53 protein-coding genes and 3 pseudogenes (1 of these 56 running past the window's edge) are annotated in these 56,450 nt (G+C 66.7%); 11 read left to right on the forward strand and 45 right to left on the reverse strand.

All coding sequences use genetic code 11. The features are described 5' to 3' along the window. Window positions 1-84: 84 nt before the first annotated feature. The 3 genes and pseudogenes from NHN26_RS09415 to NHN26_RS09425 all read right to left on the reverse strand — a co-directional run. Window positions 85-723: pseudogene (locus NHN26_RS09415) on the reverse strand (SLC13 family permease); the annotation flags it as partial. Window positions 724-781: 58 nt separating this feature from the next. Then, a complete protein-coding gene (locus NHN26_RS09420; RefSeq protein WP_253089233.1) occupies window positions 782-1,561 on the reverse strand; it encodes an SDR family oxidoreductase in 780 nt (259 codons plus the stop codon). Window positions 1,562-1,613: 52 nt separating this feature from the next. Beyond that, entirely contained in the window at window positions 1,614-2,240 is a 627-nt protein-coding gene (locus NHN26_RS09425; protein WP_253089234.1) for a division plane positioning ATPase MipZ, read from the reverse strand. Between the two features lie 135 nt (window positions 2,241-2,375). Here NHN26_RS09425 and NHN26_RS09430 point away from each other — a divergent pair, with 135 nt between their 5' ends. Together NHN26_RS09430 and NHN26_RS09435 are read left to right on the forward strand one after the other, a co-directional pair. Further along, entirely contained in the window at window positions 2,376-3,206 is an 831-nt protein-coding gene (locus NHN26_RS09430; protein ID WP_253089235.1) for a universal stress protein, read from the forward strand. A gap of 42 nt (window positions 3,207-3,248) precedes the next feature. Then, on the forward strand, window positions 3,249-4,856 hold the full coding sequence (locus tag NHN26_RS09435; protein ID WP_253089236.1) for a peptide chain release factor 3: 1,608 nt from the start codon (window positions 3,249-3,251) through the stop codon (window positions 4,854-4,856). Window positions 4,857-4,898: 42 nt separating this feature from the next. Here NHN26_RS09435 and NHN26_RS09440 read toward each other — a convergent pair whose 3' ends face one another. Continuing rightward, window positions 4,899-6,317, reverse strand: a complete 1,419-nt coding sequence (locus tag NHN26_RS09440) for a tetratricopeptide repeat protein (RefSeq protein ID WP_253089237.1) — start codon at window positions 6,315-6,317, stop codon at window positions 4,899-4,901. Window positions 6,318-6,509: 192 nt separating this feature from the next. Between NHN26_RS09440 and NHN26_RS09445 the strand changes: the two genes are divergently transcribed. From NHN26_RS09445 to rpsI, 4 genes are all read left to right on the forward strand, one after another. Further along, complete coding sequence (locus tag NHN26_RS09445) at window positions 6,510-7,100, forward strand: exopolysaccharide biosynthesis protein (protein WP_253089238.1); 591 nt, start codon at window positions 6,510-6,512, stop codon at window positions 7,098-7,100. 156 nt (window positions 7,101-7,256) lie between these two features. Beyond that, window positions 7,257-8,702, forward strand: coding sequence for a DEAD/DEAH box helicase (locus NHN26_RS09450; protein WP_253089239.1), 1,446 nt, complete (start codon window positions 7,257-7,259; stop codon window positions 8,700-8,702). Between the two features lie 317 nt (window positions 8,703-9,019). Continuing rightward, window positions 9,020-9,484, forward strand: coding sequence for a 50S ribosomal protein L13 (gene rplM / locus NHN26_RS09455; RefSeq protein ID WP_253089240.1), 465 nt, complete (start codon window positions 9,020-9,022; stop codon window positions 9,482-9,484). Next, complete coding sequence (gene rpsI, locus NHN26_RS09460; RefSeq protein WP_253089241.1) at window positions 9,484-9,972, forward strand: 30S ribosomal protein S9; 489 nt, start codon at window positions 9,484-9,486, stop codon at window positions 9,970-9,972. The genes rplM and rpsI overlap by 1 nt, the downstream gene beginning before the upstream one ends. Window positions 9,973-10,084: 112 nt before the next feature. Here the strand turns inward: rpsI and NHN26_RS09465 are convergent, their stop codons facing one another. The 31 genes and pseudogenes from NHN26_RS09465 to NHN26_RS09615 all read right to left on the reverse strand — a co-directional run bounded on the left by NHN26_RS09465 (window position 10,085) and on the right by NHN26_RS09615 (window position 41,240). Then, window positions 10,085-11,632: a hypothetical protein gene (locus NHN26_RS09465; RefSeq protein WP_253089242.1), complete on the reverse strand. Its 1,548-nt coding sequence runs from the start codon at window positions 11,630-11,632 to the stop codon at window positions 10,085-10,087. Window positions 11,633-11,665: 33 nt separating this feature from the next. Then, a complete protein-coding gene (locus NHN26_RS09470; protein WP_253089243.1) occupies window positions 11,666-13,333 on the reverse strand; it encodes a ribonuclease J in 1,668 nt (555 codons plus the stop codon). Next, complete coding sequence (locus NHN26_RS09475; RefSeq protein WP_253089244.1) at window positions 13,330-14,109, reverse strand: type III pantothenate kinase; 780 nt, start codon at window positions 14,107-14,109, stop codon at window positions 13,330-13,332. The genes NHN26_RS09470 and NHN26_RS09475 overlap by 4 nt, the downstream gene beginning before the upstream one ends. A 10-nt stretch (window positions 14,110-14,119) precedes the next feature. Continuing rightward, complete coding sequence (locus NHN26_RS09480; RefSeq protein ID WP_290442910.1) at window positions 14,120-14,896, reverse strand: biotin--[acetyl-CoA-carboxylase] ligase; 777 nt, start codon at window positions 14,894-14,896, stop codon at window positions 14,120-14,122. Continuing rightward, window positions 14,886-16,328, reverse strand: a complete 1,443-nt coding sequence (nuoN, locus tag NHN26_RS09485) for an NADH-quinone oxidoreductase subunit NuoN (RefSeq protein WP_253089245.1) — start codon at window positions 16,326-16,328, stop codon at window positions 14,886-14,888. The genes NHN26_RS09480 and nuoN overlap by 11 nt, the downstream gene beginning before the upstream one ends. Window positions 16,329-16,338: 10 nt before the next feature. Further along, on the reverse strand, window positions 16,339-17,880 hold the full coding sequence (locus NHN26_RS09490; RefSeq protein WP_253089246.1) for an NADH-quinone oxidoreductase subunit M: 1,542 nt from the start codon (window positions 17,878-17,880) through the stop codon (window positions 16,339-16,341). Further along, complete coding sequence (nuoL, locus tag NHN26_RS09495) at window positions 17,880-19,904, reverse strand: NADH-quinone oxidoreductase subunit L (protein ID WP_253089247.1); 2,025 nt, start codon at window positions 19,902-19,904, stop codon at window positions 17,880-17,882. The genes NHN26_RS09490 and nuoL overlap by 1 nt, the downstream gene beginning before the upstream one ends. Window positions 19,905-19,910: 6 nt before the next feature. Next, entirely contained in the window at window positions 19,911-20,216 is a 306-nt protein-coding gene (gene nuoK, locus NHN26_RS09500; protein WP_132696273.1) for an NADH-quinone oxidoreductase subunit NuoK, read from the reverse strand. 46 nt (window positions 20,217-20,262) lie between these two features. Further along, window positions 20,263-20,877: an NADH-quinone oxidoreductase subunit J gene (locus NHN26_RS09505; RefSeq protein WP_253089248.1), complete on the reverse strand. Its 615-nt coding sequence runs from the start codon at window positions 20,875-20,877 to the stop codon at window positions 20,263-20,265. Continuing rightward, window positions 20,874-21,290 carry a carboxymuconolactone decarboxylase family protein gene (locus NHN26_RS09510; protein WP_132696271.1) on the reverse strand — a complete coding sequence of 139 codons (417 nt, stop codon included), beginning with the start codon at window positions 21,288-21,290 and terminating at the stop codon, window positions 20,874-20,876. The genes NHN26_RS09505 and NHN26_RS09510 overlap by 4 nt, the downstream gene beginning before the upstream one ends. Next, a complete protein-coding gene (nuoI, locus tag NHN26_RS09515; protein WP_253089249.1) occupies window positions 21,287-21,781 on the reverse strand; it encodes an NADH-quinone oxidoreductase subunit NuoI in 495 nt (164 codons plus the stop codon). Before nuoI ends, NHN26_RS09510 begins: the two co-directional genes overlap by 4 nt. 108 nt (window positions 21,782-21,889) lie before the next feature. After that, window positions 21,890-22,396 (reverse strand): hypothetical protein, encoded by a 507-nt coding sequence (locus NHN26_RS09520; protein ID WP_132543154.1) that lies wholly within the window; start codon window positions 22,394-22,396, stop codon window positions 21,890-21,892. A 3-nt stretch (window positions 22,397-22,399) separates the two neighbouring features. Continuing rightward, window positions 22,400-23,437: an NADH-quinone oxidoreductase subunit NuoH gene (gene nuoH / locus NHN26_RS09525; RefSeq protein ID WP_253089250.1), complete on the reverse strand. Its 1,038-nt coding sequence runs from the start codon at window positions 23,435-23,437 to the stop codon at window positions 22,400-22,402. 16 nt (window positions 23,438-23,453) lie between these two features. Continuing rightward, window positions 23,454-23,855 (reverse strand): YNQ4 family lipoprotein, encoded by a 402-nt coding sequence (locus NHN26_RS09530; RefSeq protein ID WP_253089251.1) that lies wholly within the window; start codon window positions 23,853-23,855, stop codon window positions 23,454-23,456. 51 nt (window positions 23,856-23,906) lie between these two features. Then, window positions 23,907-25,919, reverse strand: a complete 2,013-nt coding sequence (gene nuoG, locus NHN26_RS09535) for an NADH-quinone oxidoreductase subunit NuoG (RefSeq protein ID WP_253089252.1) — start codon at window positions 25,917-25,919, stop codon at window positions 23,907-23,909. A gap of 101 nt (window positions 25,920-26,020) precedes the next feature. Further along, window positions 26,021-26,431 carry a DUF5333 domain-containing protein gene (locus NHN26_RS09540; protein WP_253089253.1) on the reverse strand — a complete coding sequence of 137 codons (411 nt, stop codon included), beginning with the start codon at window positions 26,429-26,431 and terminating at the stop codon, window positions 26,021-26,023. Window positions 26,432-26,559: 128 nt separating this feature from the next. Then, window positions 26,560-27,855 carry an NADH-quinone oxidoreductase subunit NuoF gene (nuoF, locus tag NHN26_RS09545; protein ID WP_253089254.1) on the reverse strand — a complete coding sequence of 432 codons (1,296 nt, stop codon included), beginning with the start codon at window positions 27,853-27,855 and terminating at the stop codon, window positions 26,560-26,562. Between the two features lie 255 nt (window positions 27,856-28,110). After that, window positions 28,111-28,866, reverse strand: a complete 756-nt coding sequence (locus NHN26_RS09550) for a helix-hairpin-helix domain-containing protein (RefSeq protein ID WP_253089255.1) — start codon at window positions 28,864-28,866, stop codon at window positions 28,111-28,113. 19 nt (window positions 28,867-28,885) lie between these two features. Further along, window positions 28,886-29,602 (reverse strand): annotated as a pseudogene (gene nuoE / locus NHN26_RS09555) (NADH-quinone oxidoreductase subunit NuoE); the annotation flags it as partial. Then, window positions 29,602-29,886 carry a hypothetical protein gene (locus NHN26_RS09560; protein WP_253089256.1) on the reverse strand — a complete coding sequence of 95 codons (285 nt, stop codon included), beginning with the start codon at window positions 29,884-29,886 and terminating at the stop codon, window positions 29,602-29,604. The pseudogene nuoE and the gene NHN26_RS09560, both read right to left, overlap by 1 nt. Window positions 29,887-30,140: 254 nt before the next feature. Further along, the gene (locus tag NHN26_RS09565; protein ID WP_253089257.1) at window positions 30,141-31,349 is read right to left on the reverse strand and encodes an NADH-quinone oxidoreductase subunit D; all 1,209 of its coding nucleotides are present in this window, start codon (window positions 31,347-31,349) and stop codon (window positions 30,141-30,143) included. A gap of 1 nt (window position 31,350) precedes the next feature. Continuing rightward, window positions 31,351-32,226, reverse strand: a complete 876-nt coding sequence (locus tag NHN26_RS09570) for a sulfotransferase family protein (protein WP_253089258.1) — start codon at window positions 32,224-32,226, stop codon at window positions 31,351-31,353. Next, a complete protein-coding gene (locus tag NHN26_RS09575) occupies window positions 32,223-32,840 on the reverse strand; it encodes an NADH-quinone oxidoreductase subunit C (RefSeq protein WP_253089259.1) in 618 nt (205 codons plus the stop codon). Before NHN26_RS09575 ends, NHN26_RS09570 begins: the two co-directional genes overlap by 4 nt. A 138-nt stretch (window positions 32,841-32,978) precedes the next feature. Then, entirely contained in the window at window positions 32,979-33,512 is a 534-nt protein-coding gene (locus NHN26_RS09580) for a NuoB/complex I 20 kDa subunit family protein (RefSeq protein WP_253089260.1), read from the reverse strand. Continuing rightward, on the reverse strand, window positions 33,503-33,868 hold the full coding sequence (locus NHN26_RS09585) for an NADH-quinone oxidoreductase subunit A (RefSeq protein ID WP_253089261.1): 366 nt from the start codon (window positions 33,866-33,868) through the stop codon (window positions 33,503-33,505). The genes NHN26_RS09580 and NHN26_RS09585 overlap by 10 nt, the downstream gene beginning before the upstream one ends. A gap of 255 nt (window positions 33,869-34,123) precedes the next feature. Next, a complete protein-coding gene (locus tag NHN26_RS09590) occupies window positions 34,124-34,918 on the reverse strand; it encodes a crotonase/enoyl-CoA hydratase family protein (RefSeq protein ID WP_253089262.1) in 795 nt (264 codons plus the stop codon). Then, window positions 34,911-35,786 carry a hydroxymethylglutaryl-CoA lyase gene (locus tag NHN26_RS09595; protein ID WP_253089263.1) on the reverse strand — a complete coding sequence of 292 codons (876 nt, stop codon included), beginning with the start codon at window positions 35,784-35,786 and terminating at the stop codon, window positions 34,911-34,913. The genes NHN26_RS09590 and NHN26_RS09595 overlap by 8 nt, the downstream gene beginning before the upstream one ends. Next, a complete protein-coding gene (locus tag NHN26_RS09600) occupies window positions 35,779-37,719 on the reverse strand; it encodes an ATP-binding protein (protein WP_253089264.1) in 1,941 nt (646 codons plus the stop codon). Before NHN26_RS09600 ends, NHN26_RS09595 begins: the two co-directional genes overlap by 8 nt. Window positions 37,720-37,805: 86 nt before the next feature. Beyond that, window positions 37,806-39,410, reverse strand: a complete 1,605-nt coding sequence (locus NHN26_RS09605; protein ID WP_253089265.1) for a carboxyl transferase domain-containing protein — start codon at window positions 39,408-39,410, stop codon at window positions 37,806-37,808. 111 nt (window positions 39,411-39,521) lie between these two features. Further along, a complete protein-coding gene (locus NHN26_RS09610) occupies window positions 39,522-39,989 on the reverse strand; it encodes a lysozyme inhibitor LprI family protein (RefSeq protein WP_253089266.1) in 468 nt (155 codons plus the stop codon). Window positions 39,990-40,076: 87 nt separating this feature from the next. Further along, complete coding sequence (locus NHN26_RS09615) at window positions 40,077-41,240, reverse strand: isovaleryl-CoA dehydrogenase (RefSeq protein ID WP_290442912.1); 1,164 nt, start codon at window positions 41,238-41,240, stop codon at window positions 40,077-40,079. Window positions 41,241-41,376: 136 nt separating this feature from the next. On the opposite strand from NHN26_RS09615, the pseudogene NHN26_RS09620 reads away from it, so the two are divergent. Continuing rightward, window positions 41,377-41,834 (forward strand): annotated as a pseudogene (locus NHN26_RS09620) (CreA family protein). A 27-nt stretch (window positions 41,835-41,861) separates the two neighbouring features. Here NHN26_RS09620 and clpX read toward each other — a convergent pair. From clpX to NHN26_RS09635, 3 genes are all read right to left on the reverse strand, one after another. Then, complete coding sequence (gene clpX, locus NHN26_RS09625) at window positions 41,862-43,124, reverse strand: ATP-dependent Clp protease ATP-binding subunit ClpX (RefSeq protein WP_253089267.1); 1,263 nt, start codon at window positions 43,122-43,124, stop codon at window positions 41,862-41,864. 146 nt (window positions 43,125-43,270) lie between these two features. After that, window positions 43,271-43,903: an ATP-dependent Clp protease proteolytic subunit gene (locus tag NHN26_RS09630; protein ID WP_253089268.1), complete on the reverse strand. Its 633-nt coding sequence runs from the start codon at window positions 43,901-43,903 to the stop codon at window positions 43,271-43,273. 161 nt (window positions 43,904-44,064) lie between these two features. After that, a complete protein-coding gene (locus NHN26_RS09635; RefSeq protein WP_132696246.1) occupies window positions 44,065-44,550 on the reverse strand; it encodes a MarR family winged helix-turn-helix transcriptional regulator in 486 nt (161 codons plus the stop codon). A 250-nt stretch (window positions 44,551-44,800) separates the two neighbouring features. On the opposite strand from NHN26_RS09635, the gene ectA reads away from it, so the two are divergent. Genes ectA through NHN26_RS09655 form a run of 4 tightly spaced genes read left to right on the forward strand, consistent with a single transcriptional unit; the run spans window position 44,801 to window position 48,555 of the window. Further along, entirely contained in the window at window positions 44,801-45,340 is a 540-nt protein-coding gene (gene ectA, locus NHN26_RS09640; protein ID WP_253089269.1) for a diaminobutyrate acetyltransferase, read from the forward strand. 44 nt (window positions 45,341-45,384) lie between these two features. After that, window positions 45,385-46,671, forward strand: a complete 1,287-nt coding sequence (gene ectB / locus NHN26_RS09645; RefSeq protein ID WP_253089270.1) for a diaminobutyrate--2-oxoglutarate transaminase — start codon at window positions 45,385-45,387, stop codon at window positions 46,669-46,671. Window positions 46,672-46,675: 4 nt separating this feature from the next. Beyond that, window positions 46,676-47,071: an ectoine synthase gene (locus NHN26_RS09650; RefSeq protein ID WP_253089271.1), complete on the forward strand. Its 396-nt coding sequence runs from the start codon at window positions 46,676-46,678 to the stop codon at window positions 47,069-47,071. 50 nt (window positions 47,072-47,121) lie between these two features. Continuing rightward, window positions 47,122-48,555 carry an aspartate kinase gene (locus NHN26_RS09655; RefSeq protein WP_253089272.1) on the forward strand — a complete coding sequence of 478 codons (1,434 nt, stop codon included), beginning with the start codon at window positions 47,122-47,124 and terminating at the stop codon, window positions 48,553-48,555. Window positions 48,556-48,809: 254 nt separating this feature from the next. Here the strand turns inward: NHN26_RS09655 and NHN26_RS09660 are convergent, their stop codons facing one another. From NHN26_RS09660 to acsA, 7 genes are all read right to left on the reverse strand, one after another. Continuing rightward, window positions 48,810-49,442, reverse strand: a complete 633-nt coding sequence (locus NHN26_RS09660; protein ID WP_253089273.1) for an ATP-binding cassette domain-containing protein — start codon at window positions 49,440-49,442, stop codon at window positions 48,810-48,812. Then, window positions 49,442-51,127, reverse strand: coding sequence for an ABC transporter permease (locus NHN26_RS09665; protein WP_253089274.1), 1,686 nt, complete (start codon window positions 51,125-51,127; stop codon window positions 49,442-49,444). The genes NHN26_RS09660 and NHN26_RS09665 overlap by 1 nt, the downstream gene beginning before the upstream one ends. A gap of 6 nt (window positions 51,128-51,133) precedes the next feature. After that, window positions 51,134-52,342 carry an ABC transporter substrate-binding protein gene (locus NHN26_RS09670; RefSeq protein ID WP_253089275.1) on the reverse strand — a complete coding sequence of 403 codons (1,209 nt, stop codon included), beginning with the start codon at window positions 52,340-52,342 and terminating at the stop codon, window positions 51,134-51,136. A 225-nt stretch (window positions 52,343-52,567) separates the two neighbouring features. After that, window positions 52,568-52,816: an acyl carrier protein gene (locus tag NHN26_RS09675; protein ID WP_253089276.1), complete on the reverse strand. Its 249-nt coding sequence runs from the start codon at window positions 52,814-52,816 to the stop codon at window positions 52,568-52,570. Then, complete coding sequence (locus NHN26_RS09680; protein ID WP_253089277.1) at window positions 52,813-53,961, reverse strand: dihydrolipoamide acetyltransferase family protein; 1,149 nt, start codon at window positions 53,959-53,961, stop codon at window positions 52,813-52,815. Before NHN26_RS09680 ends, NHN26_RS09675 begins: the two co-directional genes overlap by 4 nt. A gap of 2 nt (window positions 53,962-53,963) precedes the next feature. Then, a complete protein-coding gene (gene pdhA / locus NHN26_RS09685; protein WP_253089278.1) occupies window positions 53,964-55,958 on the reverse strand; it encodes a pyruvate dehydrogenase (acetyl-transferring) E1 component subunit alpha in 1,995 nt (664 codons plus the stop codon). Next, window positions 55,955-56,450, reverse strand: partial view of an acetate--CoA ligase gene (acsA, locus tag NHN26_RS09690; protein ID WP_253089279.1) — the final stretch only. It continues 1,244 nt past the right edge of the window; 496 of the gene's 1,740 nt are visible here — the last part of the coding sequence; its start codon lies off the right edge, out of view — the gene reads right to left on this strand; it ends in the stop codon at window positions 55,955-55,957. The genes pdhA and acsA overlap by 4 nt, the downstream gene beginning before the upstream one ends.

Here is a 56,450-nt window from a genome sequence, read left to right on the forward strand (position 1 = left end):
CCCATTCGGCGCTTGGCGGAAGGACACCGGTTGAGGCCCATCAGGGCCAAGACCTGAAGGCGGCGGCATGATCAACAGGCAAGCTTAGCAACGCCGCAAATCTGTCCAGAAAACGGGGACCACCTCAGTCTCCACCGGCCGCAGAACCCAGGCCTGCGCCGCCAGCGCGACAGTTAATGGAACCGCCACCGGATCTGACACCAAACCCATCGCCGCCGCCCCGACTATCGGCGCAGCCATCGTCGTGGTGCTGGCCAGTTCCCCGACAAAGAGGATGGACGCGGCCAGACCCGCCATCAGCAGCACCAACGCAAGCGCATCCAGACGCACAAGCTGGCCGCCGATCCAGCGCGCAAACCCCGAACGAGCGACCAGCGTGGCAATCGCCAGACAACCGCAGAACAGCGCCAGAATGTCCCAGCGCAGCCCGCACATGGCATCCGGACCCTGAAGCCGCAACTCATCCTTGCCAATGTCCGATGGCAGCAGGAACAGGTTCGTGCCGCCGATCACCCCAATCGAGGCATCCGGCGGTTTGAGGCTCAGGTCACCCCAGAGTAACAGCCGCTCGATAGCGCGCCGCGCGATCCAGGCCGCTGCGGTCAGCCCCACCATCGCCCAGTCGAGTGACCCGACCTCGGTCCCGGTTCTGCGCCCGACATGCGCCGCGAACAGCGCGTTCGGCGGCGTGCCGATCAGCGAACCCATGCCGCTGATCGTGGCTGCATGGGCGACGCCAGAATCAACGCTTCAGAAAACCGGTCGCCCGGAGGCCGCGCCGCTAGAGCGTGACGTTCACCGCACCACCATCGAGCAGGATGTTCTGCCCGACGATGAACCCCGCATGCTGCGAGCAGAGAAAGGCGCAGGCCGCGCCGAACTCGGCCGGGGTGCCGTAACGCCGGGCGGGGATCGTGGCGGCACGCCGGGCGCGGGCCTCATCAAGCGTGATCGCCTCGGCCGCGGCTACGTCGCGATCCAGCGCATCGGCCCGGTCGGTGGCATGGATTCCGGGCAGCAGGTTGTTGATCGTCACGCCATGCGGCGCAACCTGACGCGCGGTGCCCGCGACATAGCCCGTCAGCCCCGCCCGCGCCGCGTTCGACAGCCCCAGCACCGGGATCGGCGCCTTGACCGACTGGCTGGTGATGTTCACCACCCGGCCCCATCCCCGCGACATCATGCCGGGCAACAGCGCCTTCATCAGCGCGATGGGGGTCAGCATGTTGGCATCCAGCGCGGCGATGAAATCCGCCCGCTCCCAGTCGGTCCACATCCCCGGCGGCGGCCCCCCGGCATTGGTCACAAGGATGTCGACCTCGCCCGCCGTGGCCAGCACTTGCGCGCGGCCCTCCGCGGCGGTGATGTCGGCTGCAACCGCGGTCACCGTCACGCCATGGGCGGCGCGGATCGCCGCCGCGGCCTGCTCCAGCGCCTGCTCGCCGCGGGCGTTCAGCACCAGGTTGACCCCGGCTGCGGCCAGTGCCTCGGCGCAACCCCGGCCAAGCCCCTTCGACGCGCCGCAGACCAGCGCCCGCTTGCCCGTAATCCCGAGATCCATGAACGCCCCCTTCGCGTCTCCTTCGGCCAAACAGACCCACCCGCACGACGTCTCAGGACGTCAGCGCCCCAAGCAAAGGGGTCCATTGCGCACGCATCGGCGCATAGACCTTCCGATTGCTGTCGAACACCGTCAGCCCCGCTTCGGCCAGGTCACAATAGGCGACCCGCTCGTGGATCGTTGCCACGGGCGCCTGCCCGATCTTCTCGGCAAAGGCGGCAAGGCGCTCGGCATCCCGCCCGCGCGGACGGACCCGGTTGGCCACCAGTTCCACTCCTGCCTTGCCCTTGCGGATGCGCTTGATCCCCGCGATCTCGCGCAGAAAGCGCCGCGTCGCATCGGCATCGAAGAACGAGGGCAGCACGGGGACCACCACCGCCCGCGCCTCGGCGACAAGGGCTGCGGCATCCTCTTCGTAGATCGATCCGGGCGCGTCGACGATCACCCAATCCGCCCCTTTGGTGCTGCTGCCCAGCGCCCCCGCCCCGGTCCAGTCGAGTGCCCTGATCGGCGCGGCCCCGGCAGGGCGGCGCCTGAGCCAGCGCCAGGCGGATTTCTGCGGATCTGCATCGGCCAGCGCCACCCGCCAGCCGCCATCGGCCAGCGCCGCGGCCAGCGTCACCGCGATCGTGGTCTTGCCGCAGCCGCCCTTGCGGTTGGCGATCAGAACCGTCTTCATGGCATGCCCTCCACCCCACGCGCGTTCTCCAGCATAACGCCTGCGCTCCGCACCGCAATCGCTGCGCCGCCGGTGCGCTTGACAGGCCCGCCCGCGCCGCCCGATCCTTTGACGGCAAACCCACGGAGAACTCCGATGCCAAAGACCTTTCTCGTCGCCACCGACCTCAGCCCGCGCGCCGACCGCGCGGTGCAGCGGGCGTTCCGGCTGGCGGGCTGGGTCGGGACCGATCTGGTGCTGGTCTCGGTGATCGACGCCGACCTGCCCGCCGAGATCGCGGGCCAGATGAGCGCCGCGGCCGAGTTGCGGCTGGCCCAGTTCGCCGCCTCGATCCCCCATTCGGGCGAGGTCAGCCACGACACCAGGATCGTCCTGGGCGATCCGTCCGAAGCGATCCCGGCGCTGGCGGCGGAACTTGATGCGGCTCTGGTGATCCTCGGGCTGCACCGGCCGCGCGCCTTTCTGGATATCCTGCGCGAAACCACGAGGGAGCGGATCGTGCGCCATTCGCCGCGCCCTGTGCTGCTGGTCCGCGATCCGGTCGATCATGCCTATGCCACAGTGCTGGCCGCGCTCGACTTCGCGCCCGCCTCGACCGCGGCGCTGGAACTCGCCGCCCGGCTTGCGCCCGAGGCCGATATCCATGGGCTGCATGCTCTGCATGTTCCCTATCGCGGCTTTCTTGCGCCCGAGCCTGTGCCTGGCACGCCCTCGCCCCTGCGTGCCGATGCCCTGACGCGGCTGGCCGCCTGGCACGACAGCCACGTCCTGCCCGCCCATCTGCGCGAGGTCGAGATCGTCGAGGGACCGGCGCATCGGGTGCTGGCCGAGCGGATCGAGGCATTGCAGCCCGATCTGATCGCGCTGGGCGCCCATGGCAGGGCGGGTGCCGCGCCCTCGATCCTGGGCAGCATTGCGAATGACATGATGCGCGATCCGCCCTGCGACCTGCTGATCGCGCGCTAGGGACGATTGCGCGCCCGCGCCCCTGCCGCTATATCCGCGCCCATGCTGGACGCCCCCCAAAACCGCCCCGCCCTGCCCCCGGAAATTGCCCGGCGGCGTACCTTTGCCATCATCAGCCACCCCGATGCGGGCAAGACGACGCTGACCGAAAAGTTCCTGCTTTACGGCGGCGCGATCCAGATGGCCGGACAGGTGCGCGCCAAGGGCGAGGCCCGGCGCACGCGGTCGGACTTCATGCAGTTGGAAAAGGACCGGGGCATCTCGGTCTCGGCTTCGGCGATGTCCTTCGACTACGGGCGCTACCGCTTCAACCTGGTCGACACGCCGGGCCACAGCGATTTCTCGGAAGACACCTACCGCACGCTGACTGCCGTCGATGCGGCGGTGATGGTGATCGACGGCGCGAAGGGCGTGGAAAGCCAGACCCGGAAGCTGTTCGAGGTCTGCCGGCTGCGCGATCTGCCGATCCTGACCTTCTGCAACAAGATGGACCGCGAGGCGCGCGACACGTTCGAGATCATCGACGAGATCCAGGAAATGCTGGCAATCCATGTCACGCCGGCAAGCTGGCCGATCGGAATGGGGCGCGATTTCCTGGGCTGCTACGACATGATCAACGAGCGGCTGGAACTTATGGACCGGGCCGACCGCAACCGCGTGGCGGAATCGATCCGGATCGACGGGCTGGACGACCCGAAACTGGCCGAGCATGTCCCGGACGACCTGCGCGAGAAGCTGATCGAGGAGGTGGCGATGGCGCGCGAGCTTCTGCCCCCCCTCGATCCGCAACAGGTTCTCGAAGGGCACATGACGCCGATCTGGTTCGGCTCGGCGATCAATTCCTTCGGGGTCAAGGAGTTGATGGAGGGCATCGGCGCCTATGCGCCCGAACCCCAGGTCCAGCCCGCCGAACCCCGCCAGATCGCCCCCGAGGAATCCCGCGTCGCGGGTTTCGTGTTCAAGGTGCAGGCCAACATGGACCCCAAGCACCGCGACCGGGTGGCCTTCGTGCGGCTGGCCTCTGGGCACTTCCAGCGCGGGATGAAGCTGACCCATGTGCGTTCGGGAAAGCCGATCACGGTCTCAAGCCCGGTGCTGTTCCTGGCCGCTGACCGGGAACTGGCGGAAGAGGCATGGGCGGGCGACATCATCGGCATCCCGAACCACGGGCAATTGCGCATCGGCGACACGCTGACCGAAGGCGAGGCGCTGCGCGTGACGGGCATTCCCAGCTTCGCGCCGGAATTGCTCAAGGTCTGCCGGGCGGGCGACCCGATGAAGGCCAAACATCTGGACAAGGCGCTGATGCAGTTTGCCGAAGAGGGCGCCGCCAAGGTGTTCAAGCCGATGATGGGCTCCGGCTTCATCGTGGGCGTCGTGGGCGCGCTGCAATTCGAGGTTCTGGCCAGCCGGATCGAGCTGGAATACGGTCTGCCCGTGCGGTTCGAGCCCAGCCAGTTCACCTCGGCCCGCTGGGTCCATGGCGACAAGGCCGCGGTCGAGGCGTTCACCCAGAAGAACAAGCAGCATATGGCCACGGACAATGATGGTGACGTGGTCTACATGACGCGGCTGCAATGGGATATCGACCGGGTGGCCCGCGACCACCCGGAATTGAGCCTGAGCGCGACCAAGGAAATGCAGGTCTGAACCCGGCTGACAGGGGACCGCTTGCGCGGCGCCCCGCTCGCCTCAGCGGGTCAGCAGCGCGGCAATGACGCGCGGGTTCATAACGCTGTCGGCGCAGCCCGACGTATCGGCCAGCATGTGACAGGCCCTTAGCATTGCACGCAATGTCGAGCGCGTGGCAACGCCGTCGAGCGGACCGGCATAGAGCCCCTCGTCGCGCATGCGCTTCTGCAGCAGGTAAATCGCGAAATTCGGGTTGGCGGCGTTGAGCTGCCCCGCAAACCATGCGGAACGCAACGGCCCGGCCATGTCCAGCGCCTCGGCCAGCGGCGCGAAATCCTGCGGCGTGCGCGCCTCGGCCACCCGCAGGCTCAGGCCCAGTTGGGCCGCCTCGGTGGGGGTCAACAACTCGCCGTAACGGTCCAGCGCCTCGCGGGCCCCGGCCCGGTCGCGGCGCACGTTCATCCCGTTGCCGTCGCGCTTCAGCGCGACCAGCGCCTTCAGCGCCTCGGCATTGCCCCGCTCGACTGCCTCGTCGAGAATCGCGAGCGCCGCGGGACCGTTCGCCCGCATGCTGATGCCCCACATCTGCCGTTCGGCCTCGAGCACGTCGACACGGTCCTGACCGAGAGCCCGAGCGCGCTCGGCGAAGGCCGGGAACTTGGCACGCGAGTCTGCGCCCAGGTAACCATACATCGCCCCCTCCGCCAGCTTGGTCCAGGCCCCCGCCTGCCCCATCTCGGCCGCCCGCCGGAGATAGGCCTCGGCCCGGGACGGACCCCGCCGGTTCCACATCACCCATTCGCCATAGCTTTCCAACCCTGCGCCATTGCCGGCCTCGGCCGCCGCCTCGAACTGCACAAGGGCCGCTTCGGGGTCGGTGTCCAGGCCGATCCCGTAAAGCAGAAAACCACCCAGCGCGATCCGCGCCTCGACATCGCCCGCCGCAATGGCGCGGTCCAGCCAGGCCCGGCCCTCCACGGCATCGCGCTCAAGTGCCCAGCCGCCGACGAGATTATCGCCCAGCACCCGCATCGCCTCGACATCGCCCGCCTCGGCGGCCGCAGTCAGCAGCGTCCTGGCCCGCGCCGGATCGGCAGCAACCGGCCCGCCCCAGAGCAGCGCATTCGCCAGCACCCGGCTGGCCCTTGCATCGCCCGCAGCGGCGGCCGCGTCCAGCAGCGCAACGGCCCGCGCCGGATCGGCAGGAACCACGATCCCGTCAAGCAACATCTTGCCCAGGCTCGCGCGGGCAGCCACATCGCCGCCCGCCGCCGCCTCCTCGAGCAGGCGCAAGCCCTCCGCGACGTCCTGCCTCAATCCGTCGGTTCCGGTGACAAGCGCCTCGCCGATCACCCGCGCCCCGGCCGCGTCTCCCGGAACCGCGGCAACGTCGCCTTGCGCCAGCGCCCCCGGTCCCAAGGCGAAGCCCGCGAGCATGCTGCCAGCCAGCGCCATCCCCCTGACCGACCGATACGCCATGATACTCCTCCCGGATTGGTGCCTCTTCGACTTCCAATGCCGGTGCGATCAAACGCTTGTCAACACGCGAAGGTTACAGCGATACCGCACGATCCTTGATTTTGCGCGAAACCGGCGCGACATCGGAGATGGGGTGCCAGCGGCCGCCCCGGCAACTGATACCGCAGTTTCCCGGCAGGGCGGCCGAACGCAATGCGTGCTGACGACGACTGGATCATCTCGTCCCTGCTGGAAGACCTCGGCGCGCTTGCGCTTGCCCGCGACCGGGTCAGCGTCCACGATCTGGTCGAGACCATCGGGCCACGCGGCTTCGGCCCGCTGCTTGTCCTTCTGGCGGGGATGCTGATCCTGCCAACGGGCATGATCCCCGGCGTGCCGAACGTGGTGGCGCTGTTCCTGATCCTGATCGGCGGGCGCATGATGACCGGCGCACAGGAGATCTGGGTGCCGGACCGGTTGGGACGAGTCAGCTTTTCGGGGCACATGCTGGCCGTCTCGGTCGCGAAAGCCCAGCGCTGGGCGCTGTGGCTGCGCCCGCATCTGATGCCGCGCCTCGTCTTCCTGGTCGAAGGCGCGGTGGCGCGCCGCGCGATCGCGCTAATCCTGCTGCTGACCGGGGCGGTGATGACACTGGTCGGCCTGATCCCGGGCTTTCCCTTCGTGCTGTCGCTGCATGTGGTCGTGCTGGGGCTCGCACTGTCGTCGCGCGACGGGTTGGCCGCGCTGGTCGGCTATGCGCTGATCCTGGCCGAAATTCTGTTCATCACGGCCTTTTTCCTCTGACGCCGTCAAGCGCCGTTCGGTCGCCGGGGGCGTACCTTGACGAAGCCGCCCCCATGCCCTAATGACCCTGACAGAAGAACGAGACCGGCAATCCGGCCGGTCGGGCCGCGCGGAACGGAGCGGCCATCGAAAGCCGCAACCACGCCAAGGACCCACATGACCACTTTCGCCGATCTGGGGCTTGACCCCAAGGTGCTTTCCGCCATCGCCGACGCTGGCTACACCGAGCCGACGCCGATCCAGGCAGGCGCAATACCTCCCGCTCTCCAGGGCCGCGACGTCCTCGGCATCGCCCAGACCGGCACCGGCAAGACCGCCAGTTTCGTGCTGCCGATGATCACGCTGCTGGGCCGCGGCCGGGCACGGGCGCGCATGCCGCGCAGCCTTGTGCTGGCGCCGACCCGGGAACTGGCCGCCCAAGTGGCCGAGAATTTCGACACCTACGCCAAGAAGACGAAGCTGACCAAGGCTTTGCTGATCGGCGGCGTCAGCTTCAAGGAGCAGGACGCGCTGATCGACAAGGGCGTGGACGTGCTGATCGCGACGCCCGGCCGCCTGCTCGACCATTTCGAGCGCGGCAAGCTTCTGCTCACCGGCGTCCAGATCATGGTGGTGGACGAGGCCGACCGGATGCTCGACATGGGCTTCATCCCCGATATCGAGCGCATCTTCCAGCTGACGCCCTTTACCCGCCAGACGCTGTTCTTCTCGGCCACGATGGCGCCCGAGATCGAGCGGGTGACCAACACCTTCCTGTCGGCGCCGGAAAAGGTCGAGGTCGCCCGCCGCGCCACCACCGCCGAAAGCATCGAGCAGGGCGTCGTCCGCTACACCGCCACCCGCAAGGACATGCAGGCCAAGGAAAAACGCGCCCTTCTGCGCGCGCTGATCGACCGCGAGGGCGAAGCCTGCACCAACGCGATCATCTTCTGCAACCGCAAGACAGAGGTCGACATCGTCGCCAAGTCGCTGACCAAATACGGCTATGACGCGGCGCCGATCCATGGGGATCTGGACCAGTCCCAGCGCACCCGCACGCTGGATGCGTTCCGCGCCGGTACGCTGCGCCTGCTGGTCGCATCGGACGTGGCCGCGCGCGGCCTCGACGTTCCCGCCGTGTCCCACGTCTTCAACTACGACGTTCCCTCGCACGCCGAGGATTACGTCCACCGCATCGGCCGCACCGGCCGCGCCGGTCGGCAGGGAAAGGCGCTGACGATCTGCGTGCCGCATGACGAGAAGTACCTCGCCGCGATCGAGGCGCTGGTCCAGAAGGAGATCCCCCGCGTCGAAAGTCCGCTCAAGGGCGGTGCCGCAGCTGGTGACCGGCGCGAAAGGGAGGCCTCTCCCCCGGCCGCGACCCAGCGGGAAAAGCAGCGCGATGTCCCTCGGCGCAAGGCCGAACCCGGTCCTGCCGAGCCGAGGCCAGACCCTTCAGACAGAACAGACCGCGCCGGACGCAGCGAGCGGGACGACCGAGACCGCCGCGGCACCAAGCCCGGCCGGGACGGCCCGGTGATCGGCATGGGCGATCACATGCCCGCCTTCCTCACCCGCTCCTTCAAGCCGAGTTCAGAGACCGCCGACGAGGCGGCCGACTAGCACGCCCCGCTGGCCGGTCCCTGCGGCGAGCCGCACATTCCCGCCTCGGCGTTCTGCCTTCTTCTGGCCGGAAATATCCTGGGGGTCCGGGGGCAACGCCCCCGGCCTCCGTCGACCTTGGATCCGCAACACCCAGTCGAAATGTCGGCGCACTTTTTGGGGTAACATGATACCTATTTTTCAATCATTTGATAACATTATGATTTTCGGAACGCACCCCTCTTGACTGTGCAACCAAAATGCTTAGAACTCCGCCATCCCGACCGGGGCCGGGCCCTGCCCCGCCCCCTGGACCTCCCAGCGATAGGGCAAGAGAGATGAAGACCTACACCGCTACCCCGGCGGAGATCGAGAAGAAGTGGATCGTGATCGACGCCGAGGGCGTCGTGCTCGGCCGTCTCGCCTCGATCGTCGCCATGCGCTTGCGCGGCAAGCACAAGCCCACCTTCACGCCGCATATGGACATGGGCGACAATGTGATCGTCATCAATGCCGACAAGGTACAGATGACCGGCAACAAGCGCGCCGACAAGAAGTACTACTGGCATACCGGCCATCCGGGCGGGATCAAGCACCGCACCGCGGCGCAGATCCTCGAAGGCGCCCATCCCGAACGGGTGGTGACCGCCGCGGTAAAGCGCATGCTGCCGGGCAACCGTCTGTCCCGCCAGCAGATGACCAACCTGCGCGTCTATGCCGGGGCCGAGCATCCGCATGTCGCGCAGAACCCCGAAGTGCTGGACGTCAAGTCCATGAACAAGAAAAACACCCGGAGCGCGTGATGGCCGAAGATCTCAAATCCCTCGACCAGTTGAAATCCGTTTCGGGCGACGCGGCCGTGATGACCGATGCCGAGGCACCTGCCGCGCCGGTCCGCGACGAGCTGGGCCGCTCCTATGCCACGGGCAAGCGCAAGGATGCGGTCGCCCGCGTCTGGATCCGCCCGGGTTCCGGCAAGGTGTCGGTGAACGGCAAGGACATGAGCGCCTATTTCGCCCGTCCGGTGCTGCAGATGATCCTGCGCCAGCCCTTTCAGGTGGCCGGCGTGTCGGACCAGTTCGACGTGATGGCCACCGTCAAGGGTGGCGGGCTGTCGGGTCAGGCTGGTGCCGTCAAGCACGGGATCTCCAAGGCGCTTCAGCTTTACGATCCGTCCTTGCGCGCGCCGCTCAAGGCTGCGGGTTTCCTGACCCGCGACAGCCGCGTGGTGGAACGCAAGAAGTTCGGCAAGCGCAAGGCTCGTCGCAGCTTCCAGTTCTCCAAGCGTTAAGAAGAACGCCCGGACCGCATCTGCAGGTTCTCTGGAAAAGCGGGGTTTCCACCGCGCTTTTCCTTTTTCCCCGCTCCGGCCCACCCTCCGGCCCATCCGCGGCGCAGGCCGCTCAGAACGCGCCGATGGGGATATGGGCAATCCACAGCAGCACGCGGAAATACCCCTCAAGGAAGGCGAGAACGAACCCGCCGCCGAAGGCCCAAAGTCCCCAGAGCACCGCCACCACAAGGCTCAGCGGGATCGCCCAGACAAGGCCCAGCGCGAGCGCGGCGCGCACCGCGAGCGCGGGGCCTTGAGGCGCGCTCTCGATCCATCCCGCGACCGGCTGGCGCCACGCGCGCGGCCAGATGCCCTGCAGCCCGAACAGGCTGACCAGAAGGTGCAGCCCCGTGGGCAGGATCGTCGAGAACAGCATCAGATAAAGCCAGACATAAGCGGACGGCGTCTCGCGCATGCCCGCAAATAGCGCGCCCAGATCGAGCAGCGGCACACCCGCCAACAGGTTCAGCCCGTGGATCGCGGCGACCATCGTGGCGCAAAGGGCAAGGAACAGGACGCAGGCAATCGCCAGATCAAGCAGCGCCCAGAACACCGGCCACCCCGACCGCAACCCCCGGCGCAGCAGCGACAGGGTGACGGCGTAAGACAGGACGTCGAACAGGGCGTTGATGAGGGGGAAGACGGCGAGGAAGAGGAAAAGGGTCCGGCGATTTTCGTCTATTCCTGACCAAGCGTGAAGTGAAACGACCAAAATCGCAACAGACAATATCCCTAATGAAACCAGCACTCTTCCCAGTTGCGCTTTGCCCGTATGGTCAAAGCGCACAGCCGCAACCGCCACAAAGACCGCAACAGACCATCCAAAAAATAATACGCCAGAACCTGTCAGTCTCAAAGAAATCGTGCAAGCAACAGAGAGCGCAATAACAGATGCGAGAGCTCCTGCTGCTACGCCCGTCAACATGGCAGGAATTGTCAGGGCAAATGCAAGGCCTACGAATGCCCCAGCCGAAGCCGTAAACAGACCTTGACCAGCCACGATCACAATCGGTATCAAAAAAAGCGTAAAAACAAAAGCGAGTAGGGGCCAGTTAATTCTTTGCCTAGATCGAGATCTTGTTTCCCCTCGGCGAAGAATCCATGCGATGTAGTTTAGGCTGCATAACACGAACATAGTAAGTAAAACTGCCCGCTCTGGCAAAAACGCGGCATCGGGTAGCACCGTGATTCCACCCACACGCCCCTCGCCGCCCGTCACCACCCACTGTCCGACCAGCAGAAGCAGCGGATAGGCCACTGCCAGCAGCAGGGCGGTGTCGTAAAGCCGCCAGGTCAGCGCGGCGCGAAAGAGGGTGGGCCAGGTGTCGCGGTCGCTGGACTCGTCGCTATACCGGCGCCAGACCCACATTACGTTTCGCCGGGTCAGCGTGGTGTATATCTGCGTATAGCTGGACTGTCGCAGCGTTCCGGCAAGGAACCTGCGGCTCTCGCTTTCCGAAATCCCCAGTATGGCACTGGGCCAGCAGAGGACCAGCCACAGCAGCACCGCCCCCCAGACCACCCAATGCGGCGTGATCGCCACGAGCAGCGCCACCGCGCTGCCGGTGACCACGCCCCAGATCGCAAGGTTTGTCCCGATATGGCCCTGCTCGCTCACCACCCCTGCCCGTCTTTGCCTGTCCGGACGGCTTCAGGACAGGCGGCTTATCACCACTGTCACCTCGGGCCGCTTGCCGATCTCGTTCTCGGTGGTGCGTCGCGCGAGGATCCGCAGATCCTTTTCCAGCAGATCCTCGTCAGTCAAGAGCCGGTCGTCGGCACGGTCCAGGAAACGCTCCAGCGCCTGTTCCAGAACTTCGGACAGCGGCGCGCCGCCGGGCACGGTCTCGGGCAGGCCGGACAGTTCCACCCATGGCTCGCCCAGCGGCGTGTCGTCCTCGTCAAGGATCAGCGTCACCGTGACATGCCCGTTCAGCGCCATCCGGATGCGATCGCGCACGATCCCGTCCATGGCCCCGATCTGCACCTTGCCGTCCAGATAGGTGCGGCTCGTCTCGACATGGCCAGCCACGACCGGCACTTCGCCGGTCAGGTCCAGAAGCGTGCCGTTCGGCGCCAGCGCGGCAGCCAGCCCGTTCTCGGCGGCAAGCTTCACATGCTCGCGCAGGTGGCGGTGCTCGCCATGCAGCGGCACCACCATCTGCGGCGCCACAAGCTTGTGGATCAGAGCCAGGTCCGGACGGTTGGCATGGCCCGACACATGGTAGAGATCTGCGCCGTCATCGACCACATCCACCCCCATCTCGGAGAAGGAATTGACGATGCGCAGCACGTCGCGTTCATTGCCGGGAATGGTCTTGGACGAGAACAGGAACAGATCCCCTTCCTTCAGTTCCAGTCCCAGATACTTGCCGCGCGACAATTGCGCAGAGGCTGCGCGCCGCTCGCCCTGGCTGCCGGTTACGATCAGCATCAGGTTCTCGCGCGGGATACCGGCGGCCATTTCGGGCGGTACAGTCGGCGGGAAATCGGTCAGCACGCCCGACTCGACGCCAGCCTCGATCATCCGCCGCATTGCCCGGCCCATCAGGCAGACCGACCGGCCGGCCGCGCGCCCGGCCTCGGCCAGGGTACGAACGCGGGCGATATTCGACGCGAAGGTGGTGGCCACGACCATGTGCGGCGCGCGCTCCACCAGTTGCCGGATCGCGGGACCCAGCGTCGCCTCGGACCGGCCTGGGTGCGGCGAGAAGACATTGGTCGAATCGCAGGCCAGAACCTTGACGCCGGGTTTCGCCACCTCCTCCCACAATGCGCGGTCGAAAGGCTCGCCCACCAGCGGGGTCGGGTCGAGCTTGAAATCGCCCGTATGCACGATGCGGCCAGCCGGCGTGTCGATGACCATGGACGAGCTTTCCGGGATCGAATGCGACACGGGCAGGAAGGACACGGTGAACGGCCCCGCCTCGATGCGATGCGGCCATGGCTCGACCACGGTGACCTTGGCCGGGTCCTGTCCCCGCTCTTCCATCTTGCGCGCGGCATGCAGCGCGGTGAAGGGGCGTGCATGGACCGGCGCGCGCAGGCGCGGCCAGGCAAGGCCCAGTGCGCCGACGTGATCCTCGTGGGCATGGGTGATGAAGATCGCCTCCAGCCGGTCGCGGCGCTCCTCGAGCCAGGCGATGTCGGCATAGATCAGGTCGACCCCGGGCGAGTTGTCCATGTTGGGGAATGTCACGCCGATATCGACGAGGATCAGCCGTTCCTTGCCCGGTGCGCCATAGCCGTAGACATAGGCGTTCATCCCGATTTCGCCGGCACCGCCGAGCGGAAGGTAGATAAGTCGTTCGCTGCTCATTCTGCCCCGTTTTCCTTGTTATAGGCATGGATCACGGTCAGGCCGTGCATGGTCAGGTCGTCTTCGACAGTGTCAAATAGAACGTCGCCCTGGGCGAACAACGGGGCAAGCCCGCCGGTGCCGACGACGCGCATCGGCGCCTCGTGTTCGGCGCGAATCCGCGTACATATCTCGCGCACCAGCCCGACATAACCCCAGAAGATGCCCGATTGCATGCAGGCCACCGTGTTGGTGCCGATCACCTGTTGCGGGCGCGTCACGTCGACATGCGGCAGCGCCGCGGCCGCCATGTGCAGCGCCTCGAGCGACAGGTTCACACCAGGCGCGATCACGCCGCCGATATAGGCCCCGTCATGGGCCACCACGTCAAAGGTGGTGGCGGTGCCGAAATCGACCACGATCAGGTCGCCGCCATGCCGGTCGAAGGCCCCCGCAGTGTTCACCAGCCGGTCGGGGCCGACATTCGTGCCCTGGTCCACGCGCGGCGCGTGCGGCAGCAGGCAGTCGGGCTTGCCCACCACCAGCGGGCGCGCGTTGAAATAGCGGTCGGCAAAGACACGCAGGTTGAACACGACGCGCGGCACGGTGGACGAGATGATGACATCGGTGATCCGCATCTCGATCCGGTGGTGTTCCAGAAGCGTCGAGAACCAGACGAAATACTGGTCAGCCGTGCGCGTATGCTCGGTCGCGGTCCGGAGCGTACAAAGAAACCTTTCGCCGTCCCAGATCGAGAAGACGGTATTGGTATTGCCGCAGTCGATGCACAGAAGCATGCGTCGCCCTTCAGAAGAACACGTCGGCCGCGGCGATGGTGCGCCGCCCGCCCGCCGTCTCTAGGACAAGCTGGCCGTCCTCGTCCACCGTGACGAAGGTCCCGGTCAGCTCCTCGGTGCCGGTGCGCGCGGTAATGCTCTGGCCCACCCGCGCGGCGCGGTCAAGCCAGGCAGCGCGCAGGGGGCCGAACCCGTGGCTGCGGAAGAACGCATCCTGATGGGTCAGATGCTCGGCCAGGAAAGCCAGGAATTCCAGCGGATCGACGGGGTCCCCCGTCACCTCGGCCAGCGTGACGGGGGTCGGCCCGCGCGGATCGACCGCGACGGCGGCGGGCGCGGTGTTCAGGTTCACCCCGATCCCGATCGACAACCGCCCGACACGCCCCCCCGCCCCGTCCGATTCCAGCAGGATGCCCGCCAGCTTGCCGCCCCGCAACAGCACGTCATTGGGCCATTTCAGCGCGATGGCCGCGCGGTCGTCCACATAGGCCGTGAGCGTCGCGTAAAGCGCGTAGGAGGCGACGAAGGAGTAAAGCGCCGCCTGCGCCGGGGCGCAGCCCGGATCCATCACCAGCGTCGCCGACAGGTTGCCCTCGGGCGCGGCCCAGGCGCGGCCGCGGCGGCCGATTGCGGCGCTCTGGCGGCGCGCGACGATCCAGGTCGGGCGCGGCAGGGGCGCTCGGCGGCGTGCCTCGGCCATGGTGCTGTCGACCTCGTCGAGCAGGATCAGGTCGTGGCCGGACGGCCAGTGCCAACCGCCCCGCCCCGGGCCGGGCTCAGTTGACAAGGGTCTGCGCCGCGCTCAGTGCCAGCCCCTCGACCCCGAACAGGTTGATAACCCCCGCCACCATCGCGAAGGCCGACACCATCAGGAAGCCCCACAGCACCGGGGGCATCGCCCCGTCCAGCCGCGCCTCGCCCTCCTCGCCGAAATACATGAAGAAGACGATGCGCAGGTAGTAGAACGCCCCCACCACCGAAGCGATCACCCCCGCCACGGCCAGCCAGACCAGCCCCGCATCGACCGCCGCACGCACCACATAGAACTTGCCGAAGAAGCCCACCAGCGGCGGCACGCCCGCCAGGCTGAACAGCAGCACCAGCATCGCCAGCGCCTTGGCCGGTTCGCGCGAGGCGAACATGTTCAGGCTGCGGATATCGGTCACCGGCTGGCCGTCCTTGTGCATCGACAGGATGAAGGCGAAGGTGCCCACGCTCATGGTGATGTAGATCGCCATGTAGACCAGCATCGCCTGCACGCCCAGTTGCGTGCCCGCCGCCAGCCCCATCAGCGCGTAGCCCATATGCGCGATCGAGGAATAAGCCATAAGTCGCTTGATGTTGCGCTGCCCGATCGCCGCGACAGCGCCCAACGCCATCGACAGGAGCGACAGCACCGCGATCACCTGCCCCCAGTCGCCCGGAACGGTGCCGAACGCCTCGTGCAGGACGCGGGCGAACAGCGCAATCGCGGCCATCTTGGGCGCGGTGGCGAAGAAGGCGGTGACCGGCGTCGGCGCCCCTTCATAGACATCCGGCGTCCACATGTGGAAGGGCACCGCCGAGACCTTGAAGGCGAGCCCGGTAATCAGGAAGACCAGCCCGATCAACAAGCCCAGCGGCATCTCGCCCCCCTCGATGGTCGAGAGGATGCCCGCAAAAAGCGTCGTGCCCGAATAGCCATAGATCAGCGAGGCGCCGTAAAGCAGCAGGCCCGAGGACAGCGCGCCGAGGACGAAATATTTCAGCCCCGCCTCGGTCGATTTCAGGCTGTCGCGCCGCATCGCCGCCACGACATAAAGCGCCAGCGATTGCAGTTCGAGCCCCATGTAAAGCGTCATCAGGTCGGCGGCCGAGACCATCAGCATCATGCCGACCACGGCCAGCGTGATGAGGATGGGGAACTCGAACATCAACGCGCGCGAGCGGCGCAGGTGTTCCGTGCTCATCAGCAGGACGGCACCGGCCGAGACCAGGATCACCACCTTGGCAAAACGCGCGAACGTGTCGTCGACGATGGCACCGCCGAAGCCGCTGCGCGTCTCGCCCGCGCTCATCCCCAGCCAGACGGCCAGCGCGAAAAACACCGCCGACGTGGTCCAGATCAGGATCGGTGCGGCCTTGTCCTTGGCGGTGTAGACCGCGGCCAGCAGCGCGACCATCGCATAGACGGCCAGCGCAATCTCCGGCAGCACAACGGAAAGATCGGCAGAGATCATCGCGGTCCCCTCAGTTCTGCGCCAGCCGCGTCGCGGCCTCGGCCGCGTTCAGCGCGGTCTGGTAGTTCGACAACAGCGCCTCGACCGAGGGGCCGACGATATCGGTCACCAGCGCCGGGTAGACCCCCAGCAGCAGCGTCATCGCCACCAGCGGCGCAAAGATCGCCCGCTCGCGCAGGTTCATGTCGCGGATCGCCTTGAGGCTTTCCTTGATGAGCCCGCCGAACACCACCCGCCGATAAAGCCACAGCGCATAGCCCGCCGACAGGATCACCCCGGTACAGGCCACCGCAGCGACCCAGGAATTCACCTGGAACACACCCGCCAGCGTCAGGAACTCGCCCACGAAACCCGAGGTGCCGGGCAGGCCCACATTGGCCATGGTGAACAGCATGAAGACGAAGGCATAGGCCGGCATCCGGTTCACCAGCCCGCCATAGGCGTCGATCTCGCGGGTGTGCATCCGGTCATAGATCACGCCGACACAGAGGAACAGCGCGCCCGAGATGAAGCCGTGCGAAATCATCTGGAAGATCGCCCCGTCCAGCCCCTGCTGGTTCGCCGCAAAGATGCCCATGGTCACGAACCCCATATGCGCGACCGAGGAATAGGCGATCAGCTTCTTCATGTCGGACTGCGCCAGCGCCACCAGCGAGGTGTAGACGATGGCGATGGCCGAGAGCCAGAACACCAGCGGCGCCCAGATGTCGGAGGCCACCGGGAACATCGGCAGGCTGAAGCGCAGGAAGCCATAGCCCCCCATCTTCAGCAGGATCGCGGCCAGCACCACGGACCCGGCCGTGGGCGCCTGAACGTGGGCATCCGGCAGCCAGGTATGGACCGGCCACATCGGCATCTTGACCGCGAAGCTCGCAAAGAAGGCCAGCCACAGCAGCGTCTGCATGCCGCCCACGATCTCGCGCCCGGCAAAGGACAGGCTGCCCGCGCTGAATTCATGCCGCAGAAGCGTCGGAATGTCGGTCGTGCCCGCATCCACGAACATCGCCACCATCGCGACCAGCATCAGCACCGAGCCGAGGAAGGTGTAGAGGAAGAACTTGAAGGTGGCGTAGATGCGTTCCTTGCCGCCCCAGATGCCGATGATCAGGAACATCGGGATCAGCCCGCCCTCGAAGAACAGGTAGAACAGCACCAGATCCAGCGCGGTGAAGACGCCGATCATCAGCGTTTCCAGCACGAGAAACGCGATCATGTATTCCTTGACGCGGTGGGTGACGTTCCAGCAGGCCGCGATGGTCAGCGGCATGAGGAAGGTAGTCAGCATCACGAACAGCACCGAAATGCCGTCCACGCCCATCTTGTAGCGCAGCCCCATCAGCCATGCGCGGTCCTCGACGAACTGGAAATCGGGGTTCGACGGGTCGAAGCCGAACAGCACGAACAGCGAGATCAGGAAGGTCGCAGTGGTCGCGATCAGCGCCAGCCACTTGGCGTTTTTCTGCGCCGCCGCATCCTCGCCGCGCAGGAACACGGCCAGGATCAGCGCGGCGATCAGCGGCGTGAAGATGATGATCGACAGAAGGTTTTCCATCACTCAGGCCCCCCGGTCAGCATCATCCAGGTGATGAGAAGGGCAATGCCAATCACCATCGCAAAGGCGTAGTGATAGAGATAGCCCGATTGCAGCCGCCCCGCGACGCGGGTGAAGAACGGCACGATCCCCATCGAGACCCCGTTCACCGCCCCGTCGATCACGCTGCCATCGCCCCCCTTCCACAACGCGCGGCCGATGCTCTTGGCCGGGTTCACGAAGATCGCGTCGAAGAACTCGTCAAAATACCACTTGTTGAGCAGGAACAGGTAGACCGGCCGGAAGGTCCGGGCCATGCGACCGGGCAATTCGGGCACGCTGATATAGAACATGTAGGCGATCCCGAGCCCCAGCAGCATCGCAAGGAAGGGGGCCGATTTTACCCATTTCGGCGCGTGATGCGCGGCATCCATCACGTTGTTGTCGGGCCCCATGTACAGCGCGCCCTGCCCCGGCAGCGGATGCGCGGGCGTGCCATCGACGGCGGCAATCTCTGGGCTGGGGATGCCGTAGAAGCGATTCACCTGTTCCTGGCTGCCGAAGAAGCCCGAGAACCAGACCATGCCCGCCAGAACCGCACCCAGGCTGAGAACGCCCAGCGGGACCAGCATGGTCCGCGGACTCTCATGGGCATGTTCATGTGTGTGCTTGTCGCCCCGGGGTGTGCCCCAGAACGTCAGGAACATCAGCCGCCAGGAATAGAAGCTGGTCATGGCCGCCGCGATCACCAGCGTCCAGAACGCCCAGGTCGCCCCGCCGCCCCAGGCGCTTTCGATGATCGCATCCTTCGACAGGAACCCGGCAAAGCCGATATGCGTCAGCGGGATGCCCACCCCGGTGATCGCCAGCGTGCCGATCAGCATGGCGTAGAAGGTATAGGGGATCTTGTCCTTCAACCCACCATAGCGGCGCATGTCCTGTTCGTGGTGCATCGCATGGATGACAGAGCCCGCGCCAAGGAACAGAAGCGCCTTGAAGAAGGCATGGGTGAAAAGGTGGAACATCGCAGCCGAATAGACGCCAACGCCGACCGCAACGAACATGTAGCCCAGTTGCGAACAGGTCGAATAGGCGATCACCCGCTTGATGTCGTTCTGCACCAGCCCAACGGTCGCGGCAAAGAACGCGGTCGCGGCGCCGACCACGACGATCATGGTCTGCGCGTCGGGCGCGAATTCCAGGATGGGCGACATGCGCGACATCAGGAAAACGCCCGCCGTCACCATGGTCGCGGCATGGATCAGCGCGGAAACGGGCGTCGGCCCCTCCATCGCGTCGGGCAGCCAGGTGTGCAGCAGCAACTGCGCCGACTTGCCCATCGCCCCGATGAACAGCAGCACCCCGATCACATTGGCCGCGTTCCAGGTGCCGTTCAGGAAGGTCAGATCGGTCTGCCCGATGGTCGGGGCGGCGGCGAAGATGTCGTCGAAATTCACCGAGTCGACCAGGAAGAACAGCGCGAAGATGCCCAACAGGAAGCCGAAATCGCCCACCCGGTTGACCACGAACGCCTTGATCGCGGCGGCATTGGCCGACGGCTTGCGGTAGTAGAACCCGATCAGCAGGTAGGAGGCGACGCCCACCCCTTCCCAGCCGAAGAAAAGCTGCACGATGTTGTCCGCCGTCACCAGCGCCAGCATCGTGAAGGTGAAGAACGACAGATAGGCGAAGAAACGAGGCTTGTAGACCTCGCCCTCGCGCCATTCGGGGTCGTGATCCATGTAGCCGAAGCTGTAGAGATGGACGAAGGCCGAGACGGTCGTGACGACGATCAGCATGATCGCGGTCAGCCGGTCCACCCGGATCGCCCAGTCGGCGACCATGCTGCCGCTTTCGATCCAGCGAAAGATCTCGACCTGCCGCGTCACGCCGTCGAAGCCCAGGAACACCACCCAGGAGAACAGCATCGACAGGAAGACAAGGCCCGTCGTGGTCCAGAGCGCAGCCTTTTCGCCAAGGATGCGCCAGCCGAAGCCGCACAGGATCGCTCCGATCAGGGGGGCAAAGAGGATGATCTTTTCCATTGGCCCTTACCCCTTCATCACGTTGACATCGTCCACCGCGATGGACCCACGGTTGCGGTAGAAGCAGACGAGGATCGCAAGGCCGATGGCGGCCTCGGCGGCGGCGACGGTCAGGACGAACATGGTGAACACCTGCCCCACCAGATCGCCCAGATAGGCCGAAAAGGCGACAAGGTTGATGTTGACCGACAAGAGCATCAGTTCGATCGACATCAGGATGACGATGACATTCTTTCGGTTCACGAAGATGCCGAATATGGCGATGACGAAAAGCGCCGCGGCCACCGTCAGGTAATGTTCCAGTCCGATCATTCCGTCCCTCCGGGCGTCCTGCCCGCCTGTTCTGGTTGCTCCGGGGTCAGAGGCCCTGCCCCGGTTTTACGTCCTTCAGTTCCATCGCCTTGGCCGGGTCGCGATACATCTGCGCCAGCACGTCCTGACGCTTGACATCGGTGCGGTGGCGCAGCGTCAGCACGATTGCCCCGATCATCGCCACCAGCAGGATCAGCCCTGCCGCCTGGAACAGGTGGATATACTGGTCGTAAAGCAGGTTCCCCAGCGCCCTGGTGTTATGCATCTCGGCCGGGTCGGGCGTGGGCGCGCCGCGCAGCAGCGCCGCCCCGTCCGAACTCTGCCAGACACCGAAAACCATCACGAGCTGCGCCAGGAACACCGCCCCGATCAGCGCCGCGATGGGGAAATAGGCCGCCATCCGGGCCTTGAGTTCGGTGAAATCGACATCGAGCATCATCACCACGAACAGGAACAGCACCGCCACGGCGCCGACATAGACGATGACCAGCAGCATCGCCACGAACTCGGCCCCCAGGAGAACGAACAGCCCCGCGGATGACAGGAAGGCCAGGATCAGCCACAGCACCGAATGGACTGGGTTGCGCGCCAGCACCACGAACAGCCCCGACGCGACTGTGACCGCGGCAAAGCAGTAGAATGCGAAATCCGCGACGCTCATCCGCCGTCCTCCTCGTTCCTGTGCCGCTCGTCGAACACGGTCTGCGCCAGTTCCAGCGCGCGCGTCATCGCCGGGATGCCGCCCAGCATCGCCATCTGATAGATCACCTCGGCGATCTCGCGTTCGGTGGCCCCCGCCTCGAGCGCGTGACGCACGGTCAGCTTGAACTGCGTGTCGGCCTGCGCGCCCAGCACCGTCAGCCCCGCCAGCACCACCAGAAGCCGCGTCTTGGCATCCAGCCCCTCGCGGTTGAAGGTGTTGCCCCACATCATCTCGATGAAGTCCTTGGGCATGGTCGGTATCAGCTTGTCGAATCCGTGCACCTGGAAGCTTTCCAGCGCCGGGTTGAAGGCGCGGGCCATCTTGTGGCTCTGCTCAAGCATCTGTTCGAAGAGTTTGGCGTATCCGCTCATCGGTAGGGTGCATCCAGTTCGAGGTTGCGGGCGATCTCGGCTTCCCAGCGGTCGCCGTTCTCAAGCAGTTTCTGCTTGTCGTAGAACAGTTCCTCGCGGGTTTCGGTGGCGAATTCGAAGTTGGGGCCTTCGACGATGGCATCCACGGGACACGCCTCCTGGCAGAAGCCGCAATAGATGCATTTCGTCATGTCGATGTCATAGCGCGTGGTCCGGCGCGAGCCGTCCTCGCGCGGTTCGGCGTCGATGGTGATGGCCTGCGCCGGACAGATCGCCTCGCACAGCTTGCAGGCGATGCAGCGTTCCTCGCCATTGGGATAGCGGCGCAGCGCATGTTCGCCGCGGAAGCGGGGGGAAAGCGGCCCCTTTTCATGCGGGTAGTTCAGCGTGGTCTTGGGCGCGAGAAAGTATTTCATCCCCAGCCGGAAGCCTTCGAGGAAATCCAGCAGCAGGAAGTATTTCCCGGCGCGTTTCCAGTCCATTGTAGTCATTGGACGGTCTCCTGTTCGCGGGACTGTGCGCAGCGCAGGGCCGCGCGGCAGAGGAGGCCCGGGGCCGCGACGGGCCAGCAGGTGCGCCTGTGTTCGCTCGGTCTCATGTCACTCCTCGCACTGGGACATCAGGGCCTGAACCCGTGCGGTCATCTCGGCCCCCTGGGCGGGCATCGCGAAGGGGGCGGCCCAGATCTCCTGGTTGGCACAAAGTGCGTCACGGCTCTCGGCGGCGCAGGCGTCGTCGCCCAGTGCCGCACAGGTCTCGGCCCGCACCAGATGCAGCGTCGCATACATGAAGCGCGTGTCGCCATGGTCCGACCGGACGATTTCAAGCAGGCGCTCGGCTTCGGTTCGCGCGGCCCGGTTGCCCAACTGCGGCACAGCCATGCGGAACAACACCTCCCAGCGCGCGCCGGCGATGCTCAGATCGCCCTCGGGGCCCTCGAGCGGCGCGCGGCTCTCCGATGTCATTAAATCGGTGAACTCACGATAGGCGCAGACGAAATCGCCCTTTTCAAAGCATGCCATGGCAACCGCGTCGGGCTGTGCTGCCGCCGGTCCGGCAAGACCGCCGACCGCCAGGGCAACCGTCATCAGAAGGATACGCACCATGTCTCAGCCTCCCACCGCCCAACGGGCATAGGCGCCGCCGAACAATTCGAATTTCGCGAAGAACGCCACGATCACCACCCAGATCAGCGACATCGGCAGGAACACCTTCCAGCCCAGCCGCATCAACTGGTCATAGCGGTAGCGCGGCACGATGGCCTTGACCATGGCGAAGAGGAAGAAGAACACCCCCATCTTGGCCACCATCCAGAGCGCCCCGTCGGGCAGGCCCGGAATGGGCGACAGCCAGCCGCCGAAGAACAACAGCGTCATCAGCGCGCACATCAGGAAGATGGCGATGTATTCGCCCGCCATGAACAGCAAGAACGGCGTCGAGGAGTATTCCACCTGATAGCCCGCCACCAGTTCCGATTCCGCCTCCGGCAGGTCGAAGGGCGGGCGGTTGGTCTCGGCCAGCGCCGAGATGAAGAACAGGAACACCATGGGCAGATGCGGCAGCCAGTACCACGAGAAGATCCCGAAACTGCCATCCTGCGCCGCGACGATGGCGCCGAAATTCAGGCTGCCGGTGGACAGGATCACCCCGATGATGATCAGCCCGATGGATACCTCGTAGGAGATCATCTGCGCCGCCGAGCGCAGCGAGCCGAGGAAGGGGTATTTCGAGTTCGAGGCCCAGCCTCCCATGATGACCCCGTAGACCTCGAGCGAGGAGATCGCGAGGACATAAAGGATCGCCACGTTGATATCGGCCAGCACCAGACGGTCCGAGAACGGGATCACCGCCCAGGCCAGCATCGCCATGACAAAGGCGATCATCGGCGCCAGCAGGAAGACAGGCCGATCCGCGCCCGCAGGCACGATGACCTCCTTGACCACATATTTCAGCGCGTCGGCCACCGTCTGCAACAGGCCAAAGGCGCCCACGACGTTCGGCCCACGGCGCAGCTGCACCGCCGCCCAGATCTTGCGGTCGCCATAGACGAGAAACAGCAGCGAGATCATCACGAAGGCAATGACCATCAGCGACTGCGCCATGATCGTCAGCGCCACCCCGAAGCCGGTATCCAGAAAATCCGCCATCTCGTCCCTTCGTTCCTCAGACCACCGGTATGCCTTGCCCGACACAATCGGCCACCACCACCTCGGCGTCGATGGTCCTGATCCCTTCGGGCAGAGCCGCCGACATCGTGTAGACGGCATCGGCCTTGACCACGCCGCCTGGTTCCGTGCCGATCTGCGTGCGCACCGGGCGCAGGAAGTTCATGCCCTGAACCAGCGCGAAATTCGCCGCCGCGCAGCGGGCATAGGCCTCGATCATTCCGGTGCTTTCCGGATCGCGCATCCGTACGACCATGTTCACCAGATCGGAGCTGAGCACCACCGCCTCGGCGCCCAGATAGGCCGGTGCGCGCGCGCCCGCTCGGGCCGCAACGCCTGCATCGGCCCCGGGCTGGGCCGGCGGCGGCACGTTGGGCGCACAGGCCCCCGTTCCGGCCATCAACGCAAGTGCCACCACCGGCGCGATATGACGGCGAGCACCCCGCACCGGCTATTCCGCTGCCAATGGCGGCGAGCGGCGCGCCTTGGCATTTGCGGACAGTTCGGCCATCAGCCGCGAGGCCCGCGCGATCGGATTGGTCAGGTAGAAATCGGCGACCGCAGGCAGGAACGCCCCGCTGCCGAGCGGCGCGGCGGGCAGCGGATCCCAGGTGTTCTCGGGCAATTCGTCGATCAGGCCCAGATTCGGAACGCGCCCGACCAGCCGCTTGCGCAGCGCCGCCAGCGTATCATAGGGCAGCGCCGCGCCCAGTTCGCCCGACAGCGCGCGCAGGATCGCCCAGTTCTCGCGCGCCTCGCCCGGCGGGAAACCGGCGCGCAGCGCCAGTTGCGCCCGGCCCTCGGTGTTGACGAACAGCCCCGCCTCCTCGGTCCAGGCGGCACCGGGCAGGATCACGTCGGCGCGGTGCGCGCCCCGGTCGCCATGGCTGCCCTGGTAGATCACGAAGGGGCCGGGCGCGATGTCGATCTCGTCCGCGCCCAGGTTCAACAGGACATCCGCGCCCTCCATCAGCCCGGCAAGACCAAGCGCGCTCACGCAGCCCAGGTCCATCGCGCCGACACGCGCGGCGGCCGTGTGCAGCACCAGCATCCCGCCGCCGGTCTTCTCGGCCAGCAGCATCGCCGCTGCCAGCACCGCCGCGCCATCGGCCTCGCGCAGCGCGCCCTGCCCGACGATCACCAGCGCGTCGTCCTGCGGCCCGGCGCCCTCGACCAGACGCGCCAGCGCCGCACGGTCCGCGCCCAGATCGGCGACATCAAAGGTCAGATCCGCAACCTGCCCGACCCGCTGCACACTAGCCCCATGCAGCCATGCCTTGCGGATCCGCGCGTTCAGCACCGGCGACTCGGCGCGCGGGTTGGTGCCGATCAGGTAGATGTTGCGGGCGTGCTCGATATCCTCGATCGCGGCATTGCCGACATAGGCCGAACGGTTGCCCGCCGGCAACCGCGCCCCGTCCACACGGCATTCCACATGCCCGCCCTGCCCCTCGACCAGATCCTTCAGCGCAAGTGCGGCCTCGACCGGCACCAGATCGCCCACGAGCCCCGCAAGCTTCCGCGCGCCCCTGATCGCCGTGGCGGCTGCCGCCAGCGCCTCGGGCCAGGTGGCGGGGCGCAGCTTGCCGTTCTCGCGGATATAGGGCCTGTCCAGCCGCTGGCGGCGCAGCCCGTCCCAGACGAAGCGGGTCTTGTCCGAGATCCATTCCTCGTTCACGCCGTCATGGTTGCGCGGCAGGATGCGCATCACCTCGCGGCCCTTGGTATCCACCCGGATGTTCGAGCCCAACGCGTCCATCACGTCGATGGTCTCGGTCTTGGTCAGTTCCCACGGCCGGGCGGTGAAGGAATAGGGCTTGGAAGTCAGCGCGCCGACCGGGCACAGGTCGATGATGTTGCCCTGCAATTCGCTGTCCAGCGTCTGGCCCAGATAGGACGTGATCTCGGCATCCTCGCCGCGCCCGGTCTGGCCCATCTGGGTGATCCCCGCGACCTCGGTCGTGAAGCGCACGCAGCGGGTGCAGGAAATGCAGCGCGTCATGCAGGTCGCCACCAGCGGGCCAAGGTCCAGGTCCTCGGTGGCGCGCTTGGGCTCGCGGTAACGGCTGAAATCCACGCCATAAGCCATTGCCTGGTCTTGCAGATCGCATTCGCCGCCCTGGTCGCAGATCGGACAGTCCAGCGGGTGGTTGATAAGCAGGAACTCCATCACCCCTTCGCGCGCCTTCTTGACCATGGGGCTTTTCGTGCGCACGACGGGCGGCTGACCCTCGGGGCCGGGGCGCAGGTCGCGCACCTGCATCGCGCAGGAGGCCGCGGGTTTCGGCGGGCCGCCGACGATTTCCACAAGGCACATCCGGCAGTTCCCGGCAATCGACAGCCGTTCGTGATAGCAGAAGCGCGGCACCTCGATGCCCGCCAGTTCGCAAGCCTGAAGCACGGTCATCGCGGGGTCGACCTCGATCTCGTGCTCGTCGATGATGATCTTGCGTAGCTCTGCCATGCCCTTGCCCTGTCGTATCCCTGCCGCGCACGCCTATCGGCGCGGGCCTCTCGTACCGATTCCTGCCGCCGCGCCGGCGCTGTGCTGCCCAGCCCCCACGCTCATCGCGCCCTCAACAGAACGCCGACCTGGCTGTTGCGCGCGATCTCAGCGAGGCCCACCGGGCAGTAGCTTGCCGCCTCGCCCGGCCGCACGCCGCGCGCCACCAGCCAGGCGCGGGCGGCGTCCTCGATACGCTTCTTCTCGGCCTTGTCCGAGACATAGTTCTCGATCTCGCGGTCGGAGTAGCCCGCGGCGCTGGCCAAGTTCTTCAACGAGCGCATGAATCCATAGGCGCGGACCATCCTGGGCTCGATGCTGTCGCAATTCTTGCGGATCATGTCGGCGATGGCGATCACGGTCAGCCCGCGATTGACCTCGGCATGCTCGCGCAGCGGCGGACGGGCCTCGGCGGCCTGGACGGTCGTGGCGGCCATGACCAGGGCAAGGGCGGCAGAGAGGATCAGGCGCATGGGCGGAATTCCTTTCGCGACGGCGCGGGGCGCCGACAACCGGCCCCCACCGCTGCCCGAAATGGGGCCGAGGGGCGCTGCTATGCAATAGCAGCCCCGCACGGTCGCGCTTATGTGCGCCCTGCCTCTCACTCGGCCGCAACCGCGCTGAGCCGCCCGGTCTTGCGGGCCTTGATGCGGTCCTCGATCTCGTCGCGGAAATGCCGGATCAGGCCCTGGATCGGCCATGCCGCTGCATCGCCGAGCGCGCAGATCGTGTGGCCCTCGACCTGTTTCGAGACGTCGAACAGCATGTCGATCTCCTCGATCTCGGCCTCGCCGGTGACCAGCCGCTCCATCACCCGCATCATCCAGCCGGTGCCCTCGCGGCAAGGGGTGCACTGGCCGCAGCTTTCATGCTTGTAGAATTTCGCCAGCCGCCAGATCGCCTTGATGACATCGGTGGACTGGTCCATCACGATCACAGCCGCCGTGCCGAAGGCCGAGTGCTGCTCGCGCAGCCAGTCGAAATCCAGGATCGCCTCGTCGCAGATCCTGGCCGGGATCAGCGGCACCGACGAGCCGCCGGGGATCACCGCCTTGAGATTGTCCCAGCCGCCCCGCACACCGCCGCAATGCCGGTCCAGCAGCTCGCGCAGCCCGATCGACATGCTTTCCTCGACGACGCAGGGGTGGTTCACATGGCCCGAAATCGCGAAGATCTTGGTGCCCGCATTGTTCGGTCGCCCGAAGCTGGCGAACCAGTCGCCGCCCCGGCGCAGGATGGTGGGCACGACGGCGATGGATTCGACGTTGTTCACCGTGGTCGGGCAGCCGTAAAGCCCCGAGCCCGCCGGGAAGGGCGGTTTCATCCGGGGCATGCCCTTCTTGCCCTCGAGGCTTTCCAGAAGCGCGGTTTCCTCGCCGCAGATATAGGCCCCGGCGCCATGATGAAGGTACAGGTCGAAATCCCAGCCCGTTCTCGCGGCGTTCCGGCCCAGAAGCCCGGCCTCATAGGCTTCGTCGATCGCGGCTTGCAGCGCCTCGCGCTCGCGGATGTATTCCCCGCGGATGTAGATATAGGACGCATGCGCCCCCATCGCGAAACTCGCGATCAGCGCCCCCTCGATCAGCGTGTGGGGGTCGTGGCGCATGATCTCGCGGTCCTTGCAGGTGCCCGGCTCGGATTCATCCGCGTTGATGACCAGGTAGTGCGGCCTCCCGTCGCTTTCCTTCGGCATGAAGGACCATTTAAGACCGGTGGGGAAACCTGCGCCGCCACGGCCGCGAAGACCGGATTTCTTCATCTCGTCGATGATCCAGTCGCGTCCCCTGGCGATGAGTGCCGCCGTGCCGTCCCAGTGCCCACGGGACCGCGCGCCGGAGAGGGTGCGGTCATACATCCCGTAGAGATTGGTGAAGATGCGGTCCTGATCGGTCAGCATGGCTCATCCCCGTTGGTCCCGGCCGTTCTGCCGGATCTTCCATGTCGCGCCCCACACAAGGCGGCAGGGCACAGAACCCGACACAGGCCGGGTGCGGCGGCCGACGGGCAGGTTACCCTGCCCTCGGCCCGGCTCCGCGGGGAAGGCGGGCGGCGGGGTCGGGGGCCGGTCCATCTTGCTGGACCCGGCTCCTTGATCCGCCGCGCGTCGTCTGTCTTCGCCCCACCCGTCGCAGCTTGCTCAGTCGAGTTTCCCTCAGTCGGTCTTCTTGGAAAACTCCGTTTCGCCACCCGCGGCCAGAACCTTGGCCTGCGCAACCCACTCGTCGCGGCTCACGCGGCCCTTGAAGCCTTCGAGGTTCTCGTCGACCCAAGCCACCTCTTCCGGCGTCCAGTTGGCGATCTGATCGTAGTGGTAAAAGCCCAGATCGTTGCACAGCTTTTCAAGCTTGGCCCCGACACCCTTGATGCGGGTCAGATCGTCCGCGCCGCCCTTGCGCGGCGCCTTGAGCGCAGCGGGACGCTTGCCGGCCTCTGCCACCGGCGCAGGCGCGGCGGCCGGGGCAGTGGCAGGTTTGGGCGCCGGTTTCGGTGCAACGGCCGCCTTGGGGGCCGATTTCGGCACGGTCGGTGCAACCTTCACAGTTCCCGATCCCGGTTTCTTCGACGGCACGATCACCTTGGCGGCATTCGCATCGAGATAGGGCTTGCGGGCAGCCTCGCCCTCGCGCAGCGCCTTGGCGCTTGCGGCCATCTCTTCGTTGGTCCGGCAGAAATTCGCGATCAGGAAGAACCCTGCAACGATACCGGTGCCTGCGCCCGCGGCAAAGGCCACGAGGGCCCAGATGCCGATCCAGACGAGGAAGGCCATGACGGTCACGCCAATCACGGCGGCCACAAGCCACCAGAAGATGGCCATCTTGAACTTCGCTTCACTGCGAGAAATATTCATCTCTTGTCTCCGCTTCGACGGTTGTTCATCCGACGCCCTTTGTAGCGCGTCAGCCGCCATCTGTCTTGACGTCTTCCGCCGCAGCCCCCGCACGCCTCCAGGGCGTCAGAAGCGGCACCTCGGTCCCGTCGATCCGCTTGATCGTGTCGCCGATTGTCCGGGCCAGATCGACCGAAGCGTTCCGCTCCAGCCGCCGCCCACCCTGCCCGGTCAGGCTGGTCGGCCCACCCAGAGGTTCCGAGGCAAAGCGGCCATTCTGCGGCCCCGGCAGCGGCACCCGGCCCGCGGCCAGTTCGTCGAGGATGAAGGCCAGCCGTTCGGCGGTCAGGTCCTCGTAGTAATCCTTGCCGATCTGCACCATCGGCGCGTTCGAGCACGCACCCAGGCACTCGACCTCTTCCCAACTGAATCGGCCACAGGGCGACAGCCGGTGCGGCTTGTCGGCGATCTTTTCGCGGCAGACCCCGATCAGGTCCTCGGCCCCGCAGATCAGGCAGGAGGTCGTGCCGCAGACCTGCACATGGGCCAACGACCCGACCGGGGATAGCTGGAACATGAAGTAGAACGTCGCCACCTCGAGCGCCCGGATATGCGCCATGTCCAGCATGTCGGCGACATGCTCGATCGCTGGCCGGGTCAGCCAGCCCTCCTGCTCCTGGGCACGCCACAGAAGCGGGATGATCGCACTGGCCTGCCGACCGGGCGGATACTTGCCGATCTGGGCCTCGGCCCACGCCCGGTTCTCGGGCGTGAACGCGAAGCTGTCCGGTTGCTCGTGGTGCAGACGTCTCAGCATTACTTGGCACAGTCTCCCGAAATCAGGCGGATGCCGCCCTGATCGTTCATGTTTTCGATCTCGCCACGCTTACGGAGTTCGACGACGATGGCCTCCAGCCTGTCCTCGCTGAAACCGGTCGCGCGTTCCACCTGGCCAGCCTGCTCTTCATTGTTGACCATGCAGTTCGTTCCGGTCATCGCCGCGCGGAACTTGTCGAGATCGGACGCCGAGACCGAGGATTCGGCCATGGCCGCGGCAGGCGAAAGGGCGGCGAGGATCGCCAGGGTCTTGAGGGTCTTCATGGATGTCACTCCTTGGGTTGCGAGCGCGGCAAGACGCGCCCCTGTCATGGTTCCCGCGCATCGCCGCGCGGTCCGGTCCGTGGGCGACCCGATGCCGCCCCCCGGTTTCACAACAGCCCCCTTGTCATGCCGACGGCCCCCCGTCGACACCCCAGCACCGCCCGCCGCGATGCGCGGCAAACGGATCTCTCCGCCGGCCCCAGCACCGGCGCAAGTCCAGCCCGCAGCGCGGGCGGATATGACGACCGGCCGGCTCACCGGTCGATCTCTCCGAACACCACGTCCATCGTGCCGATGATCGCGGCGACATCGGCCAGTTGATGGCCGCGTGTCATGTGGTCCAGCGCCTGCAGATGCAGGAAGCCCGGCGCACGCAGCTTGGCGCGATAGGGACGGTTGGCGCCATCCGCCACCAGATAGACCCCGAACTCGCCCTTGGGCGCCTCGACCGCGGCATAGACTTCGCCTGCCGGAACGTGAAAACCCTCGGTATATAGTTTGAAGTGATGGATCAGAGCCTCCATCGAGGTCTTCATCTCGGCCCGTGTCGGCGGCGCGATCTTGCCACGGTTCAGCACCTCGCCCGGTTCGCGCCGCAGCTTTTCGCAGGCCTGCCGGATGATATGAGTGGACTGGCGCATCTCCTCCATGCGCACCAGATAGCGGTCGTAGCAATCGCCATTCCTGCCGATGGGCACCTGGAACTCGAACTCGTCATAGCATTCATAGGGTTGCGCCCGGCGCAGGTCCCACGCCATGCCCGATCCGCGCACCATCACGCCGGAAAAGCCCCAGTCCAGAGCCTCTTGCTGAGTGATGACGCCGATATCGACATTGCGCTGCTTGAAGATCCGGTTCTCCGTCAGCAGCCCGTCCAGATCGTCAAGCACCCGGGGGAAATCGACGGCCCAGGCGTCGATATCCTCGATCAGCGCGGGCGGCAGGTCCTGATGCACGCCGCCGGGCCGGAAATAGGCCGCATGCAGCCGCGCCCCGCAGGCCCGCTCGTAAAAGATCATCAGCTTTTCGCGTTCCTCGAAGCCCCAGAGCGGCGGCGTCAGGGCGCCCACATCCATCGCCTGCGTGGTGACGTTCAGCAGGTGGTTCAGCACCCGGCCGATCTCCGAATAAAGCACGCGGATCAATTGCGCCCGGCGCGGCACCTGCGTTTCGGTCAGCTTTTCGATCGCCAGGCACCAGGCATGTTCCTGATTCATCGGCGCGACGTAATCCAGCCGGTCCAGATAGGGCAGGTTCTGCAGATAGGTGCGGCTTTCCATCAGCTTCTCGGTGCCGCGATGCAACAGCCCTATATGCGGGTCGGCACGTTCCACGATCTCGCCGTCCAGCTCCAGGACAAGACGCAGAACGCCGTGCGCCGCAGGGTGTTGCGGCCCGAAGTTGATGTTGAAGTTGCGGATGGTCTGCTCACCCGCCCGCGCGCCCATGGCGTTGTCCTTCATCTCACACCCCCACCCGATGCGATTGCCAGACAGGGGGCACGCGTCCCAGCCGCTCTGCCACGAAATCGTATTGCGGCGCCAGCCATTCCGCCGCCGCGCGCCGCTGCTCGCGGCTCATCGGCACCGGCACGCCCGCATGCACCCGCACACCCAGTTCGGCCGGCCTGGTCGCGATCCCCAGGAACCCGCAGATCCGGTCGATCGAGGACTGCGAGAACAGTTCCTCATAGTAGGAAAGACAAAGCCGCGTCGGATCGACCGCTGCCCACAGCCGGGTCAGCACCGATCGGTAATCGCCCCGCTCGGCAATATGGGCCTCGTCGCCCGCAATGACGCGCGCAAGAATGCGCCCCGCCCTCGGCCCGATCGCCTCGCCCGGATTGGCGCGGCGGCGCGCGATCATGCGCACATGGCTCCAGAGCCGGTCGACCGGGTCCCGCAAAAGGTAGACGAAGCGCACATCCGACGCCATCGCCGCCATCCGTTTCAATCGCCCCACCGGCAGCAGGGAATACGCAGGTGTTATGTCCGCAATAAGGCGGCGGGTGCCGCGTCCGGACTCGAGATAGTCCAGATAGGCCGCCTCGGTGCCCACCTCCAATGCCGACGACCAGTCCGCCATGTCCTTCAGCCGCCGGGCACGCGTCTCGGCCCGGGCGCGGTTGGCCGGAACCGGACGAACGGCCAGACGGGCGCGCTCCTCATTCAGTTCGGCCCGCGCCCGTTGCAGTCGCCCGCCTTCAAGCGCATCGAAGAAATGCAGTTCCTTGATCGAGCGCAGGTGGCAGTCTGGATGCCCCTCCAGATAGCGGTGCAGCCACGAGGTGCCCGCCTTGGTCGCGCCGACCCCGAACATGAGCGTACCCTCTCCGGTCATGGCCGCCCCTTGGCCCCGGCGGCCTTGTCATCGCCCGGCAGGATGTAGTCCGCGCCTTCCCACGGGCTCATGAAGTCGAACAGCCGGTATTCCTGAGTCAGCTTGACCGGCTCGTAGACCACGCGCTTTTCGGTCTCGGAATAACGCACCTCGGTATAGCCGGTGGTCGGGAAATCCTTGCGCAGCGGATGCCCGCGAAAGCCGTAATCGGTCAGGATGCGGCGCAGGTCCGGGTGGCCCGAAAAGATGATGCCGAACATGTCGAACACCTCGCGCTCGAACCAGTTGGCCGAGGGGTGGACGGTCGCGATCGAGGGGATCATCTCTTCCTCGCGGACAGCGCATCTCAGCCGGATACGCTGGTTCTGGTACATCGACAGGAAATGATAGACCACGTCGAAGCGCACCTCGCGCTCGGGGTAGTCGACCGCGGTAATGTCGACCAGCGTCGAGAACCGGCAGGTGGCGTCCGCGCGCAGGAATTCGACCAGCCCCACGATCGCGGACGGGGCGGCGGTCACGTTCAGCTCGCCATGCGTCACCTCCCAGCCGATCACGCTGTCGCTGCGGCGCGCGGCGACATGCTGGCCGAGTTCCCTCAGCGCGTCATCCATCGCTCATCCTCCCTAGGCGCATCGACTGGCCGTGCGCCCTCCTCCGCTCCCCTTCTGGGCCAAAGCCTACAGCCATGTATGTGACCATGTCACATCCTACCCCGACACGCGCCACGCCCAAGGCATCCGCCGGGCCGGTCATCGCACGATGGTCCCGGTACGGCGGATCTTACGCTGCAATTGCAGGATGCCGTATAGCAGCGCCTCGGCGGTTGGCGGGCAGCCCGGCACATAGATGTCCACCGGCACGATCCGGTCGCAGCCGCGCACCACCGAATAGCTGTAGTGGTAATAGCCCCCGCCATTGGCGCAGGACCCCATCGAGATCACATAGCGCGGCTCGGGCATCTGGTCGTAGACCTTGCGCAGCGCGGGGGCCATCTTGTTGGTCAGCGTGCCCGCCACGATCATCAGGTCCGACTGGCGCGGGCTGGCGCGCGGCGCGGTGCCGAAGCGTTCGAGGTCATAGCGCGGCATCGAGACATGGATCATCTCGACCGCGCAGCAGGCCAGCCCGAACGTCATCCAGTGCAGGGACCCGGTGCGCGCCCAGTTGATGATGTCCGCGGTAGAGGTGACAAGGAAACCGCGATCCTGCAACTCGGCATTCAGCGCGCGCGTGGCCTGTTCGGCATCGGGTCCTGCAGTGTTGGGGTTCGTCGTCACGCCCATTCCAGCGCCCCCTTCTTCCATTCATAGGCAAAGCCCACGGTCAGGACGCCCAGAAAGACCATCATCGACCAGAAGCCCACCATCCCCATCTCGCCGAAGGACACGGCCCAGGGGAACAGGAAGGCGATTTCGAGGTCGAAGATGATGAACAGGATCGCAACGAGGTAGAACCGCACGTCGAAGCTCATCCGCGCGTCGTCGAAGGCGTTGAAACCGCATTCATAGGCCGAAAGCTTCTCGGGGTCGGGGCTCCTGACCGCGATCACAACCGCCGACAGCAAAAGCAGCAGGCCAAGCGCCACCACCATGCCGAAGAAGATCGCGATGGGGAGGTAGTTGCTCAGAAGCTCTTCCACCGGGTTCTCCCTTCTGTCCAGCGCGCATTGCTGACTCTTTTGCGCGTCTTTTCTACCCCGACGTTAGCCGGGGCACCGGGGGCGGGTCAACAAGGCCCGTCCTCCTCCCTCGGCCCCTCTGTTAGCGCGGCCGGGCAGAAATGTATACAGTCGTGCGCATTGAAAACGCGCCAGAATGATGCATCCCGGAAAATGTATTGAAAACAATATGCTTCCACGCCGGAGCTCGGAAATCGCGGCGGCGCCCGGCGGGTATCAACCAGCCTCGCCGACCGCCCAGCGCGGCTTGCGCCGCTCGAAGAAAGCCGCGATTCCCTCGGCCGCCTCGTCACTCTCCCAGGCCGCGACAAGACGGGCGATGCTGTCCTCGATCACCGCCTCGTCGATGCGCGGACCCAGCGCGCGCAGTTGCGCCTTGGCGCGGGCAACTGCGCCCGGAGCACAGGCGAGGAAAGGCGCGATCTCGGCCTCGGTGGCGGCGTCCAGCTCCGATTCCGGCACCGCCCGCGCCAAGAGACCCATCGCCACCGCCTCGCCCGCATCGAAACGCCGGCCCGACAGGAAAACCCGCCGCGATGCGGCCTCGCCCAGCCGCGCCGCGACATAGGGGCCGATGGTGGCCGGGATCAGGCCCAGCCGCGTCTCGGTCAGCGCGAAACGCGCGGTATTGACCCCCACCGCGACGTCGCAGACCGATATCAGCCCCACGCCGCCGCCAAAGGCCGGCCCCTGCACCCGCCCGATCAGCGGCCTGGGCATCGCGTTCAGCGCGCCAAGCATCGCCGCCAGCCGCCGTGCCGCCGCGGCTCGGGTCGGGCCATCGGCCGCGATCTGGGCCTGCATCCAGGCCAGATCCCCGCCCGCGCAGAAACTTGCGCCATTGCCGGTCAGCACGACCACGCGCACCGCTGGATCGGCACCCAACCGCTCGGCCGCCGCATGCAGCGCCGCGATCAGCTCTTCGGACAGCGCGTTGTGCTTGTCGATCCGGTTCAGCACCAGCCGCGCCACGCCGCGCCCGTCGATCTCGATGCCCAGTTCCTCACGCATCGCGCCCGTCTCCCTCGCCTGTGCGCATCGCGCGCGCCATCGCAGCCGCCGCCTGGATCACCGCCAGATCAAGCCCGGTCTCGTAGCCCAGTTCCGCCAGCCGCGCCGCCACCGCCTCGGTCGCCACGTTGCCGGTGGCACCCTTTGCATAGGGGCAACCGCCAAGCCCGCCCACCGCCGCATCGAAGACCCGCAAGCCCAGCGCCAGCGACGCCTCGATATTGGCCAGCGCCCGCCCGGCGGTGTCGTGGAAATGCCCCGCCAGCCGGTCGGACGGCGCGACGTCGAGCACCGCGCGCAGCATCGCGGATACGCTGTCCGGCGTGCCCTGCCCGATCGTGTCGCCAAGGGAAATCTCGTAGCAGCCAAGGTCCATCAGCCGTTCGGCCACCTCGGCAACGCGCGCGGGCGGCGTCGGGCCGTCATAGGGGCAATCGGTCACGCAGGAAATGTAGCCGCGCATGCGCATCCCGTCGGCCCGCGCCGCCTCGGCCACGGGGGCGAAACGGTCCAGGCTTTCGGCGATGGTTGCATTAATATTGGCCCGGCTGAACCCTTCCGAGGCCGCGCCGAAAATCGCAATCTCGTCCGCGCCCGCGGCTTTGGCCCGTTCATAGCCCTGCATGTTCGGCGTCAGCGCGGCATAGCGCACGCCCGGCGCGCGGGCGATGCCCGCCAGCACCTCGGCGCCATCGGCCATCTGCGGTACCCATTTCGGGCTGACGAAACTTGCCACCTCGATCCGCCGGAACCCGGCGCGCGACAGCGTGTCGATCAGCGCGATCTTTTCGCCCGTCGGGATCGGCCGCTTCTCGTTCTGCAACCCGTCGCGCGGGCCGACCTCGAAGATCTCGACCCGCTCAGCCATCCGCATCCTCCAGCCGGATCAGCGGCGCGTGGGGCTCGACCTGTGTTCCCGGCGTGACCATCACCTCGGCCACCACGCCATCGCGCGGGGCGGTCAGGGTGTGTTCCATCTTCATCGCCTCGAGAATGGCCAGCGGTTCGCCGACCGTCACCGCCTGCCCTGCCGTGGCAAAGACCGCCTTGACAAGGCCCGGCATCGGCGCCTCGATCACGCCGGAATGGGCATGCGCAGCCGCGGCCCGGTCCAGCGGATCGAGCGGCACGAAACCGAAGGTGCCCGCCTCCCCGGCAAAGACATGGATCGCGCCGCCCGCCCGCAGCACCGGCCCCGGCGCGCGGCCTGCGATGCGCCAGCCGCCCGCATCGCGATGCGCCTCGAGCAACTCGCCCGCGATCTCGACCTCTGCGCGGCCGGGGCCGGTGGCCATCACCACGCCCGTGATCTCCTCGCCCGCATGGGCCAGCGTCAGCGTCCGACGGAGCGGCGACCAGAGCGCGAAGCCCGCAAGCGCCCCCTCGGGCAGCGCGGCGGCTTCGAGCAGCGCGGCGGCCTGCACGGCCATCGAGGGGCCCGGCGCCTCGGTCAGCGCGGCAAGGTCGCGCTCGATCAGGCCCGTGTCCACCTCAGCCCGCGCGAAACCTTCATGCCGGGCAAGACGGCCGAGAAAGGCCAGGTTCGTCACCGTGCCCGCAACCTGCGTCTCGTCCAGCGCGCGCGCCAGACGGTTCAGCGCGACCGCGCGGGTGGGGCCATGCACGACGATCTTGGCGATCATCGGGTCATAGAACGGGCTGATCCTGTCGCCCGTGCGCACGCCCGTATCGGCGCGCAGCCCGGTCGGAAAGGCCAGATGGGCCAGCGTTCCCGTGGCGGGCAGAAAGCCTGCGAGCACGTCCTCGGCGTAAAGCCGCGCCTCGAAGGCATGGCCGGTCAGCGGGATGTCGTCCTGCCGCAGCGGCAGCCCCTCTCCGGCGGCGACGCGCAGTTGCCATTCCACCAGATCGAGGCCGGTGATCGCCTCGGTCACGGGATGTTCGACCTGAAGCCTTGTGTTCATCTCCATGAACCAGAACCGGTCGGGCCTCAGCCCGTCCGAGCCATCGACGATGAACTCGACCGTGCCCGCGCCCTTGTAGCCGATGGCCTTCGCCGCCCTGACCGCCGCCTCGCCCATCGCGGCGCGCATCTCGGCGGTCATGCCGGGCGCGGGGGCTTCCTCGATCACCTTCTGGTGGCGGCGTTGCAGCGAGCAGTCGCGTTCGTACAGATGCACGGCGTCCACCCCGTCGCCGAAGACCTGAACCTCGATATGGCGGGGTTTCTCGACATATTTCTCGATCAGCACCGCATCATTGCCAAAGGCACTGCGGGCCTCCGAGCGGGCGGCGGACAGCGCGGCGGGGAAATCGGCTGCGGCCAGCACCTTGCGCATGCCCTTGCCACCGCCGCCCGCCACGGCCTTGATGAGCACGGGATAGCCGATGGCCTCGGCCGCACCGGCCAGGTGTTCGTCATCCTGGTTGTCGCCGTGATAGCCCGGCACCACCGGAACGCCCGCCTGTTCCATCAGTGCCTTGGCAGCATCCTTGAGCCCCATCGCCCGGATCGCGGAGGCCGAAGGCCCGATGAAAACCAGCCCCGCCGCCTCGACCGCATCGACGAAACCGGGGTTCTCGGACAAGAAGCCATAGCCCGGATGGATCGCCTGCGCCCCGGTGGCGCGGGCGGCCGCGATGATGCGCTCGGCGCGCAGGTAGCTTTCGGCCGGCACTGCGCCGCCGATGGGCACCGCCTCGTCGGCGGCGGCGACATGGGCGGCGTATTCGTCAACGTCGGAATGGACTGCGACGGTTGCCACCCCCATCCGGCGGGCGGTGGCGATGATGCGGACCGCGATTTCGCCGCGGTTGGCGATGAGGATTTTCCTGAACATCCGTGCCTCTTGTTGCGGTCGCCTGCGGGGGGCCAGCCCCCCGCACCCCCCGGGGTATTTGGCCCAAGAAGAAGGAGGGGGCGGGGCTACATCCGGAACACGCCAAAGCGGGTTTCGGGGATGGGCGCATTCAGCGCGGCCGAGAGCGAGAGGGCGAGCACCGCGCGCGACTTGCGCGGGTCAACGATGCCGTCATCCCAGAGCCGAGCCGAGGCGTAAAGCGGGTGGCTTTGCCGCTCGAACATCTCGATGGTGGGGCGCTTGAACTCGACCTCCTCCTCGGGCGACCAGGTGGCGCCCGACCGTTCGATGGCGTCGCGCCTGACCGTCGCCAGCACGCCCGCCGCCTGTTCGCCGCCCATCACCGAGATGCGGGAATTGGGCCAGGTCCAGAGGAAGCGGGGCTGGTAGGCGCGGCCGGCCATGCCGTAATTGCCCGCACCGAAGGACCCGCCCACGATCATGGTGATCTTGGGCACATTGGTCGAGGCGACGGCGGTGACCATCTTGGCGCCGTGGCGCGCGATGCCCTCGTTCTCGTATTTGCGGCCAACCATGAAGCCGGTCACGTTCTGAAGGAAGATCAGCGGCGTGCCGCGCTGGGAACAGAGTTCCACGAAATGCGCGCCCTTCTGGGCGGATTCCGAGAAGATCACGCCGTTATTCGCGATGATGCCCACGGGGATGCCCATGACATGGGCAAAGCCCGTGACCAGCGTCTCGCCGAAGCGCGGCTTGAACTCGTCGAAGCGCGAGCCGTCCACGATGCGCGCGATCACCTCGCGGATGTCATAGGGCGTGCGCAGGTCGGTCGGCACCACGCCCAGCAATTCCTCGGGGTCGTAGGCGGGGTCTTCGGGCGTTTCCAGCCGCACGGTCGCGGGTTTCCCGCGGTTGAGATGCGCGATGGCCCGGCGGGCGAGTGCCAGCGCATGGGCATCGTCCTCGGCAAGGTAGTCGGCCACGCCCGAAAGGCGGGTATGCACGTCGCCGCCGCCCAGATCCTCGGCCGTGACCACCTCGCCGGTGGCGGCGCGCACCAGCGGCGGTCCGGCCAGGAAGATCGTGCCCTGTTCGCGCACGATGATGGTGACATCCGACATGGCGGGGACATAGGCGCCGCCTGCGGTGCAGCTTCCCATCACCGCGGCGATCTGGGGGATGCCCTTGGCAGACATCCGGGCCTGATTATAGAAGATGCGCCCGAAATGGTCGCGGTCGGGGAAGACCTCGTCCTGGTTGGGCAGGTTCGCGCCGCCCGAATCCACCAGGTAGACGCAGGGCAGATGGCATTCCTCGGCGATTTCCTGCGCGCGGAGGTGTTTCTTGACCGTCATCGGGTAATAGGTGCCGCCCTTCACGGTGGCGTCGTTGCAGACCACCATGACCTCCTGGTCATGCACCCGCCCGATGCCCGCGATCACCCCCGCACAGGGGGCGTCGCCGCCGTAAAGCCCGTGCGCCGCCGTTGCGCCGATTTCCAGGAACGGCGCGCCCGGGTCCAGCAGGTTCGCCACCCGCTCGCGCGGGAGCATCTTGCCGCGTGACAGATGCCGTTCGCGGGCCTTCTCGCCGCCCCCGGCGGCAGCCAGCGCGGCGGCCTCCTCGATCAGGCGCAGCGCGTCCAGATGGGCGGCGCGGTTCGTGCGGAAAGCGTCCGAACCGGGGATAGCATTGGAATTCAGGCGCATGCGTGCTGCTCCCCGAACTGCGGGGTCCCTGCGCGATCCGTAGCCATTGCCGTGCTCCTCCCTTCGCCCGCACCCGCGCCGCCCCCTCCCCCGGGGCGGTGCGCGCAGGGGCTACTTGGTTTCCATGTATTTGACCGCGCTTTCCAGAAACAGCGCCTGTTCGCCGATCCGTTTCATCGTGCAATTGCCCGCGGCGGTCGTCGTATAGGGCGTGCCGCGGCGCATCATCGCCTCGACCGCGCAGCGGATCTCGCGCCATTCGGCCCATTTCTGCTGCTGGATTTCCAGATCCTCGGTCAGGCTGAAGGGCACGTCCTTGGATTTCGGGTTCTTCGCGAAATTGGCATCCGCAGCCTTGGCAAGTACCATCATCCGGTCGTGGGCGGCCGCCATCCGGCCCGTCCAGTATTCCGACTCCTGCCCCATGCAGGCCGCGATATCGCTGGGCGAGGCGTTCTTGATTCGCTGGAAACAGGCACGGGCGGATTCGCCGATGCATGTCACCTCCGCCCCGGGGGTGCGCTGCTTTTCCAGGCATTCCAGCGTGGCATCGGGCGAGAACCGGACCTGTTGTGCCATTGCAGGGGCTGCGAGGGCCAGGCTTGCGGCAAGAAGAAGGGAGAGTCGCATGGGATCACCTTTCAAAGTTGATTTTGTGACTCAGCTTTACTCCATCGCCTTCATCAATTCACGCCCAACCAGCATCCGCCGGATCTCGGACGTGCCTGCGCCGATCTCCATCAGCTTGGCGTCGCGGAACAGCCGCGCCACGGCGCTGTCGGCCAGAAATCCAGCCCCGCCCATGGCTTGCACCGCCTGGTGGGCCTGCTTCATCGCCTCTTCGGACGCGTAAAGCACGCAGGCGGCGGCATCCTGGCGCGTCACCCGTCCGCGATCACAAGAACGTGCGACGGCATAGACATAGGCCCGGGCGCTGTTCATCGCCGTGTACATGTCGGCGATCTTGCCCTGCATCAGCTGGAAATTCCCGATGCTTTCGCCGAACTGCTTTCGGTCGCGCATGTAGGGCATGATCTCGTCCAGAGAGGCCGCCATGATTCCGGTGCCGATGCCGGCCAGGACCACGCGCTCGTAGTCCAGGCCCGACATCAGCACCCGAACGCCCTTGCCCTCCTCGCCAAGGACGTTCTCGAAGGGGACTTCCACATCGTCGAAGATCAGTTCGGCCGTGTTCGAGCCACGCATCCCGAGCTTGTCGAAATGCGGAGACGTGGAGAACCCCTTCATCGTTTTCTCGATGATGAAGGCCGTGATGCCCTTGGGCCCGGCCTCCGGGTCGGTCTTGGCATAGACCACCAGCGTATCGGCATCGGGACCGTTGGTGATCCAGTATTTCGTGCCGTTCAGCGTGTAATAGCCGTTCCTTTTCTCTGCGCGCAGCTTCATCGACACGACGTCGGACCCCGCCCCGGCCTCGGACATGGCAAGCGCGCCGACATGTTCGCCCGAAAGCAGACCGGGCAGGTATTTGCGTTTCTGCGCGTCGGTCCCGTTCAGTTTGATCTGGTTCACGCACAGGTTGGAATGCGCCCCGTAGGACAGCGATACCGAGGCCGAGGCGCGCGCGATTTCCTCGACCGCGATCACATGGGCCAGATAGGACATGCCCGCGCCGCCATATTCCTCGGGCACGGTAATGCCCAGCAGCCCCAGATCACCCATCTCGCGCCAGAGCGCGGCCGGGAAGATGTTGGTCCGGTCGATTTCGGCCGCCATCGGCTTGACGCGCTCCTGCGCCCAGCGATGCACCATCTCGCGCAGAGCGGCGGTGTCCTCGTCGAGGTCGAATTCCATCGTGGCGGTGAACATCCGGCGCGCCTCCTCCAGGCACTTATTGAACGCTTGTTCATTAAATAGCACCCCGGCGGGTGCGGCGTCAATCGTGCTGGCGGGGCGCGGGCGTCGCACCTACCCTGACCGCGGAAACGACCCCGGAGAATTCGCCATGATCCGCGCCGCCCTTGCCGTGCTTCTTGCCCTGCAGCCGCTCGACGCGCCCGCACAGGAGGTCGGGCGCGTCGGCGTGGACTGGACCGGGAACGACATCATCCTCGAGGCGGTGGCCGATCCCAAGGTGAAGGGGGTGACCTGTCACATCGCCTATTTCAGCCGCTCGCTGATCGACCGGTTGAGCCAGGGCAACTGGTTCGAGGATCCGTCGAACGCCTCGATCGCTTGCCGCCAGACCGGCCCCATCGAGATCGGCCCGATCGACCGCAGCCAAGGCGGCGAGGAAGTGTTTCGTGAAAGCCGTCTCTGGTGCTGAAATCGCTGCGCGTCCGTCGTGTCTTTGACGAGGCGAACCAGACGCTGATCTACCTGGTCCATGCCCGCGAACTGACTCAGGGCTCGGCCAAGATGTCGATCTCGACCGTGCCACTTTTCCGCTCGGGGGCCGAATAGAGACCCCGCCGGACGCAGGTGCCCCGCTCAACCGGCGGTGGCGCCTTCCTTCTTGTGATCTGCATGGATCATCAGCGGCGCTGCATCCGAGGTCACAGCCTCTTCATTGACCACCACCTCCTCGACGCTGTCCATGCCGGGCAGATCGAACATGGTATCCAGCAGGATATCCTCCATGATCGAGCGCAGGCCACGCGCGCCTGTCTTGCGGGCAATCGCCCGCTTGGCGATGGCCGACAGCGCATCCGTGGTGAAGGTCAGCTTGACACCCTCAAGCTCGAACAGCCGCTGATACTGCTTGACCAGCGCATTCTTGGGCTCGGTCAGGATCTGCACCAGTGCGGGCTCGTCCAGGTCCTGAAGCGTCGCGATCACCGGAAGGCGACCGACGAATTCGGGAATCAGGCCGAATTTCAGCAGATCCTCGGGTTCGAGTTCCTTGAACATCTCGCCCACGCCGCGGGTGTCGTTCTCCTTGACGTCCGCGCCGAAACCGATGGCCGATCCCTTGCCGCGCTGCGCAATGATCTTTTCCAGCCCGGCAAAGGCACCGCCACAGATGAACAGGATGTTCGTGGTATCGACCTGCAGGAACTCCTGCTGCGGATGCTTGCGCCCGCCCTGCGGCGGCACCGACGCGACCGTGCCCTCCATGATCTTCAGAAGCGCCTGCTGCACGCCCTCCCCGCTCACGTCCCGCGTGATCGAGGGGTTGTCGGACTTGCGGGTAATCTTGTCGACCTCGTCGATATAGACGATGCCGCGCTGGGCGCGCTCGACATTGTATTCCGACGCCTGCAGCAGCTTGAGGATGATGTTCTCGACATCCTCGCCGACATAGCCCGCCTCAGTCAGCGTGGTCGCATCGGCCATCGTGAAGGGCACATCAAGGATGCGCGCCAGCGTCTGCGCCAGCAACGTCTTGCCGCAGCCGGTCGGGCCGATCAGCAGGATGTTCGATTTCGACAGCTCGATCTCGGACTTGCCCGCGTGATTGAGCCGCTTGTAGTGGTTATGGACCGCGACGGACAGCACCCGCTTGGCGTGCATCTGGCCGATCACGTAATCGTCCAGCACCGAACAGATGTCCTTGGGCGTCGGTACCCCGTCGGCGGATTTCAGGCCGGTGGCCTTGGTCTCCTCGCGGATGATGTCCATGCAAAGTTCGACGCATTCGTCGCAGATGAACACGGTCGGCCCGGCGATAAGCTTGCGCACCTCATGCTGGCTCTTGCCGCAGAACGAGCAGTAGAGCGTGTTCTTGGAGTCGCTGCCTGAAGTCGTCGCCATATCGGTCCTCTGCGGTCGTTCTGTGCGGCCCGTCCGGACCCTTTAGCCCGGAAGGCAGCCATTGCGCCCCACGCCACCAAGCAGCGTAGGGCAGTCATTGCCGGGGCACAACGCCAAAATCCGGATGGATCGTCCCGGGTTTTGCGTCAGGCCTTGGTCCCTTCCACGGCTTCGCGGCTTTCGACGATCTGGTCGATCAGCCCCCAGGACTTGGCCGCCTCCGGATCCATGAAGTTGTCCCGCTCAAGCGCGTCCACCACTGCCTGGAACTCCTGACCGGTGTGTTTCACGTAGATCTGGTTCAGCCGGTCCTTCAGCTTCTGCGTCTCCTGGGCGTGGATCATGATATCCGTCGCCTGGCCCTGGTAGCCGCCCGAGGGCTGGTGCACCATGATCCGCGAATTGGGCAGCGAGAAGCGCATCCCCGACGCACCGGCGGCCAGCAGAAGCGAACCCATCGACGCCGCCTGCCCCACTACCAGGGTCGACACCTTGGGCTTGATGTACTGCATCGTGTCGTAGATCGACAGCCCCGAGGTCACCACGCCGCCGGGGCTGTTTATGTACATCGAGATGTCCTTGGTCGGGTTTTCGGCCTCGAGGTGCAGCAGTTGGGCCACGATCAGCGAGGACATCCCGTCATGGATCGGCCCGGTGATGAAGATGATCCGCTCCTTCAGAAGGCGCGAGAAGATGTCATAGGCCCGTTCGCCGCGCGAGGTCTGCTCGACCACCATGGGCACGAGGGTGTTCATGTAATGGTCGATCATGTCGGTCATGTGCGCCTGCCTCAGGGATGCTGTGCGGGCCGGATGGCCCCTGTCTCCCCGAAGTCTTAGTTCCGGCTCCGGGGGCCTGCAAGGGATAGAGCAAAATTGGACCGTTGTCGGTTGATGCGCCCCGGATCGCCCGAAGCGCAAGCAGCGATGGCCCCATTCGCTCAATTCGCGGGCGGTGCCTTGCGGATATCGCCGAGATCCAGCACAGGCGCCACGTCCAGATGCCCCGCATCCAGAAGCCCCGCCACCCTTTCCAGCGCAGCGACCAGCATTGCCTGCTCCCAGTCGGGTAACGCCTCGAAGGCGGCGACATAGCGGTCGTGCAGCGGGTCAGGCGCGCGCGCGATGGCCTCGCGCCCGGCCTCGGTCACGAAGATGTTCATCTGACGGCGGTCGGCCTCCGAGCGGCGGCGCTCGACCAGGCCCTTTGCGACCAGCCGGTCGATCAGCGTGGTCATCGTGGGCTGCGACACCCCCATCCGCGCCGAAATTGCCTTGGGCGTGCTCTGCCCGGTCTCGGCCACGATCTGCAACACGCGGATCTGCACCGGAGTCAGTCCGGCGGCACGCGCCAGGTCGCGCCCGTAAAGCTCGGTCGCGCGCAGGATGCGGCGCAGGGCGATCAGGCTGACATCGGACCGTTTCACGACACCTCCTTCGACTGACGAAGCGACCGTTCCCACCGATCCGGGCGACTCGCAAGCGTAATTTTTTCGTCTTACGAAGCATTTATGACACCTGTCATCCCATGAACTTGCGTGTATGAACCCAAATATAAGCCTATAAATAGCTATTTATAGCGTCATCAATCCAGAAATCTCCCCACAAACTTAGCCTGTTGAAATTTCTTTTGACTAACTATATATAGCGTCGCAACAGGACGGAGGACAGATCATCATGGTCGAGACCATCGAAGCGAAACCGCTCTCTCGCACCGCGCCCATCACCTTCCGCCGCCCCACCGGGGCGGATGGCGAGGCGGTTTGGGCGCTGATCCGGGCGTGCAAGCCGCTCGACGAAAACTCGCTCTACTGCAACCTGATCCAATGCGATCACTTCGGCGACACATGCATCCTTGCCGAGATCGAGGGGCAGGTCGTGGGCTGGATCTCGGCCTATCTGCTGCCCTCCGACCCCGAGACGCTGTTCATCTGGCAGGTGGCCGTGTCCGGCCGCGCGCGCGGACGCGGACTCGGCCGCAAGATGCTGTTCGCGCTTCTCGAACGCGACGCCTGCGCTGGCGTGATGCGGCTTCAGACCACGATCACGCCGGACAATGACGCCTCCTGGGGACTGTTCCGTGGCGTGGCCCGCCGCTTGGGCGCGCGCCTCACGGACAAGCCGCATTTCACGCGCGATGACCATTTCGGCGGCCGCCACGCGACCGAGCACATGGTCACGATCCGGCTGGCCGAAGCGCTGCCGCTGGCCGCCTGATCCGACCCTCATCCGTTTCCATATCGAAAACAAGGGGATGCCCCATGTCGACTGTTCCGACAGCCGAAACCGACATCTACGCGCGCCGCGAATCCGCCGTGCGCTCCTATTGCCGCAGCTTTCCGGTCAGCTTCGCCCGCGCCGAGGGCGCAACCCTGATCGATGCCGACGGCAATTCCTATATCGACTTCCTCGCAGGCTGTTCCTCGCTGAACTATGGCCATAACGACCCCGACATGAAGGCCGCGCTGGTCGAGCATATCCAGCGCGACGGGATCGCGCATGCGCTCGACATGCATACCGAGGAAAAGGCCGCCTTCCTCGCGGCCTTCGAGCACCATATCCTGCATCCGCGCGGGATGGAGCATCGCGTGATGATGACCGGCCCTACCGGCACCAACGCGGTCGAGGCCGCGCTCAAGCTGGCGCGCAAGGTCACGGGACGGCGCAACGTGATCGCCTTCACCAACGGTTTCCACGGCATGACGCTGGGCGCGCTCGCTCTGACCGGCAATGCGGGCAAGCGCGCGGGCGCGGGCACCGCCCTGCCCGACGTGACGCATCTGCCCTACGAAAACAGCATGGGCGAGGACGTGGACACGCTGGAGTTGATCGAGACGCTGCTCACGAACCCCTCGTCCGGGATCGAGCCCCCCGCGGCCTTCGTCGTGGAACTGGTGCAGGGCGAAGGCGGGCTGAACGCCGCCTCCTGCGAATGGGTGCAGGGCATCGCGCGGATCGCCCGCGAACACGGCGCGCTGCTGATCGTCGACGACATCCAGGCCGGGATGGGCCGCACCGGCAGTTTCTTCAGCTTCGACCACATGGGCATCGAACCCGACATGGTGACGCTGGCGAAATCGCTGTCGGGGTTCGGCCTGCCCTTTGCCTGCGTGCTGGTCCGGCCCGAACACGACATCTGGAAACCGGCCGAGCATAACGGCACCTTCCGCGGCAACACCCATGCCTTCGTGACCGCCCGCGTCGCGCTGGAGAAGTTCTGGGCCGACGACACGCTCAGGAACCAGATCGCGCTGAAATCCCAGGTTCTGGAAGAACGGCTGAACACGATCGCCGCCCGGATCGAGGGCGCGCGCCTCAAGGGACGCGGCATGATGCGCGGCGTCGATGTCGGCTCGGGCGAACTTGCCGGCCGGATCTGCGCCGAAGCCTTCCGCCATGGCCTCGTGATCGAGACCTCGGGCGCCCATGACGAGGTGGTCAAGGTGCTCGCCCCCCTCACCATCCCGATGGAGCAGTTCCGCCAGGGTCTCGACATCCTGGAGGCGGCGGTGGAGACGCTCGTCCCTTTCCCGGTGGCGGCGGAGTAGGCCCATGATCGTACGCGACTTTCACAAGCTCAAGGACACGAACCGCGCGGTCTCGGATGCGCAATGGACCTCGGTGCGCATGCTGCTGGCCGATGACGGGATGGGGTTTTCCTTCCACATCACCACGCTGGCTGCGGGCTCGGACCACACGTTCCACTACAAGCATCATTTCGAGAGCGTCTACTGCATCTCGGGGCGCGGCGCGATCACCGACCTCGCCTCGGGCGAGACCTTCGAGATCCGGCCCGGCGTGATGTATGCCCTCGATCAGCACGACCGGCACACCATCCGCGCCGACGAGGATCTGGTGATGGCCTGCTGCTTCAACCCGCCGGTGACCGGCACCGAGGTGCACCGCGAGGACGGATCCTACGCGCCGGCCGCGGCCCTCGCCGACTGACATCTCCAGACAAGGGCGCCCCCGGGGTCAACCCGGGCGGCGACAGGACCGTGACCAAGCATCCCCACACCGTCGAGAAGATCGGCGGCACCTCCATGAGCCGCGTCCACGAATTGTGCGACACGCTCTTCATCGGCGACCGCGCGGGCGACGCGCTCTATCACCGCGTCTTCGTGGTCTCGGCATTCGCCGGCATCACCAACCTGCTGCTGGAACACAAGAAATCGGGCGAACCGGGCGTCTATGCGCTGTTCTCCAACGCCGACAACGACCACGGCTGGTCGGACGCGCTGAACCGCGTCGCCGACGCCATGCGCGCCGCCCATGCGCAGGTTCTGGACCACCCCGGCGACCTCGCCGCCGCCGACGATTTCGTGCGCGACCGCATCGAGGGCGCGCGCTCCTGCCTGATCGACTTGCAACGGCTCTGTTCCTACGGGCATTTCCGCCTGTCGAGCCATATGGCGGTGATCCGCGAACTCCTCTCGGGCCTCGGCGAGGCGCATTCCGCCTTCGTGACCGCCACGCTCCTGCGACGCCGTGGTGTCGATGCCCGCTTCGTCGATCTCTCGGGCTGGCGCGACGAGGGCGAGCACAGCCTCGAAGACCGGATCGTGCAGGGAATGCGCGATGTCGATCTCTCGCGCGAGATGCCCATCGTCACAGGCTATGCCCAATGCGTCGAAGGACTGATGGCCGAATTCGACCGCGGCTATTCCGAGGTGACCTTCTCGAAACTCGCCGTGCTGACCGGCGCGGCCGAAGCGATCATCCACAAGGAATTCCACCTGTCCTCGGCCGACCCGAAGATCGTGGGCGCGGAAAATGTCGTGAAGCTGGGCCACACCAATTACGACGTGGCCGACCAGCTCTCGAACATGGGGATGGAGGCGGTCCACCCCAAGGCCGCCAAGATGCTGCGCCAGGCGGGCATCCCGCTGCGCGTGACCAACGCGTTCGAGCCGCACGATCCGGGCACGCTCATCGACGACGCCGAGGCGGGCGCAGCCCGGGTCGAGATGGTCACCGGACTCGGCGTCTATGCGCTCGAACTCTTCGAGCAGGACATGGTGGGAGTGAAGGGGTATGATAGCGCCATCCTCGAGGCACTAACACGCCACCGGGTGCGCATCGTCGCCAAGACCTCGAACGCCAACACGATCACCCATTACCTGGATGCGGGGCTGAAATCGGTGCGCCGGGTCGAACGCGACCTCGCGGCGCGCTATCCGACCGCCAGCCTCAAGGCGCGCAACCTCGCCGTGGTGGCCGCGATCGGGCGCGACCTCGCCGGGCTCAGGGTGCTGTCGCGCGGGCTTGCCGCGCTCGAGTCCGCGGGGATCGACCCCGTCGCCGTCCAGCAGACCACCCGCGACGTGGACGCGCAGTTCGTCGTGCCCCGCGACCGGATGGAGGACGCTATCCGCGCGCTTCACGCCGTTCTTGTCGAGAACCGCAAGACCGCCCCGCGCCTGGCCGCCTGAGTCCGGCGCGGGGCGCGCATTTGCCCCCTCCATCCGTAGAAGAGCCCGCAGCGCGCCTCCGGCGTCATCCCCTGCCCCGGACCCCGATCCGGGGCCACTACTCTCTCGCAACGCACCGGGCCATGCCGCCCACGGCCTTCTTCTTGGCCGAAATACCCCCGCCGGAGGCGCGCGGGCCAAAGGCCCGCGCCACGCCCAACCCCGGACAAGCGGGGCGCCTGCGCCCCGCGCCAGCCGGGGGCGGGAGCGCCCCCTCAGCCCAGTTCGACCACGCATCCCCCCGCGGCCGCGGCATCGGCCGCGTCATGGGTCACCAGAAGCACCGGCAGCCCCCGCGCCCGGGCGCGCGCAAAGACCATCTCGCGCACCTGCACCCTCAGACCGGCATCCAGCCGCGAGAACGGCTCGTCCAGCAGCAGCGCGCGCGGTTCGGCCAAGAGCATCCGCATCAGGGCGACGCGCGCCTTTTGCCCGCCCGACAGCGTCGCGGGATCGCGATCCGCAAAGCCCGCCAGCCCGACCTCGGCAAGCGCCGCCGCCACGCGCGCCGCCCGTGCCGACCGCCCCCGCACCGCGCGCGGCAGGCCGAAGGCCAGGTTGCCGCCGACGCTCAGATGCGGGAACAGCAGCTCCTCCTGATAGAGGATGCCCACCCGCCGCGCCTCGGGCGGCTGGCGCGTGATCTCGCACCCGTCAAGCCGCACCCGCCCCGTCATCGCGAAGCTCGGTGCCAGCGTGCCCATGATCGCCGAAAGAAGCGTGGACTTGCCCGATCCCGACGGCCCCATCACGCTCAGTACCTCGCCCGGCGCGATATCTGCCTCCAGCGCCACAAGCGGCACCCCGGCGCGCGTTATCCTCAGCCCCTCCAGCCGCAACCCCGCCATCAGCCTGCCCTCAGCCCGCGCCGGTTCGCCCACAGAATCCGCGGGGCCGCCAGCGCCAGCGCAAAGCCCGCCATCCCCACCAGCGTCTGCGCAAGCGCGGTGACCGCGATCGCCCGCCGGTCGCCGCCCGCGGCCAGCGCGACGGCCTCGGTCGTCAGCGTCTGCACCCGCCCGCCGCCGATCAGCAGCGTCGGCAGGTATTGCCCGACCGACACCGCAAAGCCCACCGCCGCCGCGCTCAGCACCGGGGCCAGCAGCATCGGCAGCCGCACCTGCCGGAAAACGCGCCCCGGCCCCGCCCCCAGCGCCGCAGCGACGCTTGCATGGCGCGCATCCCAGGCCCGCCATGGCGCGGCCAGCGACAGGAAGACATAGGGCAGCACAAAGACCAGATGCCCCAGGATCACCGCGCCCCGCCCCATATCGACGCCCGCCATCAGCGCGAACGCCTGCAAACCCGGCAGAAACGCGACCTGCGGCACCAGAAGCGGCAGGTACAAAAGCCACAGGCTGCGCGCCCCGGGCACCAGCCCGAACCGATGCTCGGCCTCCAGACAGGCCAGCACCAGCGCCAGCGCCAGAGCGGTCGCCGCCCCCGCGATCCAGAGCGTTTCAAGACCCGGCGCCAGAAGCCCCGGGCCATGCCGAAGCCAGCTTCGTGCACTGATCGCCTCGGGCCATGCCTCTGGAAAGGGCCAGAGCCCCGCCACCGACCACAGCCCCAGCCCCGCGAGCCCCGCGATCACCGCGCCCGTCGCCAGCATGGCCAGCCCCAGCCCGGCCAGCCGCAACACGCCATCGCCCTGCCGCCGCGCGCCCGCCTCCGCCCAGACCCGGCCCAACCGCCCCAGCACGACCTCGCCCAGCCGCCACAGGCCCAGCGCGCCGATCACCAGCGCCAGTTGCAGCACCGCCCCCGCCGCCGCCTGAAACCGCAGCGTCAGATCCGGGTCCGCCATCCAGCGCACCACCTGCACCGACAGCGGCGGCGGCGTGCCGGGACCAAGGATGATCGCCACATCGACCACCGACATCGAATAGGCCAGCACCGCATAAACCGGCAGCCGGATCTGGGCATAGACGCACGGAAACACCGCCTTCAGCCAGCCCGTCACGGGCCCATAGCCCAGCGCGCGCGCAACCCCCATCCGCTGCGCGGGCCGAACCTGCGGAAGTGCTGCCAGCGTCATCAGCAACAGGAACGGCACCTCCTTGACCACCAGCCCAGCGACCATCGCCAGCCCAAGCGGATCCTGCACGATCAACAGATCGGGCGGCCGCTCCCACCCCGTCGCCCAGGGCGACAGCGCGCGGGCGATCCAGCCCGAGGGCGCGATCAGGAAGGCAAGGCCAAAGGCCGCCGCCGCATGCGGCACCGACAGAAGCGGCGCCAGCGCCTGTTCCAGCCCCGCCATCGCCCGCGTGCCCTGCCAGCCCGCGACGAACAGCACCACGATGACCAGCGAGATCGCTGTGGCCGCCAGCCCCACCCCGACCGACAGCATCACCGCCCCCGGCAGGCCCGGCCAGGCCGCCAGCGCGGTCATGGGTGCCAGACTCGGCCGCGTACCCCCAAGCGCGGGAAACACCCCCAGCGCCGGGGCCAGCGTGCCGACCAGCCCCGCCGTCACCGGCCCCAGCAGGACCAGAAGCGTCAGCAGCGGCGCGCCGCGCAGCGGGCGCATGGGCGGCTACTCGGCCAGGCCGAAGCGTTTGCCCCAATCGGCCTCGATCAGGCGCATCCAGGAGGGGTGCGGCTCGGGCAGCGCGGGGCCCAGTTCCTCGGGCGAGAGCGTGGCGATGCCCAGCTCCAGCGCCTCGAACCGCGCGCGATCCTCGGGCGACAGCTTGTCCATGGCCAGAACCGTGCCATAGCCCAGCACATCCGGATCCTGCGCCCGCGCCTGTGCCTCGGGCGACAGCAGGAAATCGGCCAGCACCATCGCGCCCGCCTTGGCATTGGCGTTGTAGGGGATCGCCACGAAGCTTGCATTGCCGATGGTGCCGCCCTCCAGCACCAGGGTCCGCACCGTGTCCGGCAATTGCCCCTTGGCAATCGTCGCCGACGCCTCGCCCGGGCTGAACGAGATCGCAAGGTCGATCTCGCCATCCGCCATAAGCTGCAATTGCCGCGGCCCGCTTGACGGATAGGCCCGGCCCTGCCGCCACAGATGCGGCGTCAGATCGTCCAGAAACGCCCAGAGCGGCGTGGTGACGGCCGCGTAATCGGCCTGATCGGCCGGGCGCTGCAACACGGAAGGGTCCTCGATCATCCCGTAAAGCGCCTGTTTCAGAAAGGTCGTGCCCAGGAAATCGGGCAGCTGCGGATAGGTGAAGCGGCCCGGATTGGCCGCCGCCCAATCCAGCAGCGCCGCCATGCTGCGGGGCGGATCGGGCAGCCGCGCGGTATCGTGATAGAACACCACCTGCGCCATCGCCCATGGGCTTTCCAGCCCCTCGGTCGGCACCGTGAAATCGGCCCTCACCGCGGGCTTGCCGTCCACATCTACAAAGCGCCAGTTCGGCAAATCCTCGGCCCAGGGGCCGAACAGCAGCCCCGCCTCCTTCATCGCCCTGAAATTCGGACCGTTGATCCAGATCAGGTCAACCGCGCCGCCGGTGTCCTTTCCGGCGGTCTTCTCGGCCAGCACGCGGCTGACGGCATCCGCGGTATCGGCCAGCTTCACATGCTCGACCCGCACGCCATGGCGCGCCGCAACCTCGTCACCGGCCCAGCGGATGAAATCGTTGGTCGCCGCCGCCCCGCCCCAGGCGTGCCAGTAAACCACCTGTCCCCGCGCCTCCTCCAGAACCGCTTGCCAGTCGGAGGGGTCGGGATCGGACAGTGCGGCCCCCGGCCCCAGTGCGGTCAGGGCGACAAGAACGGCAAATCGGCGCATCGGCAGTCTCCTTACGGTTTCACCGCCCTTATGCCAAGCCGCCACCTTCCCGCGAAGCCCCAAGCTTGAAAAACCCCGTGATCGACCGGCCCCGACTCCACAGCACCCTTCTTCTTGGCAAAAATACCCCCGCGCGGAGCGCGCGCCCGGCATCGCCGGGCGCCACGCCCAACCCCAAACAAGCGGGGCGAACGCCCCGCGCCGGCCGGGGGCGGGAGCCGCCCCTCACCCCGCAAGCCGCCGCCCGAGATAGCCCACCGCCAGCGCCAGAGTCGCGATCTGCGGACAGTCCCGCTCGGGGATATCCACCCCGAGCGCCTTCTGCAGCACCGCCACAAGGTTCAGCACATCCATCGAGTCAAGCTCCAGATCTTCCTGCAGATGGTCGTCGGGTCCGATCGCTTCCGCTTCGATATCGGGCGCAACCGAGGTGAGCGCGGTCAGGTAGGCTGCACGGATCTCGTCTTCGGTCATGGCTCCTCCGGATGTTGCAAGTGCCGGTCGATCTCCAGCAGGAAACGTGCACCGATCCGTCCGTCGCTGACGCGGTGATCGGCGGCCAGTGTCGCGGTGACGCTCTGGCGGATCGTCACCACGCCTTCATGCACCATGGGCTCGGGCCGGGGCGCGCCAAAGCCCACAAGCGCCACCTGGGGCGGGTAGATGATACCCGCCATCACCTCGACCCCGGTCTCACCCAGGCTCGACAGCGTGATCGTGCCCTCCGTCAGTTCCGAACTGCGCAGCCGTCCGGCCCGGGCGCGCGCGACCAGATCGCGCATCGCCGCCATCATCGCGTCAAGCTTCAGCAGATGCGCGTCAAGGATCGCGGGCGCGATCAGCCCGCCGCCGCGCAGCGCCACTGCCAATCCCAGATGCACAGCTGCCGCGGGCCGGAACCCCTCTTCGCCGTAATGACCATTGACCGCAGGCACCAATGCCGCCGCCCGCGCCACCGCGCGGGCGATCAGCGCCCCCATCAACAGCCGGTCCTCGGGCGGGCGCGCGGCGTTCTGCGCGGAGAGCCAGTCCGTCGATGCCTGAAGGTCGATCCGGTGGGCCAGATAGTAATGCGGGATCTCGCGTTTCGACTTTGCCATGGCAGACGCAATCGCCTTGCGCATCCCGGCGCGCGGGTCGGGGGCTTCTTGCGCGACCGCCTGCGCCCGCTCGACATCGGCCAGCAGGATCGCCCCGCCGGGGCCCGTGCCCGTCACCGTCGCCAACGCGATCCCGCGTTCTGCCGCCAGCTCCCGCGCTGCAGGCGACGCCGCAAGGCCCCGGGCAGCCGGGCGTTGCGGCTGCGGCTCTGGCGTTTCGGGCGCAGCCGGTTCCGGCGCGACGACCTCCGTCCACCGCGCCGTCCCCGGTTCGGCCGCCTCCCCCGCCCCCCGGATCCGCGCCAGCGGCGCGCCGACGGTCAGCGTCTGGCCAATCTCCGCCTCCAGCCGTTCGACAGTGCCCTCCTCGAAGATCTCGATCTCGATCGCCCCCTTCTGGGTCTCGACCACCGCCACGATATCGCCTCGCCGCACCCTGTCGCCGGGGCCGACCAGCCATTCGGTCAGGGTGCCCGCCTCCATGTCGGCACCAAGGGACGGCATGGTGAACAACCCCATCGCTACCTCCCCATCACCCCCCGGACGACAGCGACAATGCCCACCACCTGCGGGATCGCAGCCTCTTCCAGGTGTTTGGGATAGGGGATCGGCACCTCCTCGGCACAGACCCGGACCAGCGGTGCATCCAGCGACCAGAAACACCGCTCGGCGATACGGGCCATGATCTCGGCGGCCAGCGAGCCCGAGCGCCAGCCCTCGTCCACCACGACGGCGCGGCGGGTGCGGGTGACGCTCTCGGCGATGGTGTCCTCGTCGAGCGGGCGCAAGGACCGCAGGTCGATCACTTCGGCCTCGATGCCCTCGCCCGCCAGCGCCTCGGCCGCCTCCAGCACCTTGAACAGCGAGCCGCCGTAGGTGATGAGGCTCACGTCCCGGCCGGGGCGCCTGATCGCCGCGAGGTCGATCCCGACCGGCCCCACGGCTTCGTCGATCCGGCCCTCGCGGTTGTAGAGCATGACGTTCTCGAAGATCAGCACCGGGTCGGGATCCTGAAGCGCGGTCCAGAGCATGCCGCGGGCATCCTCCAGCGTGGCGGGCGCCAGCACGCGCAGGCCGGGGATATGGGCGAACCAGCCTTCGAGGCTATGGGAATGCTGGGCCGCAAGTTGCCGCCCCGCGCCGGTGGCCATGCGGATCACCACCGGGCAAGCGAACTGCCCGCCGGACATGTGCCGCAGGGTGGCCGCCGTGTTCAGGATCTGGTCGAGCGCCAGGGGCGAGAAGTTCACCGTCATCACCTCGACAATCGGGCGCATCCCCGCCACCGCCGCCCCGATCCCCGCCCCGGTGAAGCCCGACTCGGACAAGGGCGTGTCGCGGATGCGGTCCTGGCCGAACTCGGCCATCAGGCCCTTGGACACGGCATAGCAGCCGCCATAGGCGCCCACGTCCTCGCCCATCAGGAACACCCTGTCGTCGCGGATCAGCGCGTCGCGGATCGCCTGTTTCACCGCCTCGCGGTAGGTCATCGTGACGGTCCGGCCCGAGGGTTGGGCGGCGGGTGGCGGCGGCGGGCGGTCCTCGGCCATGACGTGGCGGGTCAGATTCTCGACCGGCTCCCACTCCGCCGCCTCGGCAAAGGCCACGGCAGCGTCGATCTCGGCGGCGACCTCGGCCTCGATCCGGGCAACGTCTTCCTCGTGGGCGAGGCCTGTTTCCAGCAGCCAGCCCTGGAATCGCACGATCGGGCCCTTCTGCCGCCAGTCCTCGACCTCGGCCTTGTCGCGGTAAAGCTGGGCGTCGAACATCGAATGCGCGCGGAAACGGTAGGTCTTCGCCTCCAGAAACACTGGCCTGGCGGTCTCGCGGATGCGGGCGAGCGCGCGACGGGTCGCGGCCTCGATCGCGACCACGTCCATGCCATCGACCTGGTGGGCCTCCATCCCGTAGCTTTCGGCCTTGGCGGTCAACTGCGTCTGCGCCTCGGTGCGCGCCAGCGCCGAGCCCATCGCGTAGCCGTTGTTCTCACAGACAAAAAGGACGGGCAGGCCCCAGAGCGCCGCGAGGTTCATCGATTCGTTGAACTCGCCCTCGGCCACCGCCCCCTCGCCGAAGAAACACGCCGTGACGTGGGGGGCGTCCTGCATCCGGTCGGCGAGCGCCAGCCCCACCGCCAGCGGCAGCCCGCCGCCGACAATGGCATTGCCGCCGTAGAAGTTGCGCGCGGCATCGAAGATGTGCATCGACCCGCCCCGCCCGCCAGATGCGCCGGTGGCCTTGCCGAACATCTCGGCCATGACGGCTTCCATCGGCACGCCGCGGGCCAGCGCGTGGCCGTGTTCGCGGTAGGTCGCCACGATCCGGTCGCCCGGTCCCAGAACCGGGATGACGCCCGAGGCGATCGCCTCTTCCCCGTCGTAGAGATGCAGGAAGCCGCGGATCTTCTCTCGCGTGTAAAGTTCCGCGCAGCGGTCCTCGAAGCGGCGGATGCGGATCATGTGGCGAAGCAGGTCCAGCACATGGGCGCGCGTCAGGTGGGGCTTGTCGCCGGTCATGTCTCGTCGCTCTCCAGCGTGGAAATGTCGCCCTCGGGCAAGCCCATCTCGCGCGCCTTCAACAGCCTGCGCATGGTCTTTCCCGAGCGGGTTTTCGGCAGCGTCTTGCGGAACACCACCTCGCGCGGCGCGACCGCGGGGCCAAGCCGCCTGCGCGCATGGCCGCGGATGGATTTTTCGATTTCTTCAGATGGTTCGAATCCGGGGTTCAGGCAGACATAGGCGCGCACGACCTCGCCCGCGGTCTCGTCCGGCAGGCCGATCACGGCGGCCTCGGCCACCGCCTCATGCTCGATCAGCGCGCTTTCGACCTCGAAGGGGCCGATCAGGTGGCCCGAGGTCTTGATCAGGTCGTCGGCGCGGCCGACGAACCAGAAATAGCCGTCCGCATCGCGCATCGCCAGATCGCCGGTCAGATACCAGCCGCCGACGAAGGCCTTGTCGTAGCGGGCCTGTTCGTGGAGATAGGCGCGCATCATCGAGGGCCAGCCG

This window comes from Rhodovulum tesquicola, from assembly GCF_024128855.1.
In the GTDB taxonomy this organism is placed as follows: Bacteria; Pseudomonadota; Alphaproteobacteria; order Rhodobacterales; family Rhodobacteraceae; genus Rhodovulum; species Rhodovulum tesquicola.

Bases quoted from the DNA above. Each gene is read 5' to 3' on its own strand.
- NHN26_RS09420 (WP_253089233.1), bottom strand. From the start codon at position 1,561: ATGGATCTCGGGATTACGGGCAAGCGGGCGCTGGTCTGCGGCGCGTCG.
- NHN26_RS09425 (WP_253089234.1), bottom strand. From the start codon at position 2,240: ATGAAGACGGTTCTGATCGCCAACCGCAAGGGCGGCTGCGGCAAGACC.
- NHN26_RS09430 (WP_253089235.1), top strand. From the start codon at position 2,376: ATGCCAAAGACCTTTCTCGTCGCCACCGACCTCAGCCCGCGCGCCGAC.
- NHN26_RS09435 (WP_253089236.1), top strand. From the start codon at position 3,249: ATGCTGGACGCCCCCCAAAACCGCCCCGCCCTGCCCCCGGAAATTGCC.
- NHN26_RS09440 (WP_253089237.1), bottom strand. From the start codon at position 6,317: ATGGCGTATCGGTCGGTCAGGGGGATGGCGCTGGCTGGCAGCATGCTC.
- NHN26_RS09445 (WP_253089238.1), top strand. From the start codon at position 6,510: ATGCGTGCTGACGACGACTGGATCATCTCGTCCCTGCTGGAAGACCTC.
- NHN26_RS09450 (WP_253089239.1), top strand. From the start codon at position 7,257: ATGACCACTTTCGCCGATCTGGGGCTTGACCCCAAGGTGCTTTCCGCC.
- rplM (WP_253089240.1), top strand. From the start codon at position 9,020: ATGAAGACCTACACCGCTACCCCGGCGGAGATCGAGAAGAAGTGGATC.
- rpsI (WP_253089241.1), top strand. From the start codon at position 9,484: ATGGCCGAAGATCTCAAATCCCTCGACCAGTTGAAATCCGTTTCGGGC.
- NHN26_RS09470 (WP_253089243.1), bottom strand. From the start codon at position 13,333: ATGAGCAGCGAACGACTTATCTACCTTCCGCTCGGCGGTGCCGGCGAA.
- NHN26_RS09475 (WP_253089244.1), bottom strand. From the start codon at position 14,109: ATGCTTCTGTGCATCGACTGCGGCAATACCAATACCGTCTTCTCGATC.
- nuoN (WP_253089245.1), bottom strand. From the start codon at position 16,328: ATGATCTCTGCCGATCTTTCCGTTGTGCTGCCGGAGATTGCGCTGGCC.
- NHN26_RS09490 (WP_253089246.1), bottom strand. From the start codon at position 17,880: ATGGAAAACCTTCTGTCGATCATCATCTTCACGCCGCTGATCGCCGCG.
- nuoL (WP_253089247.1), bottom strand. From the start codon at position 19,904: ATGGAAAAGATCATCCTCTTTGCCCCCCTGATCGGAGCGATCCTGTGC.
- nuoK (WP_132696273.1), bottom strand. From the start codon at position 20,216: ATGATCGGACTGGAACATTACCTGACGGTGGCCGCGGCGCTTTTCGTC.
- NHN26_RS09505 (WP_253089248.1), bottom strand. From the start codon at position 20,877: ATGAGCGTCGCGGATTTCGCATTCTACTGCTTTGCCGCGGTCACAGTC.
- NHN26_RS09510 (WP_132696271.1), bottom strand. From the start codon at position 21,290: ATGAGCGGATACGCCAAACTCTTCGAACAGATGCTTGAGCAGAGCCAC.
- nuoI (WP_253089249.1), bottom strand. From the start codon at position 21,781: ATGACTACAATGGACTGGAAACGCGCCGGGAAATACTTCCTGCTGCTG.
- NHN26_RS09520 (WP_132543154.1), bottom strand. From the start codon at position 22,396: ATGGTGCGTATCCTTCTGATGACGGTTGCCCTGGCGGTCGGCGGTCTT.
- nuoH (WP_253089250.1), bottom strand. From the start codon at position 23,437: ATGGCGGATTTTCTGGATACCGGCTTCGGGGTGGCGCTGACGATCATG.
- NHN26_RS09530 (WP_253089251.1), bottom strand. From the start codon at position 23,855: ATGGCCGGAACGGGGGCCTGTGCGCCCAACGTGCCGCCGCCGGCCCAG.
- nuoG (WP_253089252.1), bottom strand. From the start codon at position 25,919: ATGGCAGAGCTACGCAAGATCATCATCGACGAGCACGAGATCGAGGTC.
- NHN26_RS09540 (WP_253089253.1), bottom strand. From the start codon at position 26,431: ATGCGCCTGATCCTCTCTGCCGCCCTTGCCCTGGTCATGGCCGCCACG.
- nuoF (WP_253089254.1), bottom strand. From the start codon at position 27,855: ATGCTGACCGATCAGGACCGCATCTTCACCAATCTCTACGGGATGTAT.
- NHN26_RS09550 (WP_253089255.1), bottom strand. From the start codon at position 28,866: ATGGCGGCTGACGCGCTACAAAGGGCGTCGGATGAACAACCGTCGAAG.
- NHN26_RS09560 (WP_253089256.1), bottom strand. From the start codon at position 29,886: ATGAAGACCCTCAAGACCCTGGCGATCCTCGCCGCCCTTTCGCCTGCC.
- NHN26_RS09565 (WP_253089257.1), bottom strand. From the start codon at position 31,349: ATGAAGGACAACGCCATGGGCGCGCGGGCGGGTGAGCAGACCATCCGC.
- NHN26_RS09570 (WP_253089258.1), bottom strand. From the start codon at position 32,226: ATGACCGGAGAGGGTACGCTCATGTTCGGGGTCGGCGCGACCAAGGCG.
- NHN26_RS09575 (WP_253089259.1), bottom strand. From the start codon at position 32,840: ATGGATGACGCGCTGAGGGAACTCGGCCAGCATGTCGCCGCGCGCCGC.
- NHN26_RS09580 (WP_253089260.1), bottom strand. From the start codon at position 33,512: ATGGGCGTGACGACGAACCCCAACACTGCAGGACCCGATGCCGAACAG.
- NHN26_RS09590 (WP_253089262.1), bottom strand. From the start codon at position 34,918: ATGCGTGAGGAACTGGGCATCGAGATCGACGGGCGCGGCGTGGCGCGG.
- NHN26_RS09595 (WP_253089263.1), bottom strand. From the start codon at position 35,786: ATGGCTGAGCGGGTCGAGATCTTCGAGGTCGGCCCGCGCGACGGGTTG.
- NHN26_RS09600 (WP_253089264.1), bottom strand. From the start codon at position 37,719: ATGTTCAGGAAAATCCTCATCGCCAACCGCGGCGAAATCGCGGTCCGC.
- NHN26_RS09605 (WP_253089265.1), bottom strand. From the start codon at position 39,410: ATGCGCCTGAATTCCAATGCTATCCCCGGTTCGGACGCTTTCCGCACG.
- NHN26_RS09610 (WP_253089266.1), bottom strand. From the start codon at position 39,989: ATGGCACAACAGGTCCGGTTCTCGCCCGATGCCACGCTGGAATGCCTG.
- NHN26_RS09615 (WP_290442912.1), bottom strand. From the start codon at position 41,240: ATGTTCACCGCCACGATGGAATTCGACCTCGACGAGGACACCGCCGCT.
- clpX (WP_253089267.1), bottom strand. From the start codon at position 43,124: ATGGCGACGACTTCAGGCAGCGACTCCAAGAACACGCTCTACTGCTCG.
- NHN26_RS09630 (WP_253089268.1), bottom strand. From the start codon at position 43,903: ATGACCGACATGATCGACCATTACATGAACACCCTCGTGCCCATGGTG.
- ectA (WP_253089269.1), top strand. From the start codon at position 44,801: ATGGTCGAGACCATCGAAGCGAAACCGCTCTCTCGCACCGCGCCCATC.
- ectB (WP_253089270.1), top strand. From the start codon at position 45,385: ATGTCGACTGTTCCGACAGCCGAAACCGACATCTACGCGCGCCGCGAA.
- NHN26_RS09650 (WP_253089271.1), top strand. From the start codon at position 46,676: ATGATCGTACGCGACTTTCACAAGCTCAAGGACACGAACCGCGCGGTC.
- NHN26_RS09660 (WP_253089273.1), bottom strand. From the start codon at position 49,442: ATGGCGGGGTTGCGGCTGGAGGGGCTGAGGATAACGCGCGCCGGGGTG.
- NHN26_RS09665 (WP_253089274.1), bottom strand. From the start codon at position 51,127: ATGCGCCCGCTGCGCGGCGCGCCGCTGCTGACGCTTCTGGTCCTGCTG.
- NHN26_RS09670 (WP_253089275.1), bottom strand. From the start codon at position 52,342: ATGCGCCGATTTGCCGTTCTTGTCGCCCTGACCGCACTGGGGCCGGGG.
- NHN26_RS09675 (WP_253089276.1), bottom strand. From the start codon at position 52,816: ATGACCGAAGACGAGATCCGTGCAGCCTACCTGACCGCGCTCACCTCG.
- NHN26_RS09680 (WP_253089277.1), bottom strand. From the start codon at position 53,961: ATGGGGTTGTTCACCATGCCGTCCCTTGGTGCCGACATGGAGGCGGGC.
- pdhA (WP_253089278.1), bottom strand. From the start codon at position 55,958: ATGACCGGCGACAAGCCCCACCTGACGCGCGCCCATGTGCTGGACCTG.